Annotated in this window: 49 protein-coding genes (2 of these 49 cut by a window edge); 19 read left to right on the top strand and 30 right to left on the bottom strand. The window is 65.8% G+C overall.

The window, feature by feature from the left end:
• From ACVINW_RS25265 to ACVINW_RS25255, 3 genes are all read right to left on the bottom strand, one after another.
• A protein-coding gene (locus ACVINW_RS25265) for a flagellar hook-basal body complex protein (protein ID WP_456753812.1) crosses the window boundary here: on the bottom strand, positions 1 to 1,713 show its 5' portion. 120 nt of this gene lie to the left of the window's left edge; the window shows 1,713 of its 1,833 coding nt (coding positions 1–1,713); the start codon lies at positions 1,711 to 1,713; its stop codon lies off the left edge, out of view.
• Between the two features lie 223 nt (positions 1,714 to 1,936).
• A complete protein-coding gene (msrB, locus tag ACVINW_RS25260) occupies positions 1,937 to 2,452 on the bottom strand; it encodes a peptide-methionine (R)-S-oxide reductase MsrB (RefSeq protein ID WP_456753811.1) in 516 nt (171 codons plus the stop codon).
• Between the two features lie 74 nt (positions 2,453 to 2,526).
• A complete protein-coding gene (locus tag ACVINW_RS25255) occupies positions 2,527 to 4,023 on the bottom strand; it encodes an NAD(P)/FAD-dependent oxidoreductase (protein WP_456753810.1) in 1,497 nt (498 codons plus the stop codon).
• Between the two features lie 95 nt (positions 4,024 to 4,118).
• On the opposite strand from ACVINW_RS25255, the gene ACVINW_RS25250 reads away from it, so the two are divergent.
• Together ACVINW_RS25250 and ACVINW_RS25245 are read left to right on the top strand one after the other, a co-directional pair.
• Positions 4,119 to 4,661 (top strand): SixA phosphatase family protein, encoded by a 543-nt coding sequence (locus ACVINW_RS25250; protein WP_456753809.1) that lies wholly within the window; start codon positions 4,119 to 4,121, stop codon positions 4,659 to 4,661.
• A 145-nt stretch (positions 4,662 to 4,806) separates the two neighbouring features.
• Positions 4,807 to 5,232, top strand: coding sequence for a universal stress protein (locus ACVINW_RS25245; protein ID WP_163159795.1), 426 nt, complete (start codon positions 4,807 to 4,809; stop codon positions 5,230 to 5,232).
• A 101-nt stretch (positions 5,233 to 5,333) separates the two neighbouring features.
• Here the strand turns inward: ACVINW_RS25245 and ACVINW_RS25240 are convergent, their stop codons facing one another.
• The 8 genes from ACVINW_RS25240 to ACVINW_RS25205 form a co-directional block, all read right to left on the bottom strand.
• Positions 5,334 to 5,843 (bottom strand): hypothetical protein, encoded by a 510-nt coding sequence (locus tag ACVINW_RS25240; protein ID WP_456753808.1) that lies wholly within the window; start codon positions 5,841 to 5,843, stop codon positions 5,334 to 5,336.
• 17 nt (positions 5,844 to 5,860) lie between these two features.
• On the bottom strand, positions 5,861 to 6,181 hold the full coding sequence (locus tag ACVINW_RS25235; protein ID WP_456753807.1) for a hypothetical protein: 321 nt from the start codon (positions 6,179 to 6,181) through the stop codon (positions 5,861 to 5,863).
• 85 nt (positions 6,182 to 6,266) lie between these two features.
• Positions 6,267 to 6,722: a small heat shock protein HspD gene (gene hspD / locus ACVINW_RS25230; RefSeq protein WP_456753806.1), complete on the bottom strand. Its 456-nt coding sequence runs from the start codon at positions 6,720 to 6,722 to the stop codon at positions 6,267 to 6,269.
• Positions 6,723 to 7,188: 466 nt separating this feature from the next.
• A complete protein-coding gene (locus tag ACVINW_RS25225) occupies positions 7,189 to 7,674 on the bottom strand; it encodes an Hsp20/alpha crystallin family protein (RefSeq protein ID WP_456756493.1) in 486 nt (161 codons plus the stop codon).
• A 213-nt stretch (positions 7,675 to 7,887) separates the two neighbouring features.
• Positions 7,888 to 8,211 carry a hypothetical protein gene (locus ACVINW_RS25220; protein WP_456753805.1) on the bottom strand — a complete coding sequence of 108 codons (324 nt, stop codon included), beginning with the start codon at positions 8,209 to 8,211 and terminating at the stop codon, positions 7,888 to 7,890.
• A 445-nt stretch (positions 8,212 to 8,656) separates the two neighbouring features.
• Positions 8,657 to 10,048, bottom strand: a complete 1,392-nt coding sequence (locus ACVINW_RS25215) for a serine hydrolase domain-containing protein (RefSeq protein WP_456753804.1) — start codon at positions 10,046 to 10,048, stop codon at positions 8,657 to 8,659.
• Between the two features lie 21 nt (positions 10,049 to 10,069).
• Positions 10,070 to 12,613 (bottom strand): EAL domain-containing protein, encoded by a 2,544-nt coding sequence (locus ACVINW_RS25210; protein WP_456753803.1) that lies wholly within the window; start codon positions 12,611 to 12,613, stop codon positions 10,070 to 10,072.
• Positions 12,614 to 12,821: 208 nt separating this feature from the next.
• Positions 12,822 to 12,992 carry a DUF1127 domain-containing protein gene (locus ACVINW_RS25205; RefSeq protein ID WP_456753802.1) on the bottom strand — a complete coding sequence of 57 codons (171 nt, stop codon included), beginning with the start codon at positions 12,990 to 12,992 and terminating at the stop codon, positions 12,822 to 12,824.
• Positions 12,993 to 13,239: 247 nt separating this feature from the next.
• Here ACVINW_RS25205 and ACVINW_RS25200 point away from each other — a divergent pair, with 247 nt between their 5' ends.
• Together ACVINW_RS25200 and ACVINW_RS25195 are read left to right on the top strand one after the other, a co-directional pair.
• Positions 13,240 to 14,583, top strand: coding sequence for an aminotransferase-like domain-containing protein (locus tag ACVINW_RS25200; protein ID WP_456753801.1), 1,344 nt, complete (start codon positions 13,240 to 13,242; stop codon positions 14,581 to 14,583).
• 88 nt (positions 14,584 to 14,671) lie between these two features.
• Entirely contained in the window at positions 14,672 to 14,959 is a 288-nt protein-coding gene (locus ACVINW_RS25195; RefSeq protein ID WP_456753800.1) for a hypothetical protein, read from the top strand.
• A gap of 115 nt (positions 14,960 to 15,074) precedes the next feature.
• On the opposite strand, the gene ACVINW_RS25190 is transcribed toward ACVINW_RS25195, so the two are convergent.
• A complete protein-coding gene (locus ACVINW_RS25190; RefSeq protein ID WP_456756492.1) occupies positions 15,075 to 15,689 on the bottom strand; it encodes a hypothetical protein in 615 nt (204 codons plus the stop codon).
• A gap of 83 nt (positions 15,690 to 15,772) precedes the next feature.
• Between ACVINW_RS25190 and ACVINW_RS25185 the strand changes: the two genes are divergently transcribed.
• Positions 15,773 to 16,207, top strand: coding sequence for a hypothetical protein (locus ACVINW_RS25185; RefSeq protein WP_456753799.1), 435 nt, complete (start codon positions 15,773 to 15,775; stop codon positions 16,205 to 16,207).
• A 26-nt stretch (positions 16,208 to 16,233) separates the two neighbouring features.
• Here ACVINW_RS25185 and ACVINW_RS25180 read toward each other — a convergent pair whose 3' ends face one another.
• On the bottom strand, positions 16,234 to 18,240 hold the full coding sequence (locus ACVINW_RS25180) for a S9 family peptidase (RefSeq protein WP_456753798.1): 2,007 nt from the start codon (positions 18,238 to 18,240) through the stop codon (positions 16,234 to 16,236).
• A 78-nt stretch (positions 18,241 to 18,318) separates the two neighbouring features.
• Positions 18,319 to 19,737, bottom strand: coding sequence for an MFS transporter (locus ACVINW_RS25175; RefSeq protein ID WP_456753797.1), 1,419 nt, complete (start codon positions 19,735 to 19,737; stop codon positions 18,319 to 18,321).
• Positions 19,738 to 20,329: 592 nt separating this feature from the next.
• Here ACVINW_RS25175 and ACVINW_RS25170 point away from each other — a divergent pair.
• The 7 genes from ACVINW_RS25170 (at position 20,330) to ACVINW_RS25140 (ending at position 29,188) form a co-directional block, all read left to right on the top strand.
• The gene (locus tag ACVINW_RS25170; RefSeq protein ID WP_456753796.1) at positions 20,330 to 21,406 is read left to right on the top strand and encodes a lysylphosphatidylglycerol synthase transmembrane domain-containing protein; all 1,077 of its coding nucleotides are present in this window, start codon (positions 20,330 to 20,332) and stop codon (positions 21,404 to 21,406) included.
• A 105-nt stretch (positions 21,407 to 21,511) separates the two neighbouring features.
• Positions 21,512 to 23,473, top strand: a complete 1,962-nt coding sequence (locus ACVINW_RS25165) for a hypothetical protein (protein ID WP_456753795.1) — start codon at positions 21,512 to 21,514, stop codon at positions 23,471 to 23,473.
• A gap of 299 nt (positions 23,474 to 23,772) precedes the next feature.
• On the top strand, positions 23,773 to 25,362 hold the full coding sequence (locus ACVINW_RS25160; protein WP_456753794.1) for an ABC transporter substrate-binding protein: 1,590 nt from the start codon (positions 23,773 to 23,775) through the stop codon (positions 25,360 to 25,362).
• 59 nt (positions 25,363 to 25,421) lie between these two features.
• Positions 25,422 to 26,357 carry an ABC transporter permease gene (locus ACVINW_RS25155; RefSeq protein ID WP_456753793.1) on the top strand — a complete coding sequence of 312 codons (936 nt, stop codon included), beginning with the start codon at positions 25,422 to 25,424 and terminating at the stop codon, positions 26,355 to 26,357.
• Complete coding sequence (locus ACVINW_RS25150; protein ID WP_456753792.1) at positions 26,354 to 27,175, top strand: ABC transporter permease; 822 nt, start codon at positions 26,354 to 26,356, stop codon at positions 27,173 to 27,175. The genes ACVINW_RS25155 and ACVINW_RS25150 overlap by 4 nt, the downstream gene beginning before the upstream one ends.
• Positions 27,172 to 28,152 (top strand): ABC transporter ATP-binding protein, encoded by a 981-nt coding sequence (locus tag ACVINW_RS25145; protein WP_456753791.1) that lies wholly within the window; start codon positions 27,172 to 27,174, stop codon positions 28,150 to 28,152. Before ACVINW_RS25150 ends, ACVINW_RS25145 begins: the two co-directional genes overlap by 4 nt.
• Positions 28,145 to 29,188: an ABC transporter ATP-binding protein gene (locus tag ACVINW_RS25140; RefSeq protein WP_456753790.1), complete on the top strand. Its 1,044-nt coding sequence runs from the start codon at positions 28,145 to 28,147 to the stop codon at positions 29,186 to 29,188. The genes ACVINW_RS25145 and ACVINW_RS25140 overlap by 8 nt, the downstream gene beginning before the upstream one ends.
• A gap of 59 nt (positions 29,189 to 29,247) precedes the next feature.
• Here the strand turns inward: ACVINW_RS25140 and ACVINW_RS25135 are convergent, their stop codons facing one another.
• Together ACVINW_RS25135 and ACVINW_RS25130 are read right to left on the bottom strand one after the other, a co-directional pair.
• Entirely contained in the window at positions 29,248 to 29,811 is a 564-nt protein-coding gene (locus ACVINW_RS25135; protein WP_456753789.1) for a DUF2147 domain-containing protein, read from the bottom strand.
• A gap of 127 nt (positions 29,812 to 29,938) precedes the next feature.
• Complete coding sequence (locus tag ACVINW_RS25130) at positions 29,939 to 30,967, bottom strand: NAD(P)/FAD-dependent oxidoreductase (protein WP_456753788.1); 1,029 nt, start codon at positions 30,965 to 30,967, stop codon at positions 29,939 to 29,941.
• 164 nt (positions 30,968 to 31,131) lie between these two features.
• On the opposite strand from ACVINW_RS25130, the gene ACVINW_RS25125 reads away from it, so the two are divergent.
• Positions 31,132 to 31,593 (top strand): acyl-CoA thioesterase, encoded by a 462-nt coding sequence (locus ACVINW_RS25125; protein WP_456753787.1) that lies wholly within the window; start codon positions 31,132 to 31,134, stop codon positions 31,591 to 31,593.
• Positions 31,594 to 31,691: 98 nt separating this feature from the next.
• Here ACVINW_RS25125 and ACVINW_RS25120 read toward each other — a convergent pair whose 3' ends face one another.
• Together ACVINW_RS25120 and ACVINW_RS25115 are read right to left on the bottom strand one after the other, a co-directional pair.
• Positions 31,692 to 32,012, bottom strand: a complete 321-nt coding sequence (locus tag ACVINW_RS25120; protein WP_021078007.1) for a 2Fe-2S iron-sulfur cluster-binding protein — start codon at positions 32,010 to 32,012, stop codon at positions 31,692 to 31,694.
• Positions 32,013 to 32,164: 152 nt separating this feature from the next.
• The gene (locus ACVINW_RS25115) at positions 32,165 to 32,542 is read right to left on the bottom strand and encodes an Hpt domain-containing protein (protein WP_456756491.1); all 378 of its coding nucleotides are present in this window, start codon (positions 32,540 to 32,542) and stop codon (positions 32,165 to 32,167) included.
• Positions 32,543 to 32,921: 379 nt separating this feature from the next.
• On the opposite strand from ACVINW_RS25115, the gene ACVINW_RS25110 reads away from it, so the two are divergent.
• A complete protein-coding gene (locus ACVINW_RS25110; RefSeq protein WP_456753786.1) occupies positions 32,922 to 38,867 on the top strand; it encodes an apolipoprotein A-IV repeat region-like domain-containing protein in 5,946 nt (1,981 codons plus the stop codon).
• Positions 38,868 to 39,074: 207 nt separating this feature from the next.
• On the opposite strand, the gene ACVINW_RS25105 is transcribed toward ACVINW_RS25110, so the two are convergent.
• The 3 genes from ACVINW_RS25105 to ACVINW_RS25095 form a co-directional block, all read right to left on the bottom strand.
• Positions 39,075 to 39,941: an MlaD family protein gene (locus ACVINW_RS25105; RefSeq protein WP_456753785.1), complete on the bottom strand. Its 867-nt coding sequence runs from the start codon at positions 39,939 to 39,941 to the stop codon at positions 39,075 to 39,077.
• A gap of 119 nt (positions 39,942 to 40,060) precedes the next feature.
• Positions 40,061 to 40,831 carry an ABC transporter ATP-binding protein gene (locus tag ACVINW_RS25100; protein WP_456753784.1) on the bottom strand — a complete coding sequence of 257 codons (771 nt, stop codon included), beginning with the start codon at positions 40,829 to 40,831 and terminating at the stop codon, positions 40,061 to 40,063.
• Between the two features lie 2 nt (positions 40,832 to 40,833).
• The gene (locus tag ACVINW_RS25095; RefSeq protein WP_456753783.1) at positions 40,834 to 41,967 is read right to left on the bottom strand and encodes an MlaE family ABC transporter permease; all 1,134 of its coding nucleotides are present in this window, start codon (positions 41,965 to 41,967) and stop codon (positions 40,834 to 40,836) included.
• 143 nt (positions 41,968 to 42,110) lie between these two features.
• Here ACVINW_RS25095 and dgcA point away from each other — a divergent pair, with 143 nt between their 5' ends.
• The gene (gene dgcA, locus ACVINW_RS25090) at positions 42,111 to 43,112 is read left to right on the top strand and encodes an N-acetyl-D-Glu racemase DgcA (protein WP_456753782.1); all 1,002 of its coding nucleotides are present in this window, start codon (positions 42,111 to 42,113) and stop codon (positions 43,110 to 43,112) included.
• Here the strand turns inward: dgcA and ACVINW_RS25085 are convergent.
• Complete coding sequence (locus ACVINW_RS25085) at positions 43,082 to 44,281, bottom strand: MFS transporter (RefSeq protein WP_456753781.1); 1,200 nt, start codon at positions 44,279 to 44,281, stop codon at positions 43,082 to 43,084. The genes dgcA and ACVINW_RS25085 overlap by 31 nt on opposite strands.
• 75 nt (positions 44,282 to 44,356) lie before the next feature.
• On the opposite strand from ACVINW_RS25085, the gene ACVINW_RS25080 reads away from it, so the two are divergent.
• A complete protein-coding gene (locus ACVINW_RS25080) occupies positions 44,357 to 45,643 on the top strand; it encodes a hypothetical protein (RefSeq protein WP_456753780.1) in 1,287 nt (428 codons plus the stop codon).
• A gap of 119 nt (positions 45,644 to 45,762) precedes the next feature.
• Positions 45,763 to 47,325 (top strand): caspase family protein, encoded by a 1,563-nt coding sequence (locus ACVINW_RS25075; RefSeq protein ID WP_456753779.1) that lies wholly within the window; start codon positions 45,763 to 45,765, stop codon positions 47,323 to 47,325.
• Between the two features lie 67 nt (positions 47,326 to 47,392).
• Here ACVINW_RS25075 and ACVINW_RS25070 read toward each other — a convergent pair whose 3' ends face one another.
• The 4 genes from ACVINW_RS25070 to thiD all read right to left on the bottom strand — a co-directional run bounded on the left by ACVINW_RS25070 (position 47,393) and on the right by thiD (position 51,494).
• The gene (locus ACVINW_RS25070; RefSeq protein WP_456753778.1) at positions 47,393 to 48,382 is read right to left on the bottom strand and encodes a threonine/serine dehydratase; all 990 of its coding nucleotides are present in this window, start codon (positions 48,380 to 48,382) and stop codon (positions 47,393 to 47,395) included.
• A 42-nt stretch (positions 48,383 to 48,424) separates the two neighbouring features.
• Positions 48,425 to 49,516 (bottom strand): glycosyltransferase family 4 protein, encoded by a 1,092-nt coding sequence (locus ACVINW_RS25065; protein ID WP_456753777.1) that lies wholly within the window; start codon positions 49,514 to 49,516, stop codon positions 48,425 to 48,427.
• Positions 49,513 to 50,325: a UDP-2,3-diacylglucosamine diphosphatase gene (locus ACVINW_RS25060; RefSeq protein ID WP_050403538.1), complete on the bottom strand. Its 813-nt coding sequence runs from the start codon at positions 50,323 to 50,325 to the stop codon at positions 49,513 to 49,515. The genes ACVINW_RS25065 and ACVINW_RS25060 overlap by 4 nt, the downstream gene beginning before the upstream one ends.
• A 371-nt stretch (positions 50,326 to 50,696) precedes the next feature.
• Entirely contained in the window at positions 50,697 to 51,494 is a 798-nt protein-coding gene (gene thiD, locus ACVINW_RS25055) for a bifunctional hydroxymethylpyrimidine kinase/phosphomethylpyrimidine kinase (RefSeq protein ID WP_456753776.1), read from the bottom strand.
• Positions 51,495 to 51,697: 203 nt separating this feature from the next.
• On the opposite strand from thiD, the gene ACVINW_RS25050 reads away from it, so the two are divergent.
• Positions 51,698 to 51,943: an Lrp/AsnC ligand binding domain-containing protein gene (locus ACVINW_RS25050; protein ID WP_016845986.1), complete on the top strand. Its 246-nt coding sequence runs from the start codon at positions 51,698 to 51,700 to the stop codon at positions 51,941 to 51,943.
• A 64-nt stretch (positions 51,944 to 52,007) separates the two neighbouring features.
• Here the strand turns inward: ACVINW_RS25050 and ACVINW_RS25045 are convergent, their stop codons facing one another.
• Positions 52,008 to 52,937: a c-type cytochrome gene (locus ACVINW_RS25045; RefSeq protein ID WP_456753775.1), complete on the bottom strand. Its 930-nt coding sequence runs from the start codon at positions 52,935 to 52,937 to the stop codon at positions 52,008 to 52,010.
• A gap of 167 nt (positions 52,938 to 53,104) precedes the next feature.
• Between ACVINW_RS25045 and ACVINW_RS25040 the strand changes: the two genes are divergently transcribed.
• Positions 53,105 to 53,527, top strand: a complete 423-nt coding sequence (locus ACVINW_RS25040; protein WP_212015693.1) for a CHRD domain-containing protein — start codon at positions 53,105 to 53,107, stop codon at positions 53,525 to 53,527.
• A 90-nt stretch (positions 53,528 to 53,617) separates the two neighbouring features.
• Here ACVINW_RS25040 and ACVINW_RS25035 read toward each other — a convergent pair whose 3' ends face one another.
• The 3 genes from ACVINW_RS25035 to murJ all read right to left on the bottom strand — a co-directional run.
• Positions 53,618 to 54,064, bottom strand: coding sequence for a c-type cytochrome (locus ACVINW_RS25035; RefSeq protein WP_057016701.1), 447 nt, complete (start codon positions 54,062 to 54,064; stop codon positions 53,618 to 53,620).
• 102 nt (positions 54,065 to 54,166) lie between these two features.
• A complete protein-coding gene (locus ACVINW_RS25030) occupies positions 54,167 to 56,476 on the bottom strand; it encodes a xanthine dehydrogenase family protein molybdopterin-binding subunit (RefSeq protein ID WP_456753774.1) in 2,310 nt (769 codons plus the stop codon).
• 128 nt (positions 56,477 to 56,604) lie between these two features.
• Positions 56,605 to 57,010, bottom strand: the final stretch of a protein-coding gene (murJ, locus tag ACVINW_RS25025; RefSeq protein WP_456753773.1) for a murein biosynthesis integral membrane protein MurJ. 1,124 nt of this gene lie beyond the right edge of the window; only the last 406 of its 1,530 coding nucleotides appear in the window; the start codon falls outside the window, past its right edge — the gene reads right to left on this strand; the stop codon is at positions 56,605 to 56,607.

Genomic DNA, 57,010 nt, shown 5'->3' with positions numbered 1-57,010 from the left:
GTTCGAGCTCTCGAGCGACGAACCGACGATGGTGCCGGCCTTGCCGAACAACGCCGCGCCGGATTCGTCGGTCGCCTCGAACGCGCCGCCGTCGATGCGCTTGAGGAAGTTGGTGCCGTTGAAGGTCGCGACCGAAATTTCCGCGAGGTCGATGTTGCGGCCGTTGGTGTAGTTGCCGACGATGCGGCCGTTGGTCGAGACGCTGACCGATTGCAGCTGGCCGGCCGGAAAGCCGTCCTGCTGGATCTGGTTGACCTGGACGTTGCCATTGGCATCCGCGAACTGGGTCACGCCGCCGGAGCCGAAATTGATCACGGGGTTGCCGAGCGAGACGCCGTTGACGACGGCATTGTTGAGGGTGACCGACGAGATCGCCGGCGACATCTGACCGTTCGAGGCGAAGGTGAAGTTGACGTTGGCGTTCTGCCAGGAGACCTGCGTGCCGGTGGCGTTGGGGTCGACCTGATAGAACAGGTTCCAGGTATCGGTATGTCCGGCGCCCAGCGAGGAGCTGTCGGTCTTGGCCCAGCGGAATTGCAGGTTCACCGGTGCGCCCGAGACGTCGTAGGCGGTGACGGCGCCGCCCGAGACGGATTCGTTCAGGAAGGTCGAGTTGTCGTTGCCGACCACCTGGCCGGTGCCGACGGTGCCGCCGCCGCCGCGGGTCGCGACCGCCGAGCCGGTGAAGCCGAGCGCCGCGAGCGCCGTCGAGTTCGAGCTCGTCACGTTGAGGTCCGACGACGTGCCGGAATGCAGGGTGATCTTGCCGCCGCTGATGGTCGATGGCGTCGCGGTGCCGGTGATCGCGTCGATCTTGGCGAGCAGCGTTCCGATGCTGTCGGTGACGTTGAGCTGGTTGCCGGTCGCGCCCGAAGCCACGAAGGTGATGACGGTGCCGTTGACCGTGATGGTATCGGCCGGCACCACGGGCGGACCGGCGGAGCCGGCGCTGAAATTGGTATTGATCGAGTCGGTGCCCGCAGCGCCCGACAGCAGGGTCGCGGCGGTGTTGGCGACCGACGGCGTCGCCTTGTTGTTCTGCGCGGTGCCGGTGACGGAGGAATCGGTATAGGGCGCGGCCGGCGTGCCCAGCACCAGCGGGTTATGTCCGCTGCTGAACGCGCCCGGCCGGATCAGCTCGGAGCCGGGCACCGAGGTATCGTGCGAGGTGGTCAGCGGATAGGATGCGAGGTTGGCGCGATAGTCGATCTTGGTGGTCTGCTGCGCCGGCAGGAAGTCGTTCTTGAACCGCAGCACCTGCGGCGAGGAGCCCGAGGGGTTGCCGGTGGTCGGGTCGATCGGCACGCCCTCGAGATAGTAGCCGGCGCCGTTGACCAGATAGCCGTCCTTGTTGAGCTGGAAATCGCCGCGGCGGGTGTAGCGGTCGACGCCGTCGAACACCGGCGAACCGTCGGTGAAGCTGCCGGGCTTCTGCACTGCGAAGAAGCCGTTGCCGTTGATCGCCATGAAGGTCGCGACCGAGGCCGACTGCACGTCGCCCTGCACCGAGTTGGTCGAGCGCGACTGCGCGGTGACGCCGCCGGCGAGCTGCGCGGTCAACGCGGTCTGCGGGACGAGATCGAGAAAGGAGGTATCGATGCGCTTGAAGGCCGTGGTCTGCGAGTTGGCGATGTTGCCGGAGATGTTCTCGAGCGCGTACGACCCTGCGCGCAAGCCACCGACCGCGGTCGTAAGTGCGCCGAAGATACCCATGACATGTTCTCCAATTCTAATCCCGGCGGCTGGCAATCAGCAGGTGGCCGCATCGGCGGAGCACGTCGCAAGGGTCGTGCCAGGAAACGAACCGTAACAAAATCATGCGCTTGAAAAAAAAGCCCCGGCCGTTTAACCGGGGCACAATTGCCGGGCAGGCAACAATTGCCGGGACGGAGCGCTGTCGTGACCCGCGCTCCCTGGCTGAAGATGGCGGTACTCGTCAGGTCGCCGAGGGCGCGGCCGGGTGAAACACCAGCGCAAAGCCGTCCATGCAGTAGCGCAGTCCGGTCGGCTTCGGGCCGTCGTCGAACACGTGGCCGAGATGGCCACCGCAACGGCGGCAGTGCACCTCGGTGCGCACCATGCCGAAGGTGCGGTCCGACGTGGTGCCGACCGCATTCTCCAGCGGCTTCCAGAAGCTCGGCCAGCCGGTGCCGCTCTCATACTTGGTCTCGGACGAGAACAACGGCAGGTCGCAGCCGGCGCAGGCGAAGGTGCCCTTGCGGTGCTCCTTGAGCAGCGGACTCGATCCCGGCCGCTCGGTACCCTGGTTGCGCAGGATCTCGTATTGCTGCGGCGTCAGCTGCGCCTTCCACTCGGCGTCGGTCTTCTCGATCTCGAATTTCTCGGCGGCCTTGTTATCAGAGGCCTCGGCCGGCGAGGCGCGCAGCCAGCGGAAGGCGGCGAAGCTCAGCAGGCTGGCGACGGAAGCAAGCAGGATACGGCGATCGATCATCAATCATCTCCGATGCGGGCGGCCAAGTCGGGCCGAACGGGCTCGTCAACAAATACGAACCCCGTCGCTGGACGTTACATCCGCCCGTCGGTGATCCGCTCACTTTCTTGCGAGGCGCGAGGATACCGCGGCTCATCGTCCTCGACCGGCCGGGGCGCAGGCGGGGCCGCCGGCCGCATCGCGGCCCCCGGCGGGCGACGGGGCGCCGGTCCCCGGGTTCCCGCCTTGAGATTGGCCTCGGCGAGCCGCGCCTCACGGGCCTCCTCCCTGGCGCGCGCCCCCTCGCGGTAGCGCGCCAGGACGCCCGCCACGGAGGAAGCGCCCCTCGTCCACAGGCTGACGAAATGCCCGGCAACGCGGCCGGTGGTGCCGCCGGCCCAGACCAGTTCGAACGGCGAGAACAACCGCCAGCGGTCGTCGCCCCACAGGATACTGCGTGCGATCAACTGGCCCGCGAGCGCCGAGGTGCTGAGCCCCTGCCGGCCGAAGCCGCTCGCCACCCACAGGCCTCGGCGCAATTGTCCGATCTGCGGCATGCCGTGCACGGTGACGCCGACCGCGCCGCCGAACACATCGGCGACCGGAACCTTGCCGAGCTGCGGAAACACCGTGGCGATGCGGCGCTGCACCGCCGCGCTGAGCCGCTTCGGCCGCGCATTCCAGGTGGTTTCCGGACTGGCCCACAACAGGCGATCGCCGTCGACGACGCGGAAATGGTCGATGCCGTCGCTGTCGACGACCGAGCCGGGAAAGGCGATGGTCTCCGCCAGCCGTTCACCGAGCGGCTCGGTCAATGCCGCGTAGCGCCACACCGGCAGCAGCGTATCGGACAAGCGCTTCAGCGGCGAACCGAGATGGACATTGCCGGCGAGGACAATGTGGTTGGCGCGCAGCCGCGCCGTCGGCGTCACGATGCGTTTGCGGATGCCCGAGAAATCGATGCTGACGACCGGCGTCTCCTCGAAGATCCGCACGCCTGTCCGCACGGCTAGCGCGGCGAGCCCGTGGACATATTTGCGGCCGTCGATCTGCAACGCCCTGGGGTAATAGATGCCGTGGAAGTAGCGGCCGGTCCTGAGCACGCTGCGCACGCGATCGACCTGCCAGCCTTCGACCTCGGTGGCAAAATCCTCGCCCAGCGTCTGCAACCGGCTGATCAGCGCCTCGCCGATATCGACGTTGGAGACTTCCAGCGCGCCGTCGCTCGCCTTGATGCCGGGGATCAGATCCTCGGTGGCGGTGGCGCGGACATAGTCGGCGCCTTCTTTGGACAGCGCCCACAATTCGCGGGCATTGTCGAGGCCGACGCGCTCGATCACATCCGATATCGGCAGGCCATAGCCCGGCATCACAGTTCCGAGATGATGGCCGGAGGCGTTCCAGCCGACCTGGCGGGCCTCGAGCACGGCGACGCTGGCGCCAAGCCGCGCCGCCTCGCGCGCCACGGTCAGGCCGGCCAACCCCGCCCCGACCACGCAAATGTCGACGTCGAGGTCGAACGCCAGGCGGTCGCGGAACGCCGAGGCCGCCTCGTCGGGGCCGTCCGCCGCACTTGTGGAAGTCTCGCTCATGGCGTTTCTTACGAACCGCTGCGGCGCTTGTCACCTTGTCCAGGGCATGAGCCTGTAGAATTAATTCGACCAGACCGAATCGAGAATGGAAGTTCATGCGCCGTTTGCTGCTGCTGCGTCACGCCAAGACCGAAACCGACGCGCCGTCAGGGCAGGACCAGGACCGTCGCCTCGACGAGCGCGGCCACCGCGATGCGGCGGAGATCGGCGGCTGGATCGCCCGCCATCCGCCTCTGCCCAACCTGGCACTGGTATCGCCGGCGGTCCGCACCACGCAGACCTGGGAGATCGTGCGCGACGCACTGAAGGGTGCGGGACCTGCGCCGAAAGTCGAATTCGTGCCGGACCTCTACGGCGCCGATCCGGCGCAACTGCTGACCGCGATCCGGATGGCGTCCGTCACCGATCCGAAGCGGCTGCTGCTGATCGGCCACAACCCCGGCATGCACGAGCTCGCCTTGACGCTGACCGGCAGCGGCGAGGAGGCCGCCAAGCGCGCGCTCGCCGACAACCTGCCCACCTCGGGGCTTGCCGTGTTCGACTTCGCGACCGACGACTGGAATGAGGTCTCGTTCCGGCGCGGCAAGCTCGTGCTGTTCGTCAGTCCGAAACTGTTGAAGCTGGCCTCGCGCAACTGACGCGAGCGGACAGCGCGGTTCCGTCATGCTATATTGAATTCCGCGCGACAGGGGGACCGGTTCGCGTCGATGCAACGAAGAAGAAGGCGCGCGTCCCGGCACAGGGACTAAACGGCTCCAGACCAATCGCGGACAGGAGGCGCAGATGTACAAGTCCATTCTCGTGCCGATCGACCTCGCCGATACCGATCTGGCGAAGCCGGCGATCGCAACCGCTGCAACGTTGTCGCAAACCTGGAACGGCGCGGTGCGCCTGCTCAACGTGCTGCCGATGACACCGGTGATGCTCGCCGAATACGTCCCGGCGGATTTCGACAGCCAGCAGCGTGAAACGTCGGAAGAAGCGCTTGCCATCGTCGCGCGCGAATCCGGCATCGCGCCCGGGCGCATCTCCGGCGTGGTCCGCCAGGGCGGCATCTATCACGAGATCCTCGAAGAGGCCGCAAACATGAAGGCCGATTTGATCGTGATGACCTCGCACCGGCCGGCGATGCGCACCTACTTCCTCGGCTCGAATGCCGGGCACGTGGTGCGCTATGCCAAATGCTCGGTGCTGGTGGTGCGGCACTAATGGGGTGGGCCATGGAGCCGCCGCTGGCGGCTCTGCCCAAATATCGAGGAACAACCCCATGCAAAGGAGCCGGCGGCTCACATTCTGCCCCTCGGAGCTTCTTAGGCGTCCATGGAAAGACCGTCCGGACCATCGCGCCCCTTGTGACGGCCAGATCCCTTGCCGTGATCGGCGGCCGGCTCGGGTTCCGGCTCCACACGGTGCAAGGCGTCAAGGATATCGTCGAAGCTGACGGAATTATCCTGAACGGACTGGCTTGGTCCCGGAATCGCGCAAGCGTTTGCCGCCCAGGAGGACAGGATTGCCCGCTTCTCGTACCGTGTCAGATCGCAGTCGTCGACGACGTCCATGGGATGAGCGAACGCGCCGGCCGGGTTCAGCAGCGCGGCCATTTCAAGCGTTGTCGTTCGTCCCTCGATCCTCGGCAGCAGCGCGGAGAGGCGCTCGGGGAACGTCTCTCGCAGAAGTTCCGCCGCGGAAGCCTGCTCTTCGCTCAATCGGCGCTCGACATAGGAGCGCTCAAGATCCGAGAGACGCGTTGCCAGCAGCCTGCGATAGCGGTCGATATTCCTTTGATGCGCGCGCAGCCGTTGCAGGTTCGCTTCGAGCATGGTCCGACCTCCCCGCCTCAGGCAGCGATGGCACGTTCGGTAGAGCGCAATCGGCAGGGCTTGCCTCCGGGAGAATTCCGGGGACCGCCATCGAGCTCGCACAGCGCTTCGAGGATCTCGTCGATCGAAACCGGCTTCTTCAGTCCGGCAGGCGAGCGCATCGAGGGGCAAGATGCGATTGCGGAGGCATCCGACGCCCAGGACGCCAGAATTGCCCTCTTCTCGCCGGTTGTCAGGACGGGGTGATTCACCACGTCCTTCGGGTGCTCGAAGACCGTGCCGGGATGAAGCAGCGCGTTGAAGTCGAAAACATTGTCGTCGGCGGTCGTCGGCCGCATGGTATCCTCCTTTTCATTGACGACGAGCGGCAGCCGCGCGGCGCGTCGCGCGGCCGCCAATCTGAGCCCTGACTAGGCTGCCTTGCTAGGCTGCCTTGGCTTCCAGCTTCTGGACGTTGTCGGCCGGCACGCCGTTGATCGCGATCCGGCGCGGCTTCATGGCTTCCGGGATCTCCCGGACCAGCTCGATCTTGAGCAGGCCGTTGTCGAACGCGGCGCTCTTGACCTGAACATAGTCCGCCAGATTGAACTGGCGCCTGAAGTTGCGGGTCGAGATGCCGCGATACAGGAAGTCCCGCTCGGCCTTGTCGGACTTGCTGCCTTCGATCGTGACCACGTTCTGCTCGGCCGTGATCGTGATATCGCTTGGCGCAAACCCGGCAACCGCCAGCGAAATCTGATAGCGGTCCTCCGCCAGCCGTTCGATATTGTAGGGGGGATAATTGTCCTCGCCGGCCCGTTGGGCCATTTCCGCGAGGTCAAACAGGCGGTCGAAGCCGACGGTCGAGCGCCACAAGGGAGAGAAGTCGTAAGTGCGCATAGCCAAATCCTCCTAAGAGCAAGATGGATACGAGCGGCACCGGACACGACCGGTGCCCGTCTCACTGCCCGGGCCCATGCGGCGCCCGGACGCCACCATTCGGTGGCGACTAAAAAATTAGCAAAGTCGCTTTTGGTTTCAAGAGGGACGCAGAAAATTTTCTGAAGACCGTTGGCGCTGGCCCGGCGCCTCCGGCTTTCGTTAACAAACGCCGAAAAACTTTCCGCTGGGCTCGGTTGCACCGGTGAGGATTGCGGCACGTGCACCGCGCATGGCGATGCCCCTCACCATGAACGCAAGCAGCAATGCGGGCGGCGTCTTCGGCGCCGCCCGCGTTGATTTGGCTTGGAGCACGATCCGGAAAAGTGTCGAACGGTTCTCCCTTGCGACAAACGCGGAACGCGTTTGCGCGAAGATCAGCTCGAGGCAAAAGCGCGAAGACGATTCAACGCAATCTCGTCGCGCTTTAATGGGCGTTGACTGCGACGCGCTTGACGCCTTCTCGCGGCTTGTCGGATTTCGGCAAGGAGATCGTCAGGACGCCGTTCTTGAACGACGCCTCCGCCTTGTCCTCGTGCACGCCCTCAAGCGGGATCTGGCGCTCGAAAGAGCCATAATAGCGCTCGGTGAAGTACTTCCCCTCGCCGTTGCGTTCGGCCTTCTTCTCACCGCGGATGGTCAGGACGCCATTGGCAATTTCGACCTGGACGTCCTTCTCGGTCATGCCGGGCAGCTCCGCCGAGATGGTCAGGTTCTTGTCGCCATCGTTCAGCTCGAGCCTTGGCCAGCCGAAGCGGCCCTCCATGAGCGGGCTGGTGCCGCCGAAGCCGCGAAACACATCGTCAAACAGACGATTCATCTCCCGATGCAACGTCATGAACGGATCGTAGGTATCGCGCACGGGCGCAAGCTCCTGGTTCTTTGTCCAGGGAATGAGATCACGAATAGCCATGTTTCTTCTCCTGTCGGTACGGGTTTGTTCTCCTGTTGATACGGGGCGGTGCGGGCGCCCTGCGCCCACACCCGACGTCCCGATGCTGTGACTGCGGTCAAGATCTGCGGTTCTTTCAAGGGCCTCCTTTGATTTTTTTAAGCTGGAAGCGGCCGCCCGCCCTGCGATGCGGGCGGCCACGATGCAGGCTGGGACATTCCGGCCTCGTCGACTTCAGCTGACGCGGGGCGGGTCCCGCTCGTCATCCCAGGGAAGGCGGAACATGCCGGGGTGGCTGCTGTCCGGCAGCAGCAGGGTGTCGACCTTGAGCAGCGGTGCGTCCGGCTTCCAATCCATCCAGCGCATCGAATCGAGATAGCGGACGGGTGGGAGCGGCAGTGCATGGCCGGCTCGATCGGACGTCACTTTGGGCGTGCTGTCCATGGCGATGGCGCCGGTCGGCGACAACATCGCCAATGCGAAGGCGCCGGCAATAAATCTCCGGCTACGGCTGAAGGTCTCCCGGGCAGCGGAGACGGGTTTTCGATTCCTGGTCATCTCATCCTCCTGTCGGTACGAAGCTGATCCATCCGATCGTCAGAAAGCTGAGGACGAACATGAGCCAATGCAGTACAGCCGTCCCGCTTTTGCGCGATCGAGTTTGCATGCGTCTGCTCATCTTGGGTCTCCTGGTGTGTCTCTCCTTTCTCCTTCAAACGTGAGCCGGCCATCGTTGCGGATGGCCTGATCAGCAGTGCCTCGCCGGCGCCGCTGTCGCGGGCTTCGACTTCCTCGGCCTCGGCGACCAGCGTCCAGAACCGGCTCGGCGGCAACCGACTTGGGAATCGAAAAAATGCCCTTCAAGGGCCTGCCCAAATTTTTTTTGCGACTGACAGCGCCGGAACCTAATCTCGGCGGTCAGGCTCGATGAAATGCTGACCGAAGGCGCGATGGTCGCTATGCGCCGAAAAGCGGACACAGCGAGCCGACTGTTGCATGCAGATCACTGAGGCAGCACCACCCCGGCGATTTGCATAACGCCAAGCTGGTCGAACAACTCGATCTGTTCACCGTTCAGCACTGGAATGTAGCAGCGACGTCTGGCACCCGGGTTGAGGATACAGAGCTTGTCCTCCGCGACCGTCCATGTCCCGGCCGCAGGTTCAAGGGCCTCGTCCCGGTGCGTATAGGTCATCCGGCCGTCGGGATCGAATCGCATTGTGCGCGGACCATCCCTGAGCTTGGGACCGAAGCTGATCGTCCTGCCCCGGAGTTTTGCGGCCAAGGTCTCCCCTGTCGGTCGTTCGCCGGTCGCTGCGGTGAGCGAGGCATCGGGCCCGGGATCATAACCCTCGGCCTTCAGGATCAGCCAGAAGAGCCTGGCAAAACTACGCATGGAAGGTTCGGTGTAGGGCGTGTCGCGGTCGACACGATGCACCACGACGAGATCGAGCGCGGGCACGACCAAGGCGTATTGGCCACCTTGACCTTCGGCCCAAAAGCTGCCCTCGGGCAAAGTCACCGTAGGCGCAACGGCACCGCCCAGAAAGCCGGTCCACCAGAGATAGCCATAGCCCGGCCCGAACGCCGCTCTCGAATAGCCACGCGTGCTCTCTTCCACCCACTCCCGCGGCACGATCTGGTGTCCGGCCCAATTGCCGTTGTGCAGATAGAGAAGTGCGAAACGCGCCAAGTCCCGTGCGCTCATGCGGATCTCATAGGCGGGGTGGATAGACGCTTCGCCGCGGACGTAGCTGCCATCCTGTTGCCGGTAGTCCTGCATGCCGATTGGCTTTGCTATCTTTTGGTCGAGCGCCTCGAAGATGCCGCTTCCGGTTGCGTGTTCGTAGATCGTGCCGAGCGCGTTGAAGTCCCAATTGTTGTAGTACCAGAAGGTGCCGGGCGGGTGGCTGCCGCGCGGCGGTCGCATCTTGGCCATGTCCGGCGTCTCGTAGAGCGCTGCGTGGTAGACCCCGGAACGCGCTTCGACGAGTTCGCGCACCGTCGCGCCCTTCTCGCTCCCGCTCAGGCCGGGCGGATTATCGTCGATGCCGAGTTCGCCAAGCGTGCTGTCGAGATTGATCAGGTGATCCGACACAGCGATGCCGATCAGGGCGCTGAGCAGGCTCTTGCGGACTGAAGCGACTTCCATCGGCTTCGTCGTATTGCCCCACTCCGCCACCACCTTTCCGTGCTGAACGATCACAACCGCGCTCGAGCGAAGTTGATCTGAAAAGGATCGCGCCTGGGCCAATACGGTCTCCGACCAGCCCAACTCTGCAGGGGTGACATGCTCCCACTCCGCGGCTGGGAAGCCGTCTTCAGCTGTGGCAGGCCCGAACCGAACCAAACCGCCGAGCAGCACGACGGCGAAAACAATCTGGCGAATATACATTGGATCCCACCCGTTGTTCGCCTAGCCGCGATTCTGTTTCGGCTCGGTCCGGCGCGCCTCGCGCTCGATCGAGGCGGCGACCAGCGGCGCCTGGTCGGCTGCGATCGGCGGCGAGAACACGAAGCCCTGCACCAGGTCGCAATTGAGGGTGCCGAGCACATCCACTTCGGCCGGCAATTCGGCGCCCTCCGCCACCACGGTCATGCCGAGCCCGTGCGACAGCGCGATGATGCCGCCGAGCAGCTTGCGCTTCTCCGGCGCGCTGGAAATGCCGTCCACGAAGGCGCGGTCGACCTTCAGGCAGTCGAACGGCAGCCGTGTCAGATAGCCGAGCGAGGAATAGCCCGAGCCGAAATCGTCCAGCGCCAGCCGGGCGCCGAGGTCGGAGAGCGCCGTCAGCGTGCGGCTGATCCGCTGCTCGGTGTGATCGACGAACAGGCTTTCGGTCAGCTCCAGGCAGAGCAGCTTCGCCGGAAAGCCGGTCTCTGCCAGCACGGCCGCGACCGCCGCCTCGAAATCCACGTTCCAGATCTGCGCCGGCGAGACGTTGACCGAGACGGAGCGTGGCGGCAGCCCGGCATCGAGCCAGGCGCGGCCCTGCCGGCAGGCCTCGCGCAGCACCCACAGGCCGAGATCGACGATCAGCCCGGAGCTTTCGGCGATCGGGATGAACTCCGCCGGCGAGATCGGGCCGCGCTCGGGATGGCTCCAGCGCAGCAGCGCCTCGAAGCCGGTGACGCGGCCGGTCTTCAGGTCCAGCTGCGGCTGGTAATGCGCCTCGAGCGCGCCGGCCTCGACGGCGTGGCGCAGATGCCGGCCGAGATCGAGCCGCTCATCGACCGCCTGGGCGTAGACCGGCTCGAACAATTGCGCCCGGCCGCGCCCGGCCTCCTTGGCCATGTAGAGCGCGAGATCCGCATTGCGCATGGCGGTTTCCGCCGTCGTGCCATGCTCCGGCAAGCGGGCGATGCCGATAGTGGCGCCGACAAAGGCCTCGCCCTCGATGAGTTCGACCGGGGCGGAGAGCTTGCCGATGAGCCGATCGGCAAGCCCGGTCAGCGCGGTGTCGGACGCGCCGTATCCGTCGGCCAGCACGGCGAATTCGTCGCCGCCGAGCCGGGCGATGAAGGCGCGCGGCCCCAATTCCTGCCGCAACGCGGCCGCCACCCGGATCAGCAATTCGTCGCCGGCGGCATGGCCGAGGGAATCATTGACCTCCTTGAAGCGATCGAGGTCGATCAGCAGCAGCGCGCCGCCGCGGCTGCCCGGCGCGCAGCCCTCGATCAGGCTGGCGAGCTGGCGCTTGAACAGCGCGCGATTGGCAAGACCGGTCAGGGGATCGCTGTAGGCGAGCTGCTCGAGCTGGCGCTCGGCCTCCTTGCGCTCGGTGACGTCCTGCACGGTGCCGATGATGCCGATCACCTTGTCGTGGGCGACCTCCGCCTTGCAGATCACGGCCAGATCGCGCGCCGTGCCGTCTGCGTGCAGCACACGCAGGTCGGTGGCCTCGGTCCTGCGGCTGCGCAGCACCCGCTTCTGCACCTCGCGGAAGCGCTCGGCGTCGCCGTCCAGGAAATAGGGCTTCATGCTCGCATCGGTCGGCTCGAACGTGCCGGGCGCAAAGCCGAGCAGCTGGTAGAGCTCGGGCGCCCAGACCGTGCGGCCGGTGTCCAGCCGGTAGCTCCAGGTGCCGATCTTGCCGAGGCGGTGGGCTTCCTCCAGCGCCCGCGTGCGCTGGTCGAGCAGCGCCTTGGCCGCGCGGAGCTGGGTGATGTCGCTCGACGTGCCGCGATAACCGCGGAAGCTGCCATCATCGGCGTAGATCGGCTTGCCGCTGGTGCAGATGCTGACGCGCGAGCCGTCCTGGCCGATCAGCGTATAGGTGAAGTCGCGAAAAGGGCGACGGGCCTCCATGTCGGCGCGGTGCTGCGCCATGGCCTCCGCGTCCTCCGGCGCATAGGCCAGTTCCCAGCGCGCCTTGCGGCCGGCGGCCACCGTCTGGAAGGCGGCATTGCCGGCGAGCGATTTGGGATAAGGCAGCAGGCGATGCTCGGCATCGCTTTCCCAGCACCAATCCGAGGCGGTCGAGACAAAATCGGCCAGCCGCTGCTCGCTCTCCGCCAGGCGCCGCAGCGCGGAGGTCTCCTCGGTGACGTCGCGAACAATGCCGGACACGCGCCGGACCTGACCACGCGCGTCGAAGTCCGGCTCGCCATGCACCACGCAGTCGAGCAGGCTGCCGTCGGAGCCGCGCAGCCGCGTCTGCACGGCATAGGGCCGCCCCTCCGCCCAGCAGGCCGCGTAATGCGACTCCAGAACCTTGCGGCTTTCAGGCAGATAGCGCTCGCGCACCTCAGCGATGGAGACGAAGCCGTCGACCGTCTCGAATTGGTAGAAGGCAGCTAGCTCCGGCGATATCCAGAATTCGGTCGCGGTGGCGCTCTGCGATTCCCAGTAGCCCATGCGGGCGAGCCTGATCGCACAGCGCAGCGACCGCTCCTCGTGCCAGCGGCGACGCGCTTCCCGGGTCGGGGCCTGCCCTTGCGACAATTTGCGAGCGGCCATCGGTCCCCAACTACCACGCTAGCGTACGCGGCGAATACGCTAGCATAGCGCGTCACAACCTTGCAGCGACGCAGATCACAAACCGGGGCTCTTCCGCTTCTTTGGTGTAGTTTCGGTGAATGCTGCAAACCGGCGCCGAGCTCGTTGTTTGAGCACGAAAAACCGCTGCGTCGTTTTCCGGATCACGCGCCAGCGCAGCAGCAGCAGCCTAACGCACCCGCACCAGTTCCAGATCGAGATCGCCGGTGACGGCGGTCTCGATCTGACAGCGCGAGATTCCGATGTCGCGCAGCGTCCGGTCGTCGAGCTGGCGCAGCGTCTTGATCGCCTCGCGGCGCATCCAATGGCCCGCCAGCGCATCGCCCGTCAGTCGGAGCAATCGGAGCAATCCGCCGCGCATGCTGGACCGCGCGGGCGTAGGGGCGGTTGAGGTTACCGTCGTCATCGTCTATCTCCTTCTATGCCCAGACGGCAAAGCTGTGCCGTTGACGCAAATGCCATTTCGCAGCCGCGCCGTCATCACCTCGGGTTGCTTTCGCGCTCCTCGGTACAATCATGGGCTTGTTTCCCCTTAAATGATCCGGTACATTGCTCGGAGCAAGCGAAACATTGTTCTCGGTGCAATAATGTCCCGGTTCGAATATCTGAAGCTGGCGGATGCGGTGGCCGCCGAGATCGCCAGCGGCGCGCTAAAGGCCGGCGACCGCCTGCCGCCGCAGCGTCATTTCGCCTATGACCGCAACATCGCGGTCTCGACCGCGAGCCGGGTCTACACCGAGCTGTTGCGGCGCGGGCTGGTGGTCGGCGAGGTCGGCCGCGGCACCTTCGTGTCCGGTGAAGCGCGCCGCGGCAATGTGGCCCCGCCCGAGCCGCGCGGCGCCCGCATCGACCTCGAATTCAACTATCCCCTGCTGCCGCACCAGGCGACGATGATCGCCAAGAGCCTGGAAGGGCTCGAGCGGCCCGAGGTGCTCGAAGGCGCGCTGCGGCCGGCCACCAGTTTCGGCACCCGGGCGGCGCGGACGATCTCCGCCGAATTCCTCGCACGCAAGAGCTGGTCGCCGAATCCGGATCAGATCGTGTTCACCGCCAATGGCCGGCAATGCATCGCCGCCGCGCTCGCCGCTGTTGTGCCATCAGGCGGACGCTGCGGCGTCGAGGCGCTGACCTATCCCTTCGTGAAGGGCATCGCCGCGCGGCTCGGTGTCTCGCTGGTGCCGCTTGCGATGGACGAGCACGGCGTCCGCCCGGACGCGGTGCAGAAGGCGCATCGCGAGGCGCATCTGTCCGCGATCTATGTCCAGCCCACGATCCAGAACCCGCTCAGCATCACGATGCCGGCCGAGCGTCGCGCCGAGCTGTTGCGCGTGGTGGAGAAGCTCGGCCTCGTCATCATCGAGGATGGCGTCTACGGCTTCCTCGATGACGAGGTGCCGCTGGCGTCGCTGGCGCCGGACAGCTGCATCGTGCTCGACAGCCTGTCGAAGAAGGTCGCGCCGGGCCTCGCGCTCGGCTTCATCGTCTCGCCGCCGCGGCTGCGCGAGAGCGTCATGGCCGCGGTGCGCTCGGGCGGCTGGACCGCGTCGGGCTACGCCTTCGCGGCGGGGCAGCGGCTGATGGCCGACGGCACCGCCGCCGAATTGTCACGGCTGAAGCGGATCGACGCCGGCCGCCGCCAGCAGATCGCGGCGAAGCATCTGGCCGATTTCGAGATCCAGACCAACCCGAAATCCTATCACCTCTGGCTGACCTTGCCGCCGCACTGGCGCTCGCAGACCCTGGTCGCGGCGGCAGCGCGCCGCGACATCGCGCTGACGCCGTCGACCACCTTCGCCGCCACGCCGGGCCATGCGCCCAATGCGGTGCGGCTCGCGCTTGCCGCGCCGCCGATGGAGCAGCTCGATCTCGGCCTGCGCACGCTTGCCGGCATGCTGAGCGCGACCGAAGAGGATTTCGATTCGACGGAGTGACATCGCATCTGCACTCCGAGTTGGCCTTCGGAACGCAGCACCAACATCAATAACCGCAGGCGGCGTACGTCTTTCGAGCGAGACGAAAATGCGTGCCCTCGGCAACGAAGTCGACATCGAGGCACTGGTCGCCTCTGCGATACTCTCCGATCACGCCGCACTGCAGATATTCGAGGTTGATCCGCCAGCGCTTCTCCTGCGGCGAGTAGGTCGCGAAGTCGTGCTGCGCGACAGGCGCCCCCTTGCAAATCCCGGCAACGTATTGCCGCACATCGACGGGCAGATTGTCGATGTGATGGTGATCAAGCGGATCATGCTTGTTGCCCACGCTGCCCTTGGAGAGAGCCGGATGCATGCTCAAGAGGATGAGGCATAGAGCCAGAATGGGGGTCCGGATTGTCATCTGACACTCCAGCTGAAAGCAAATCAGGCGCTAATATTACAGCGTGTTGCTTACAGCCCGCTTACAGTCGGTCGCGCGAAGCGCTGCTTCATTGCGCTTGATTGCGGGTGACCTTCGGCAGCAGCGCATCGGGCAACCGATCGAAACTGTAGCGCCGCGGATGGTTGCGGGTGACGAAGCCGCCGACCTGCCAGGTGAACAGCGCGGCAAAGCCGACCAGGAACAGCGCACCCATCCAGTTCGCGGTCCATAGCGCCATCAGCAGCAAGCCGAGCATTGCCACCGCAAGGCAGGCCAGCAGCGCCAGCGCGGCGGTGTATGTCTTCGGCCCGAGCCCTCCGACCAGCCGGGCCGTGCTGCCGGCCGCCTGCATCCTACGATGCAGCGCGACGATGAAGTCGCGATAGAGATGGCCCTGCGGCGCCACCAGCGTCGCGGTCTGCCAGGTGGTCGAGAGAATCGCGATTCGACCGCCTTTGGCGTTGTCGATGTCGGCGCGAAACCGTTGCTGCTGCATCGAGACCGGGCGATAGGACAGCTTCACGGCGGAGATGTCGGCGTAGTCCCAGACGCCGGACCGGCCGGCGATCCGCCACGCCAGCCCGTCCTCGGTCAGTTCGAACTGGTGCGCCGAGCCGATCAACGAGGCCTTGTACGCATAGCGCACCGCTGTGCCCTCGCCTGCCTCCGACCGGTCCTGCAACGTTGTTGGCAATCCGCCGTTCCACCTGATCGAGCGTATCCGCGCGCTTGCGCGGAAGGTCGGGCTTATCCTACAAGCGGGCCATGCCCGAGACGACCTATTTTCCACGCTACCTCATCCTCGGCGGCGCTATGATATCCGGCGTGCTGCTGGCGCTTGCCGTGCATATGCTCGGCGCGCGCTACGGGCTCGATCTCGGCGGCCTGTGGCGCTCCGATACCCGCGAATTCATGCCGGCCGGCGCGGCGATCGCCTGGTGGCTGATCGCATCCGTCGGGTTTTCCGGCGGCTACTTCACCGCCAATCTGATGCACAGCGCGGTCGCCGGCCAGATCCCGCAGCGGATGCGACAGTTCCTGATCGTCGTCGGCGTGCTGATGCTGGCGGGCGCCGGCCAGGCCGCCTCGGCGCCGAGCACGGTCTCGACCATTTCCGCCGTGGTCGCCGGCCTCGCCGCGCTGTGCCTCGGCGCCGTGATGGCGTTCTGCGGCGCCTATTTCGCCCTGCGCAAGGACTAGGACGCTTTCGAGCGGCGCGATCCGTCTCAGCCGCGCAGCCCGGGCACCAGTTCGGCTCCGGTCTCGACCTTGAGCGACGAACCCGCGAAGTCATTGCCAATCGGCTGGCAACGACCGCCAAGGTGCTTGGCGAGGAATGCTTCGGTGACACCATAAAAGGCGAGCCGATTTTCCGGCCGCACGAAGCCGTGCCCCTCGTCGGCGAATGTGACGTAGGTCACCGGCACGCCACGCTGCTTGAGCGCATTGACCATCTGCTCGGACTCGGCAGCCACGACCCTCACGTCGCGCATGCCCTGGGCGATCAGGATCGGCTTGGTGGCGCGATCGATGTGGGTCAGCGGCGAACGTTCGACCAGGAACGCGCGGCCGGCCTCGGTGTCGGGATCGCCGAGCCGGTTTTTCCAGACGCTGATCCACGGGCCCCAGTAGGGCGGGATCGTCGCCATGAATGTGACCAGATTGGAGATGCCGAACAGATCCACGATGCAGGCGAAGACGTCGGGCGTCTTGGTCGCGGCCACCAGCGCCGAATAGCCGCCATAGCTGCCGCCGAAGAAGCCGACGCGCTTCGGATCGGCGATGCCTTGCGCGATCGCCCAATCGACCGCGTCGATCAAATCGTCATGCATCTTGCCGCCCCATTCGTGGTCGGCCGCGGTGACGAAGGCTTTGCCGAAGCCGGTCGAACCGCGATAGTTGACGGCAAGCACCGCATAGCCGCGGCTGGCGAGCCATTGATGGACCGGGCTGAAGCCCCAGCTGTCGCGGTAGTAAGGACCGCCATGGATCACCAGCACCAGCGGCACGCGGCCGGCTTCGGCCTCGACCGGCCGGGTCAGGTAGCAGTTGAGGCGCAGGCCATCGCGCGCGGGGATCACCACCGGTTCCAGCTTGCGTAACGCCAGGCCGTCGAGTGCGCGGCGCTGGGTGAACAGCTTGTGCACCTCGCGCGTCTTGCGGTCGAGCAGCGCGTATTCGCCGCTCTCGGTATCGCGCTCGTAGTAGATGCTGCCGAGCCGCAGATCGTCGCTGTTGCTGACGAAGCTGATGTCGCCGGCGCCGTGCCGAGTCAGATCGGCGAGATTCTGGCTGACGCCCGGATCGATGGCGTGCCAGCGGACCCGGTCGGTGACCGCCAATGCCGCGATCGGCCGGCGGTGCTCGTCGAAGATCGCGCGCACGATGTCGGCGTCTTCGTCGGCGGCGAGCAGCGTGGTCTGGCGCGTCGCCATGTCGAGCGCGAAGAACGCCGCCTTGTCGCGGCCCCGCGAGTCGATCAGGTACATCGTGTTGCCGTCCTCGCTGAAATCGAGGATGTGCGTCGTGTCGGTATCGGCAATCGGCACCGTCGCGAACGGCGCCCAGCTGCCGTCCGGACGACGCTCGAACACTTCGGCAGAGCCATCGGCGGCCAGCCGCGTGGCGATGCGCAACTGGAATGCGCTGTCGGTAACCAGGCCGGCATAGTCCGGATTCTCGTAAACGAGCACGCTTGCGCCGGTCACGATGTTGACGCGGTACAGATCGAAATATCGCTTGTCGCGCTGGTTGTGCTGCAGCAGCATCTCGTCGGGAAACTTGCGATCGGATTCCTGCACGAACGACTTGACGCCGGCCTCCGGCGTCAGCGGCACGATCTTGCCGTCCGTGACGTCGACGCTGGCGGCGCGCCAGTTCTCGTCACCGTCGCGCTCGCGAAAGAACACCAGATGGCGGTTGGTATGGGCCCAGCGATACACGTTCGAGATGTTGCGGTCGGTGACGCGGGTGACCGGCCGCGCCGCCTTGAGGTCGGACAGCGGCGCGATCCAGAGATTGTTCACGCCGTCGAGCGGCGCAACCCAGGCGAGCTGCGTCCCGTCGGGGCTAAGGCGGACGTTGATGTAATCGGGATTGTCGAAGAATACCCGGCGCGCGATCAGACCGGGTGCTCCTGCGCGCGCCGAACCGGTCAGGTTGGCAAATGGCAGCGAGGCGCCGAGCATGGCGGCGCGGCGCAGCAACAGACGACGGTCGATTGGCGCAGACATCTGATCGGCCCCCTCGGCGACAGCCCTCGACGGTGCAAGGTTAAATGCCGCGCCGCGACCGCGCAACGACGGCCTGGCTCATTGCCGCGCTTGTGATGATGCGCCGATCCAGATCAGCGCGGCGGCGGCAAGCAACACGCCGGTGGAGATCACGAGTGCCACATGCAGGCCGGCGATGAAGGCCGCGGACCGGCCGACCAGGGAGCCGAACAACGCGACGCCGAGCACGCTGCCGGTCTGCCGGGTCGCATTCAGCACCCCGGCCGCGATGCCGGCGTGCCGCGGCTCAGCACTGCCGAGCAATGTCGATGTCAGGGGCGGCACCAGCAGGCCGAGGCCGCCGCTGATCGCGACGAGTTGCAGACAGATCGCGGGATAGCTCGTGCCGGGGCTGATGAACAGCAGTGCCAGACAACCGGCGGCGGAGACCGCGGCGCCAAGCGCGATCGCCGCCGGCGCGCCGATCCGCTCCGCGAGATGCGGCGCGATCAGGTTGGCGGGCAGCACCGCGCCGAGCATCGGCACGAACGCCAGACCGGTCGCAAACGCCGACAGCCCGTTGATCTGCTGGAAGTAGAGGCTGAGCACGAAGATCAGTCCGTAGAACGCCACATTCACCAGAAGACCGACCAGCGAGGTCAGCGCGAACATCCGACGGCTGAACAGCGAGAGCGGCAGCATCGGCTGCGGCGCGCGCGCCTCTTGCCAGATGAACAGCACGGAGAAGATCGCGGCGAGAACGAAGCCTGCGACCACGAACGGGCTGTCCCAGCCGAGCGCGCCGCCTTCGATGAGCGCGCCGGCCAAAGTGCCGAGCGCGGCAATCGCGGCGAGCTGCCCCGGCAGATCGAGCCGGTGCTGCTGATGGCGGGTGGTTTCGTCGGCAAAACGCCAGGCGAGCCAGAGGCCGGCCAAGCCGATCGGCAGATTGACCAGGAAGATCGCACGCCAACCGACCAGCGTAATCAGTCCGCCGCCGACAAACGGGCCCGCGGTCAGCGCAAGGCTCGCGCCGGCAGCCCAGACGCCGACCGCGCGTCCGCGCGCCTTGTCGTCCGCATAGGCGTGGCGCAGCAGCGCCAGCGAGTTCGGCACCAGGATGGCCGCGGCCAGCCCCTGCACGCAGCGCGCGGCAATCAGTGTCACCGCATCTGGCGCGACCGCGCACGCAACCGATGCCGCGGTGAAGATCGCAAAGCCCGCCATGAAGACGCGCTTGGCGCCGATCCGGTCACCGAGCGCACCCGCGGTCAGGATGAAGGCGGCAAAGGCGATTGTGTAGGCGCTGACCACCCATTGCAGTTCGGCAACCCCGCCGCCGAGCGAGGCGCCGATGGCATTGAGCGCAGTGTTGACGATGGTGACGTCAAGCTGCACGACGCCGTAACCGAGGCTCATCGCGGCGAGCGTCAATGTCGCCGCAAGCCCGGTCCTTTGTGGATCGGACGCCGCGCGCTCGTCCGGCGTGCGCCGGAGGTTCAGGAATGTCTGTTGCATGCTCTTGTCCTCGCTCTGGGCGACCAATGCGAGAGATAGACCTTCGTTTCTATGAAACACTTCGCCAATGATCGAAGTGTGTCATGGTCGACGCTGGCTGGGCCGTCGCCACCTTGCGCGGCGTTTTGCCTCAATAGACCTACGGACCGGCTCCGGCGCGCCGCGTCCCGGCCCGCACTCCACAGCCGGATCATGCGTGGACGCGGATCGACTTCACACTTTGGTAAACGCCAGCGCGGGCGCTGACGTCCCATGCCGATGCATATCGTCCATTCGCTGTGCGCCAGCTGCCCGCGACAGTGCCGAGACGACCACAAAATCGGCAAAAATACCGATGAAATCGCTGGGAACGATGGAACATGCAGTCGTTCCGTCATAGCGGACCCCACGTCTGCGACTCACATTCCGCAGAGCGAGAACATATGTAGCCAGTATGACAATGGCGCTGGACGAGGGTCGAAGCTTGGCTTGTCAAGGGCTGCACAACGCATCGGTTTTGCCTTATGGGTCATCGCGTACGGTGCGTTTGCCCGTCACCCGTCGCCGTCCGTGACCGGGTCCCACTGAAATTGCCGCCCCGCCGGGAGGATGAATGCTTCGGCTGCTGACCACGCTTGGGCGTGGTTTCAAGGAAAAGATCGGCTGGAAACGGCTCGGGATCGCCGCGAGTGTATTGATCATCGCGCTGGCGATCATGTCGCTCGTCCACACCCTGAAAGGCGTCGACACCGGTGTCATCCTCACCGCGCTGACCGACATCGCGCCGCACCGGATCGCGCTGGCGGCGCTCTGCGTGGTCGGAGCGTTCTGCACGCTGACCTTCTATGACTTCTTCGCGTTGCGCACGATCGGCAAGACCCACGTCCCCTACCGCATCGCAGCGCTGTCGAGCTTCACCAGCTACACGATCGGTCACAATATCGGCGCCACCGTCTTTACCGGCGGCGCGATCCGCTTCCGGATCTATTCCGATTACGGCCTCTCCGCGATCGACGTCGCCAAGATCTGCTTTCTGTCCGGCCTGACCTTCTGGCTCGGCAATCTGTTCGTGCTCGGCTTCGGCATGGCCTGGCACCCCGCGGCGGCATCGGCGATGGACCTGCTGCCGCCGGCGATGAACCGGCTGATCGCGCTCGGCTGCCTTGCCGGCATCGGCGCCTATTTCGTCTGGCTCTTGACCGGCGAGAAGCGCCGCGAGCTCGGCCAGAACGGCTGGAAGGTGGTGCTGCCGTCAGCCAAGCTGACGCTGCTGCAGATCATGATCGGCGTGGTCGATCTCGGCTTCTGTGCGCTTGCGATGTACCTGTTGATGCCGACCGAGCCGCATATCGACTTCGTCTCGCTGGCGGTCGTGTTCATCCTGGCGACGCTGCTCGGCTTCGCCAGTCACGCCCCCGGCTCGATCGGCGTGTTCGATGCGGCGATGCTGGTGGCGCTGCCGGAGTTCAGCAAGGAACAATTGCTGGCGACGCTGGTCGTGTTCCGCATCCTCTATTTCCTGATCCCGTTCGGGATCTCGATCTCGATCATGGGCATGCGCGAGCTCTGGCTCAACGTGGTGCAGCCCTGGCAGGAACGAAAGCGATTAAGCCAGGCCTGCACGGCCTCGGCGACCGTGCGGCAACCGATCGAAAGCCGGCAGCAGCGGATCAGGCAGCTGAAACGGTAACAGGCAACGTCGTCGGCCCGCATCCCGCTCACTCGATCCCGGATTTTCGATCCCCCCGCAGCCGCTTCTCTTATTTTCGCCGTACCGCTCGCGTCAAACCGCGCCATGATTGGCTTTTTGGTTCGATTTTCGTTTCGTGTGACGGTCTGCAGCGTGCTGCTCGGCAGCGCGCTGGCGGGGATACTCGCCTCGGCCGCCGAGGCGCAGGACGACAGCCAGCTGCAGATCTCCTGGGAGGTCCGCAACCGCTTCCGCCTGTTCCGCGAGGAACGCGACTTCCGCCTGCATGTCGAAAGCGGGCTCGGCCGCAGCGTGCTGGCCTCGGAACAGGCGCTGGAACTGCAGAGCGACGGCCGCGGCTGGGCGCGCAACACGGTCAACCGGCTCTGCATCGACCTGCAGGGCCGCGTCAACGAGCCCTGCACCCGCGACAACGTCAAGGAAAGCTATCTGACGCCGATCGATCACCCGATCACCGTGCGGCTCACCGGCCCGGTTCCGGTCGGCGCCACCTGCGCCTGGTCGTTCGACGACGGCGACGGACCGCAATCCCAGACCTTCGACTGCGCCGAGCCGGTCAATCTGCGGGTCCGCTACGGCCGCACCACGGTCGCGACCGTCGACGTCGCGAGCGGCGCCGAAGCCAACCAGCGCGTCACGACCCAGATCGCGGTGCGTGACTTGCTGATCGCCGGCCTTGGCGACAGCATCGCATCCGGCGAAGGCAATCCCGACCGCGCCATTGCGCTCTCCGACGAAGGGTTCTGCTTCCGCTCCTATCTCGGCGGCGCGCAATATTACCGGCCGAGCCGCGCCGGCTACAAAGGCGGCCGTGCCTGCGAGGCGCCGGATACCCTGACCAACTGGCAGCGCCAGAGCGCGCTGTGGCTCAACTCGGCCTGCCACCGCTCGCTCTACAGCTATCAGACCCGCACCGCGCTTGCGCTCGCCGTGCAATATCCGCACATCGCGGTGACCTATCTGCCGCTGGCCTGCACCGGCGCCAGCATCGCCGACGGCCTGCTCGGCTCGCAGCAGGCGCGCGAATGCCTCCCGACCAAGACCGCCAACACCTGCTCGGGCACCGTCAACGGCCAGATCGCCGAGCTGCGCACCGCGCTCGCCGCCGCCAAGCGCCGCCAGCCGGACCGCACGCTCGACCTCGTGCTGCTGTCGATCGGCGCCAACGACATCTACTTCTCCGGCCTCGTCGCCAACGTGATCGTCGACACCCCGACCGAACGCACGCTGTTCAGCCAGGGCGGGTCGCTCGCCAGCGTCGATGATGCCCGCTCGGCACTGGCGCGCGACCTGCCGGCCGGCTTTGCCAAGCTGCGCGAGGCGCTGAAGCCGCTGGTCGGCGGCGACCTCTCGCACGTGATCTATACCGCCTATGCCAACCCGGCGCTGGCCAATGGCGGCACGCCGTGCCCTGGCGGCCGCGCCGGCTTCGAGATTCATCCCGCCTTCAACGCCGACCCGCGGCGGCTCGCCGAGGTCTCGGGCTTCGTGCAGAACGAGTTCCTGCCGCAGATCAAGGCGCTCGCGCAGTGCCAGTCCGGCATCATCTGCCGCAATCCGCGCGCCGACCGCATGACCTTCGTCGATGCGCATCAGGATGCATTCGCAAGCCACGGCTTCTGCGCGCGCGCCTCGAGCGATCCGGAGTTCGACCGCGACTGCTTCGCCGCCAATGGCGACAGCTTCGAATCCGATATCGTCGCCGCCGCCAACCAGCCGCTGAAATGCGGCCGCAGCGCCGGCGAATACCGCGCCTATCTGCCGCGTGCGCGCTGGATCCGCGACGCCAATGACAGCTACTTCGCCGCGATGACCTACCCGCAGGGCCTGCCGTCCTCGATGCAGCCAACCGACATCCACGATGCGACATGGGGCATCCTGTCGGCGGTGTATGGTGGCGCGGTGCACCCGACTGCCGAAGGCCATGCGGCGATGGCCGATGCCGCGGTGCCGGCCGCCGCCAACGTTCTGCAGTTGAACACCGCGGTGCCAGAGGTGATTTCCGAGCCGGTCGCCCCGCTGCCGACTCCGCCGCAGCAGCGCTGAAGCGGTGATCCGCCGGCCAAATTTCATTCAATCGCAATTACTTAATTACCGTCCATTTGCAGACCAAAGAGGTGAGCGCGGCTGATTCAACTGCAGCGTGCGTTCTGCCGTTGCAACTCTGGATACGCACGGTCCCCCACCCCATGCTTTTCATTCGCCGGGCTCCCGATGGTCGTCCGGCGCTGGCGTTGAGCGTTCCACACCTATTGGAGCCGATCGCCATCACCACCGAACGTGTGCCTTGCGCTTGACGTGCTGCGAGTGGTCAACTCGCTGATCGATATTCCAGTTGGGGAAGCATGATGTTCAGGCGGATTGCGATCGTGGCCGGATTGGCACTGGCCCTATCGGGCGCGGCGGAGGCCCAGACTCCGCGCAAGGGCGGCACCATCAGGATGACGGCGCCCTACGGCTCAAGCTTCACCAGCATGGACATCCACACCACACCGCGCGCCCAGGACGAGATCTACGCCAAGGCCCTGCACCGCTCGCTCTACATCTGGGACTCAGCCGAAGGCAAACCGGTTCTGGAACTCGCCAAGGAGGTCACCGTCTCGGGCGGAGGTCTCATCCATACCTTCAAGCTGCGCGACGACGCCTATTTCCACAACGGCCGCAAGATGACGGCCGACGACATCATCTGGTCCTACAACCGCATCATGGACGGCACCAAGGCCTATCCCGGCGCACGCTTTGTCCGCGTGATCGAGGGCGCCGCCGAGGTCGAGAAGGGCCAGGCCAAGGAAATCTCCGGCCTGAAGAAGATCGACGACTTCACCCTCGAAATGAAGCTGACCGAGAAGGTCGATCCCGCCTTCTATTTCTTCACCGCGCTGACCTCGATCTATCCCGCTGATGAGGCGGCGAAAGAGAGCTTCATCCAGAAGCCGATCGGTCTTGGTCCGTTCAAATTCGTCGAGCACGTGCCGGGATCGCGCATCGTGCTGGACCGATGGGACCGGTTCTACAAGCCCGGCAAGCCCTATGCCGACAGGATCGTGATCTCGCTGATGGGTGAAGCCGCGGCGCGCGATGTCGCCTTCCGCAACAAGGAGATCGATACCTCGGTGCTCGGGCCCGCGCAATATGTCGCCTATCAGGCCGACCCCGACCTCAAGGGCACCATCGTCGAGGTCGCCGAGGTGTTCACGCGCTATATGGGGATGAATCCGATGTTCAAGCCGTTCTCCGACAAGCGGGTCCGGCAGGCCATCAACTACGCGATCGATGCCGATCTGATCATCAGCAAGCTGGTCAAGGGCAAGGCCTATCGCGCCACCAGCTGGCTGCCTTTGACCTCGCCCGCCTACGACAAGGCGATGAAGCCCTACCCCTACGATCCCGCGAAGGCCAAGCAATTGCTTGCAGACGCGGGCTATCCCAACGGCTTCGAGTTCGAATGGACCACCAGCCAGAATGAAAGCTGGGGCCTGCCGATCGTCGAAGCCGCCATCCCGATGCTGGACAAGGTCGGCATCAAGGTGAAGGTCAAGCAGGTCGAGACCGCGGTGCTGGCCGAAGTCATTCGCAAGGGCGACTTCCAGGCCTTCATCTATTCCCAGGCGACCGGCCCGGATCCGCAGGCCGCGCTGAAATGCTTTCACTCGGCGACGCCGCAATCGGCCTGCAACTACACGACCTTCAAGAACGCCGACTTCGACAAGCTGATCGATGCGGCCGGGCAGACCGACGACGCCGCAAAGCGCACCCAGCTGCTGCAAAAGGCCAACGCGCTGCTCCAGGAGGAAGCGCCGATCTGGTTCTTCAACTACAACAAGGCCGTCATGGCGGTGCAGCCCTGGCTCAAGGGCATTCAGCTGGACGCGACGGAACTGACCCATCAGAACGTCGAAGACCTCTGGGTCGACGACACCTCGCCGGCGAAGTGACAGTGCCATTGCGCTCCCTCCATCGCGAGCAACGACGGAGGGAGTGAGGAAAACGTCCAATGCTGTCCTTCGCGATCCGCCGAGTGCTGCAGACCATTCCGACCGTGCTGGCCGTCGTGCTGCTGATCTTCGTGCTGTTCAGCATCGTGCCGGGCAGCATCGCGTCGAGCATGGGCGACGACGGCCGCGGTCCGACTGACCCGCAGGTCGTGGAACGCATGAAGAAGCAGCTCGGCCTCGACGATCCCGTCTACGTCCGTTTCGGCTCCTATATCGGTCGGCTCACGACGGGTGATTTCGGGACCTCGTTCCGGACCCGTGAGCCGGTCACAACCATGATCGCGAAACGGATGTGGCCGACGCTGCAATTGATCTTCGCGGCGCTGGCATTTGCGATCGCGGTCGGCGTCCCGCTCGGCTTCGTCGCCGCGCTGCGGCCGGGCAGCATCGTCGACACGGTTTCGATGGTGCTGGCGGTGTCCGGCCTTTCGATGGCCAAGTTCTGGCTCGGGCTGCTGCTGATGTATCTGTTTGCATTGAAGCTCGGCTGGCTGCCGAGTTTCGGCTATGGCGACGGCGGGCTGAAATACCTGTTGCTGCCCGCCGTGACCCTCGGCGTCTCGCCGATGGCGCTGCTGGCGCGGACGACGCGGGCCGCGGTGCTCGAGATCATGACCGCGGATTTCGTCCGGACCGCGCGCTCAAAGGGCATGAGCGAAACCCGGGTCGTGACCTGGCACGTGATGCGCAATGCGCTCGTCATCATCCTCACGGTGATCGGCCTGCAATTCGGCGTCGTGATGGGCCAAGCGGTGGTGGTCGAGAAACTGTTCTCTTGGCCCGGCATCGGCTCGCTGCTGGTCGACAGCGTCCTGCAGCGCGACATCCCGGCCGTGCAAGGCACCATTCTCGTCGTGGTGCTGTTCTTTCTCGCGGTCAATACGTTGATCGACCTGCTCTACGGCGTGATCGATCCCAGGATCAGATACGCATGAAGCTTGGCACCAGCACGATCATCGGCGGGGTGCTGTTCGCGCTTGCGATCTTCGTCGGCCTGTTCGCGCCCTGGCTGGCGCACACCGATCCAGTCATGGGTGCCAATTTGATGAATGCGGAAGAGCCGCCGAACTGGATCTGGTGGTTCGGCACCGATGCGCAGGGGCGCGATATCTATTCCCGCGTCGTGCACGGCGCACGCATCTCGCTGACGGTCGGCATCGTCTCGCAGCTCGTCAACAGCGTGATCGGCGTGACGTTGGGTCTGACCGCCGGCTATTGGGGCAGCTGGTGGGACGATGTCGTCAACGCCCTGACCAATCTGATGCTCGCGATCCCCTCGCTGATCTTCGCGCTCGCCATCATGGCGGTGCTTGGACCCGGCCTGACCAGCCTCCTGATCGCGCTCGGGCTGACCAACTGGTCGTTCTCGTGCCGGATCGCACGGGCGTCGGCCTTGTCGCTCAAGAGCCAGGGCTATGTGCAGGCGGCAAAGGTGCTGGGCTACGGCGATCTGCGCATCATGATCACGCAGCTGCTGCCCAACATGCTCGGCCCCATCATCGTCATCAGCACGCTGGGCATGGGCGGCGCGATATTGGCGGAAGCCGCGCTTTCGTTTCTCGGCCTCGGCATCCGCCCACCCTATCCGAGCTGGGGCAGCATGCTGTCGGAGGCCCGCGACCAGATCACCACGGCACCGTGGCTCTCGGTTTTCCCGGGCCTCGCCATCTTCCTGACGGTGCTCGGCCTCAACCTGCTCGGCGACGGCCTGCGCGATATCCTCGATCCACAATCGCGGAGCCGGCGCACATGACGGCCCCTCCCTTGATCGAAGTCGAGAACCTGCGCATCGACCTCGACGACGGGGCGCGCCGGATTGCGGCGGTCGAGGGGGTTTCATTCCGCATCGATCGCGGCGAGACGTTCGGCCTCGTCGGCGAATCCGGCTGCGGCAAGAGCATAACGGCGCTCGCGTTGATCGGGCTGTTGCGCCGGCCGCTTTCGCTCGGTGCCGGCGCGATCCGCTTCGACGGCCGCGAGATCCAGGACCTTCCGGCGGCCGAGCAACGCACGCTGCGCGGCAACCGCATCGCCATGATCTTCCAGGAGCCGATGACGGCGCTCAATCCGGTCTCGCCGATCGGCCGGCAGATCGCGGAAATGTTCGTGCTGCATCAGGGCAAGAGCTGGCGTGACGCCGACCGGCTCGCCGTCGAGGCACTGGCGAGCGTCCGCGTCCCGGCGCCCGAGCGCAGGGTGAGGGATTACCCGCACCAGCTTTCGGGCGGCATGCGTCAGCGCGTGATGATCGCCATCGCGCTCGCATGCGGGCCCGATCTCCTGATCGCCGACGAGCCGACGACCGCGCTTGACGTGACCGTGCAGGCGGAGATCATCGAGTTGATGCGGAATTTATGTGCCGAGCGCGGCACCGCGATCCTGATGATCAGCCACGATCTCGGCCTGGTCGCCAATGTCTGCCGCCGCGTCGCGGTGATGTATGCCGGCCGCATTGTCGAGGAGCGCGGCTCGGACGCGCTGTTCCGCGCATCCGCGCATCCCTACACCAAAGGCCTGGTCGACTCGCTGCCGCGGCTCGGCACGCGTGCAGCACTCGGCCGGAGCAAGCTCAAGGAGATCGCGGGCGTCGTGCCGGCGATCGCGGATTTCCCGGCCGGCTGCCGGTTCAATCCGCGTTGCACGCAGGCGACCGAGATCTGCCGGACCACCGCGCCGGAGACGACACAGCTCGGCGACGGCGGGCTCGTCAGGTGCCATCACCATGCATGACGCAGCGCACGGCTCCAGCGACGATGTCATCCTCCGCGTCGAGGATCTCGCGGTCCATTATCCGATCGGGGGCGGCTTGCGAGGCGGCGGGCGGCGACTGTTGCGTGCGGTCGACGGCGTCGATCTCGAGCTGAAGCGCGGCGAATGCCTCGGTCTGGTCGGCGAATCCGGCTGCGGCAAGTCGACGGTCGCGCTGTCGATCCTTGGCCTGCAGACGCCGACGCGCGGCCGGATCGTGCTCGACGGCCAGGTCGTCACCGGCGGTCAATCGCTCGATCGCATGGCATTGGCCCGCATCGTCCAGATCGTGTTTCAGGATCCCTACGCCTCGCTCAATCCGCGCCAGAGCGTTCGTCGCACGCTCGAGGCGCCGCTGCGGCTGCACGGCGTGACGGCCAAAAGCGAGATCGACGGACGCATCGAGGCGATGCTGAGGCAGGTCGGCCTGCGGCCCGAGCAAGCCGGCCGCTACCCGCATGAATTCTCCGGCGGCCAGCGCCAGCGCATCGGCATCGCCCGCGCACTGATCCTCAATCCCAGGATCGTCATCTGCGACGAGCCGGTATCGGCGCTCGACGTCTCGATCCGGGCCCAGATCATCAATCTGCTGCTGGAGTTGAAGGAAACGCTCGGCCTCTCCTACATCATGATCAGCCATGACCTCGGCGTCGTCGAGCACATGAGCGACCGGGTCGCGGTCATGTATCTCGGCCGCATCGTGGAGAGCGGCGACTGGCGCGAAATCTTCGAACGGCCGGCGCACCCCTATACGCAAACCCTGATCTCGGCGATTCCCGATCCGCTGCGCCGCGCACCGCTTGCGACCACGAGGGGCGAGCCGCCCAGTCCGCTGAATCCGCCGGACGGCTGCGCGTTCAATCCGCGCTGTCGTCATGCCGAGGCGGTCTGCCGTCGCGCGCCCGCGCCATCGCTTGAAACGCGTCCCGACGGACACGCGGTCCGCTGCTGGCGGGCCGACGAGATCGCCGGCCAGATTGTTGCGGATTCCGCCGCAGCCTTCAATCGCGCGACCTGAAGTCGTTCGTGGGTGCAGGCCGCGTGCCGGAGTACGGCGAACAAGATCGAGAGCGAACCTTACCGCTTCTTCAGCGGCTGTGGCGGCGGCTGTTTCACCGCGGCGGCCTGCGCCGGCAGATACTTCGCGACGATCGCAGGATCGAGCTGCGCCATCGCGGTGTCCGGCAGCCGGGTCCAGACCTCGTCCTTGCCGAACAGCGAGATGCCGAGATAGCCGCGCATGGTCAGCGTCTGCCCATCGGCGCTCAGCGTCATCTTGGCCTTGTAGATCTTGCCATTGCGCGGATCGAGCACGTTGCCGCCCTCATAGGCGAGCCCGTTGCGCTTCATGTCGCGGATCAGGGGAATGCCGAGCCACGGCATATCCTTGCGATCGTCGGTGCATTTCGAGCAGACAGGATTGGGCGGATCGTCGGGCGATGCGAACATCTTCGCGATCATGCCCTCGTACACGCCGTTGCGCTCGACCACCAGGAACCAGCCCTCCGGCTTGCCGTCCTCGATCTTCTGCCAGAGGCCGGCTGCCGACAGCTCGGCCGCCGAGGCGGCAAGCGGAGCCGCCAGCGCAAAGGCCGTGGCGATCGCAAGGATCAGCCGAAGTCTGGACAGCGTGTTCCGCATCATCATCACCTGATCAATCGACGACCCCGAATAGCCGCAGACTACGGCCATTTCGCGGAGTGTTCCAGTACCCGCCCCGCGCAGGAACTGACCCGTGCCCCCGGCATTGGTCGCTGTCGGAGCGGAATCAGTTCACGCCAAGCTTCTTCTGCAAACTTGATGACGAGGTTGTGTACTGGAACACCAGCCGCTTGTCCGGATAGACGTAGCGATGCGCCTTCTGCGCCATCAGCGCGCCTTCGTGGAAGCCGGAGAGAATGAGCTTCAGCTTGCCCGGATAGGTGTTGATGTCGCCGATCGCGAAGATGCCTGAGACGTTGGTCTCGAACGCCGCGGTGTCGACCGGCACCAGATTGTTCTCCAGCGCGACGCCCCAGTTCGCCACCGGGCCGAGCTTCATGGTGAGCCCGAAGAACGGCAGCATCGTATCGCAGGCGATCGTCGACAGCGCATTGTCGTTGCCCTTCAGCGCGGCGCCCGAGAGCTGACCGTTGGCGCCTTCGAGCCCGGTGACCTGCCCGATCCTGAGGTCCATCTTGCCGTCGGCGACCAGCGTGCGCATCTGCTCGACGCTGTGCGGCGCCGCGCGGAAATCGTCGCGCCGGTGCAAGAGCGTGATGCGCTTGGCGATCGGATGCAGGTTGAGCGTCCAGTCGAGCGCTGAATCACCGCCGCCGACGATCAGGATGTTCTTGTCGCGGAACTGCTCCATCTTGCGCACGGCATAGAACACCGAAGTGCCTTCATAGGCCTCGATGCCGGGCACCGGCGGCCGCTTCGGCTGGAACGAGCCGCCGCCGGCCGAGATCACCACCACCTTGGCTTCGAACTCCTTGCCGGCATCGGTCTTCACGCGGAACAAGGGATCGCCGATCTTCTCGATGCTCTCCACCATCTCGTTGAGATGGAAGGTCGGGCCGAACGGCTTGATCTGCTCCAGCAGCTGGTCGGTGAGGCCCTGGCCGGTGACCAGCGGAATGCCGGGAATATCGTAGATCGGCTTCTCCGGATAAAGCTCGGCGCACTGCCCGCCGATCTTGTCGAGGATGTCGACCAGATGCACCTTCATGTCGAGCAGGCCCAGTTCAAACACGGCGAACAACCCGCAGGGGCCCGCGCCAATAATCAGCACATCGGTCTTGATCGCTTCGCTCATGTCCGCTTCTTTTCAGTTGAGATCGACTGCACGGTTCTCGCCTGTCCAGCCAAGCATGGGCCGGATCGGGACATGCATAATAGGGACAGCGGCTGGCGCGGCAACCCCTTGCCGAGCCTGCGCAACTCGGCTGTATGGACGGCAAACCGACGGAGATCCCCCTCGTGAATGCCCCTGTCCGTGCTGACGATGCGCCGCGCCTGGAAGACTTCCCCTATCGGCTGTCCGACAATGTGCGCTTTGCCGATCTCGACCCCAACGGGCACGTCAACAATGCGGTGTATGCGAGCTATTTCGAAACCGGCCGCGTCACGCTGGTGAAGGATCGGACCATGGGGCTGATGCCGGCAGGGCTTGGCTGGATCATGGTGCGCCTCGACATCCATTTCCGCGCCGAGTTGCACTGGCCGGGCCGGATCGAGCTCGGGCTCGGCCTCGTCAAGTTCGGACGGACATCGACCACCTTCGATCAGGTGGTGTTCTCGGAAGGACGCTGCGTGGCGTCGGCAAAGGCGATCACCGTGATGATCGATGAGGCCACGCGCAGGCCGACACCGCTGCCGGCGGAGGTCAAGGAGAACTTCCGCCGCTGGGTCCGTCGCGGTGTGAATCCGGACGGCGAATAGAAGCGTTTTCGAGCGAAGTGGACGCCGGTTCGCGTGAAGCAAACGCGTCAAAGCAAAAAGCGAGAGCTCGGTTCTGATTCGATCAGAACCGAAAAACTCTAGGCCTGCCGCTCGGGCGTCGACACGACCAGTCCGTCGAGCTCGTCGGTGACCTTGATCTGGCAGGACAGCCGCGAATTCGGACGCACGTCGAAGCCGAAATCCAGCATGTCCTCTTCCATCGGAGACGGCGCGCCGACCTTCTCGCGCCAGGCTTCATCGACATAGACATGGCAGGTCGCACAGGCGCAGGCGCCGCCGCATTCGGCTTCAATGCCGGGAATGGCGTTGCGGATCGCGCCTTCCATCACCGTCGCGCCGTTCTCGATATCAATGGAGCGTTTCTCGCCGGAATGGTCGATAAAGTGGATTTTGGCCATGATTGCTCGTGCTGCCGGAATGCGCCGGACGATGGATGGAAAGGTCCCGGCAGTCGTATAACGGGTCGGTCCGCGCAGCGCTAGCGCGGAGACCGAAAAGCTGTCAGCCCGGCCGGCAAGTCTCCTGGCCGGCCTGTGGAGATGGCTGGAGCCTAGGATCGGCCCAGAATCAGCTCGATCGCGGTCCGCGCCTCGGCGATCGCGGTCCCGAGCGCGGCCAGCGGCTGGGCCGGATCGGAACCGGCCGTCAGCGCGGTTTCCAGCCGGGCGGCGGCCTCGGCGACGCCAAAGGCGCCGATCGCCCGCGCCGATCCCTTCAGGGTGTGGGCGTGGGTCGCAGCCTCCGCCGGCAGTGCGGCCAGCTCCCCGAGAATCCGGGCCGACTGGGTCGAGAACATCGCCAGCACCTCCCGTTCGAGCTCCGGGTCGCCCAAGGTCATGCGCTGGAGGTGCTCGACGTCGATCGGGCCGTCGCCGGGGGCGAGCGGCGGCGATTGTGTCCATTCAACCCGTTCGAGATGAAGCGGCATGGCCTGTCCCTGTCGTCTCCGCCCGGCCCTGGCCGGCGGATCGTTGGCCCAGCCAATCACGAAACTGGTTAACGGATTGTTGTCGGGATGATCGGCAAAACCGCCTGATTCTGGACAATTTCCGGACACAATCGGCGTGCTGCGGCGGGAATTTCGAGTACCCATAAGGCCTTATGGCGCAAAGCTGTTAACGATGATTAAGAAAGTATTAATCGCAAGCATTTCATTCGCATCACTCTCCCCATAGGATGTTTGCGGATGTAGCGGACAAGCCGCCGAGGGGGCGCTTGCGCTCCGCTTGTGGGCACCGGCTTCGAGCATGCGTGGGGACGATCGCAGGCTCGCCGACGCGTAAATAGTGAGAGGGCTCAGACTGAACATGGCGAACACTCCCAAGAAGGTCAAAGATCCCACCGAAGTCGCGCTTTCTGCCATCCAGGAAGCCCTCAACATCAGCGAACAGGGCGCGGAGAACCGCAGCCCCCACAATGAAGGCGCCACGCCGCCCAGCCTGCCGTCGTCAGCTCCGGATTTTTCAGCGACATCGTTCGATCAGCGTCCGACTCCCGAACGTTCGGCGTTCGAGCCGATCGAGGAACCGCGCGCGCCGCGCCGCGCCGCCAATGACGACCGCGAGAGCATCGGCCAGATGCTGCAAACGTTGCAGGGAGGCCGCGCCCGCAACGCCTTCACGCTGTTCTTCGTCTGCTCCGGCGCCTGGCTGCTCGGCGGCGTCATCCTCACCATCGCGTTCTGGCCGGCGCTGCAGGCCTCGATGGCCCAGGGCACCGGCGTGCTGGTGCTCGCCGGCCTCGCTGCGCTGTTCGCCGTTCCGATCCTGCTGTTCTACTATCTCGCCAGCCTCGCCTCGCACGGCCAGCGCATGCAGATGATCGCGCAATCGATGGCGCAGGTCGCGATGCGCTTCTCCGAGCCGGAGAACGCCGCCGCCGATTCCATGGTGACGGTCGGCCAGGCGATCCGCCGCGAGGTCGCGGCGATGGGCGACGGCGTCGAGCGCGCGATCGCGCGCGCCGGCGAACTCGAGACCTTGGTTGCCAACGAGGTCGCTGCGCTGGAACGCGCCTATTCCGACAATGAGGTGCGCATCCGCGCGCTGCTGCAGGACATCGCCCATCAGCGCGACAATCTGGTCGGCCAGGCCGAGCAGGTGCGCAGCGCGATCTCCGGCGTGCAGATCGACCTGCGCCACGACATCGCGCTGATCTCGGACGCAATCGCCTCGCGCGTCGACGAGGTCGCCAAGAGCATCACCGGCGCGCTGGAAGAGCGCGGCCAGCACATCACGACTGCGCTGAGCCATGCCGGCGACAACATGATCCTCGCGCTCGGCGAGCGCGGCGGCGACCTGCTCGACCGCCTCGAGGAAGCCAGCGCCGAGACCACGCGCGCGGTGCTCGATGCATCGGAACGGCTCACCACCAGCCTCAACTTCAAGACCGGCCACGTCCATGACGAATTCGTCGACCTGGCCGATCGCGTCCACGAGATGCTGAACGAGCGCATCGACCGCATCACCGGCGAGTTCGAGCAGCGCTCGTCTGCGATTGTCGATGGCATCTCCGACCGCACCGAAGAGGTGCACGACTCCCTGAAGAACTCGGCAGACTCGCTGCTGCTCGAGCTCGAGCTGCGCAGCAACGACCTCGTCAGCAAGATCGACGACGCCGGCAACCGCCTCGCCGGCCAGATCATGACATCGGGCGACAAGGCGAGCGAGGCGCTCGACGTCACCGTCAATTCGCTGGTCGCCAAGGTGGTGGGCCAGACCGAGACCGCGCATGACTCGCTGTCGCTGCAGATGAGCGCGTTCGACGACCTGGTGAAGAACCACGGCAGCGAGCTCGCCGAGAAATTCGCCCGCGACTCCGGCACGCTCGGCGCGCTGATCACCCGCCATATCTCCGAATTCGACCGCACGGTGAAGACCTTCGGCGGCGATATCGTCGAGCGCATGGGCCAGCGCACCCAGGACATCGCCGACAGCTTGAAGACCTATGTCGACACCTTCGACCATCGCGTCACCAGCAATAGCGGCGAGATCACCGCCTCGCTCGACCAGCGCCTGCTGCAGTTCGAGACCACGCTCGGCAGCCGCGTCAGCAATCTCGACGCCTCGCTGACCGACAAGCTGTCGTCGTTCGACAGTTCGCTCGCCAGCAGGATCGGCTCGTTCGACGGCCGCCTGCAGTCGCTGGATGAGGCGATCGACGGCCGCATGAAGACGCTCGAAGTCACCTTCGAGAGCCGCGCCAAGTCGGTCACCGACACCATCGATGGCCATCTCGGCACGCTCGCGACCCAGCTGACCGAAGGCGCCACCCAGGCGATCCATTCGATCGACTCGCGCCTCGGCCTGCTCACCACGACCCTGACCGAAGGCACCGCGCAGGCGATCGCCGCGGTCGACCACCGTATCAACGGCGTCACCGAGACCATCGACGGCCACAGCATCCGCCTGGTCGACACCATCAACGGCCACAGCACCCGCCTCGCCGACACCATCAACGGTCACAACACCCGCCTGGTCGAGACCATCAGTGGCCATAGCTCGAACCTGACCGACACCATCTCGGCGCGCTTCGCCGACATCCAGCAGGGCATCGAGAGCCGCGTCGGCGTCATCGCGAGCGACATCGACACCCGCGTCGCGCAGTTCGAGGACCTCCTGGGCTCGCGCGTCGAGGCCGTCGCCGGCCGCATCGAGAGCAGCGGCCGCCAGGCCAGCGAGGACCTGATGTCCCGCGCCGAGCTGTTGTCGTCGAGCATCAAGTCCCATGTCGAGGACGCCGAGCGTTCGCTGACCAATCTCGTGGTCAACACCAGCGAAACCATCCAGACCGGCGCGCGCACCGCGCAGCAGGCGCTGCTCACCGTGTCCGCCGACGTCGGCAACCAGCTCAAGCTGAGCTCGGCCGAGGTCGAGGGCGTGCTGACCGCCGTCGGCACCTCCGCGGCCAACTCGATCCTCACCAGCGCCCGCGACGCCCAGGTGTCGCTGGTCTCCGCCTCCGGAGACGTCGCTTCGCAGATCAAGGCGCTGTCGGAGGATGTCGAGCGCACGCTGCAGGCCGCCGGCAGTGCCACCGCAGCCTCCGTGCTGTCCGGCGCCCGCGACGCGCAGACCACGCTGGTCTCCGCCTCGGTCGAAGCCGCAAGCCAGGTCAAGTCGCTCGCGGCCGACGTCGAGCAGTCGCTGTCGATGTCCGGCTCCGCCGCGGCCGAAGCGATCATGACCGGTGCCCGCGAGGCCCAGACCACGCTGATCGCGACGTCGACCGACGTCACGGGTCAGGTCAAGTCGCTCGCCAGCGACGTCGAGCGCTCGCTGTCGATGGCCGGCACCGCGACCGCGGAAGCCGTCGTCGCCTCCGCCCGCGAGGCCCAGAGCACGCTGGCCGGCGCATCCACCGAAGCCGCCAACCTGGTCCGCACGCTCGCGGCCGACATGCAGCACTCGCTCTCGACCGCCGGCACCGCGACCGCGGAAGCCGTCGTCGCCTCCGCTCGCGAGGCCCAGAGCACGCTGGCCGGCGCGTCGACCGACGCCACCAATCTGGTCCGCACGCTGTCGGCCGACATCGAACGCTCGCTGTCGATGGCCGGCTCCGCAACCGCCGAAGCCATCGTCGCCGCGGCCCGCGAGGCCCAGAGCACGCTGGCAGGCGCATCCACCGAAGCCACCGATCTGGTCCGGACACTGGCCGCCGACATGGAACGCTCGCTGTCGATGGCCGGCTCCGCCACCGCGGAATCGATCACCGCCGGCGCGCGTGAAGCCCAGAGCACACTGGTCAATGCCTCGACCGACGTTGCAAGCAAGGTGTCGGCGCTCGCCTCCGACATCCAGCGTGCGCTGTCGATGGCAGGCTCGGGCACCGTCGAGGTGCTGACCGCCGGCGCCCGCGAGGCGCAGAACACCCTGGTCACCGCCTCCACGGAAGCTGCCAACCACGTCAAGTCGCTGGCAGCCGATGTCGAGCGTACCCTGACGTCGGTCGGCACCAACACCGCCCAGTCGATCCTCGGCAGCGCCCGCGATGCCCAGACCTCGTTCGTGGCAACCTCCACCGAAGCGGCAGCCCAGATGCGCGCGATCTCCGTCGAGATCGAGCGCTCGCTGACCACGACCAGCGCGGAGACCGCGCAGACCATCCTGGGCAGCGCCCGCGAGGCCCAGAGCTCGTTTGCGGCGACCTCGGCTGATGCCGCCGCCCAGATCCGCACGCTCTCGACCGATATCGAGCGCGCGCTGGGCTCGGTCACGGCCAAGACCACCGACAACATCCAGACCTCGGCGCAGAACGCCCAGGCCGCATTGATCACGATGTCCAACGAGGTCTCGACCAAGGTCAAGACGACTTCCGCCGACATCGAGCGTTCGGTGCTGTCCGCGACCAGCGCATTCGGCTCGGCGATGACCGGCAAGACCGACGAGATCGTCACCTATGTGCAGCAGCAGACCGAGCGCCTGTCGCAGATGGTCGACGGCCGCCGCGGCTCGCTGGTCGAGGCGCTGACCGCCAAGACCACGCAGCTGTCGGCCGACATGGATCGCGCCACGGCAGACGCGTTGAAGGCGATCGAAACCCGCGGCCTCGCCTTCTCGCAGTCGATGGCGGCGCATGGCGGCGATGTCGCCCGCAACATCACCTCGGCCGGGGATCAGGCGACCGGCGCCGTGGCCAAGTCGCTCAAGGAGCTCGAGCAGGCCTCGCGCGCCGCAATCGACCAGTCGCGCCAGGTCTCGATCTCGGCCGTCACCGAGATGCAGGAGACCAGCAAGATCCTGCGCACCGACACGGTCGCGCTGTTCGAGCGGCTGCGCGAGGGCAACATCCTGCTGCAGGAAGTGTTGACCGGCGCCCACGACAACCTCAACTCGCTGGAGCGCGCGCTGGTGACCCGGGTGGCCGACTTCGTGTCCGCCATGAACGACGTCACCTCGCGCAACGGCGTGGCGACCCAGACGCTGGAAGACCAGCTGACGGTGTTCAACAGCAAGACCGGCAAGGCGCTGGAGGATCTCGGCGCACTGTCGAGCCAGTTCGAGACCCATGGCAAGGCGCTGATCGAGGCGGCTGCCGTGGTCGAACAGGCCAACCGCTCGACGACGGCTTCCGTCAGCGAACGCAAGGAGGCGCTGGAAGCGCTGGTCACCACCATCGACCTGCGCACCACCGATCTCGACCAGCGGCTGTCGCGCTTCACCGGGCTGCTCGATGAATCGCTCGGCGCGGCCGAGGAGCGCGCCCGCGATATCGCGCGCGTGGTGGCGGAGACCGCCGGCGCCGGCTCGGCTGCGATCAGCCGGCAGTTCGAGGCGGTGCGCCAGGCGGCCGAGAACGAGCGTCAGCAGACCGTCGACGCGATGAACGAGCTCTACCAGCAGAGCAACGCCGAGACCGATGCGATGTTCAAGGAATCGACGGAGAAGTTCTCCGCGATGGTCACGGCGATGAAGCAGATGGCGAGCGAGATGCACAGCGAGCTCGAGGCCACCCGCAACGAGCTGCGCCGCGGCGTGCTCGAGATGCCGCAGGAAGCCGCCGAGAACACCGCGCAGATGCGCAAGGTGATCGTCGACCAGATCGAGGCGCTCGCCGAGCTGAACCGCATCGTCGCCCATCACGGCCGCGGCCTCGACGTGGTCTCGACCAACCGCGCCAGCGTCCGCCACGAGGAGCCGGTGATGGCTGCCGCCGCTGGCGGCCGCGCCGACCTGCGGATGCGGGACGACGCACGGATGCGGGACAATGGCAACAGCGCTTCGACGCTGCCGCCGCCCGACCTCGGCATGGCGAGCTCGCGCCGCACCGAGGCCCCGTCGGTCAGCCCGGCGGGCCCCAACAACGGCGACGGCTGGCTGTCCGACCTGCTCAACCGCAGCGATGCGCCGCCGCCTGCCCCGCAGGGCCGCGACGCGCAGCAGCGCCCGCGTCAGCAGCAGCCGCAGCAGCCGGCCGCCAATCCGCTGGAGTCGCTGTCGCTCGACATCGGCCGGCTGATGGACCGCACGCTGGCCGCCGAGATGTGGGACCGCTACCAGCGCGGCGAGAACAAGGCGTTCAGCAAGCGCCTGTACACGCCGGCCGGCCAGAAGGCCTTCGACGAGGTGGCCCGCAAGTATCGCGCCGACCGCGGCTTCAAGCAGACGGTCGACCGCTACATCGCGGAGTTCGAGCGTCTGCTCGATGAAGTCGCCCGCGACGGCCGCGGCCAGCAGGAGCTGGCCGGTCACCTGACCTCGGAGACCGGGCTGGTCTACACCCTGCTCGCGCACGCCGCGGGACGGCTGGGGTAGAACTCACGAGTTGCGAATAGCGAACGAAAAACGGAGACCGAGAGGTCTCCGTTTTTGTTTGGGCTAACCGATCCGCAGACTGCGCATCTGCGATACCGCGCTGGCGCCAACTATCGTCATTGCGAGCGAAGCGAAGCAATCCATTTCGCCGCTTGCGGAGCAATGGATTGCTTCGTCGCTAGCGCTCCTCGCAATGACGATGCTACGTCACTGCCGCCGGCGCGGCCCGGGCGCCGCCGGGGCCGGTGCGGGCTCGGGGGCGGCGTTGTTGCTGCCGCCGAAGATCACCCGGCTCGGATTACGGTCGAAATTGTTCACGGCGCGGCTGATGTCGGCCAGCGTGCGGCGGCCGTCGTTGATCAGGAGATTGGAGCGCTTGTCGATGTTGTCGGCGAGCTCGCGGATCGACTTCACCATCAGGTTCAGCTCGCTGCCATTGTTGCCGCCGGCGATCGCGTTGAGGCCCAGCATCAGATTGTCGGCCTTGCCCATCACGCCGTCGACCTTGAGCATGACGTTGTCGATCTTCTCCGAGTTGCGCGCCAAGGCCTCGGTGAAGACCTCGAGATTCTTCAGCGAGTTCTTCACCGACTGCTGATTGTCGGCGACGATGCGGTTGACGTTCTGCAGGGTGGCGCGGATCGCCTCGGTGACGTCCTGCAGCGCATTGGGGTCGGCGGTCAGGACCGGGATGCCGTCCTCGTCCAGCGGCACCGGCGGGGCGGCCTCCTCGCCGCCCTTCAGCGAGATCGCGGCGACACCGGTGAGGCCCTGGAATTCGAGACCGACCAGGGTGTCCTTGCGCAGCGGTGCGGTGTTCTCGATCATCGCCAGCGCGATCACGCGGCGCGGATTGTCGAGCTTCACCGAGACGACTTCCCCTATTCGAATACCGTTAAAATTGACATTGCCGCCATTGCGCAGGCCCGACGCCGGCCCCTCGAAGATCACCCGCAGCGGACTGCGCTGCTTGGTGGTGTGCAGGCTCTGGAACCACAGCACGAAGCCGAACGCCGCGGCGATCACCGCCAGCGTGAAAGCACCGATCAAGACGTAGTTCGCCCGCGTTTCCATCAATTGCTCGCGTTAATCACTGTTGGGCTCTCGCGCAGCCGGCCTGCGCTCGAGCCCGTCGAATTGCTGTTGGCGCATGATCTCGTCGGACAACCGGTCTCCAGTTTCGGGATCATGGGCTAGGCCACAACGGCACGGGCGCGCTTGCCGTTGAAATATTGCTGCAGCCAGGGATGCTGCGATGCCTTCATGTCGGCGATCGATCCTGCAGCAATGATCTTACCGTTTCCTAAAACGGCGATACGGTCGCACGCGGTGTAAAGACTGTCGAGATCGTGGGTTACCATGAAAACGGTCAGCCCCAAAGTGCGCTGCAGGGTGCGCACCAGCTCGTCGAAATCGCCGGCGCCGATCGGATCGAGGCCCGATGTCGGCTCGTCGAGAAACACCAGCTCCGGATCGAGCGCGAGCGCGCGCGCCAGCGCGACGCGCTTGATCATGCCGCCGGACAGTTCGGACGGATAGCGATCGGCGACTTCGGGCTTCAAGCCGACCATCACGAGCTTCGCCACCATGATCTCGTCGAGCAGCCGCTGCGAGACGCGCAGATATTCGCGCGCCGGAAACTGGATGTTCTGGCGGACCGTGAGCGAGGAGAACAGCGCGCCCTGCTGGAACAGGATGCCCCAGCGCCGCTCCACGGCGCGGCGCTGCGACGAGCTCGCGGCATCGAGATCGACGCCGAACACCTCGATGCGGCCGGAGACTTTCGGCACCAGGCCGATGATGGTGCGCGTCAGCACCGATTTGCCGGCGCCCGAGGGGCCGACGAAGCCGAGGATCTCGCCGCGCTTGACGTCGAGGTTGAGGCCGTCGAGCACGCGCGTCTTGCCGAATTGCACGGTGATGTCGCGGACCCGAATGATGGCGTCGATGTCCTCTTCCGCCATGGTCACATCCCGATCGAGGCGAAGAAGATCGCGAACACGCCGTCCATCACGATCACGAAGAAGATCCCTTTCACCACCGATGCGGTGGTGTGCTGTCCGAGCGATTCCGCCGAACCCTGTACCGCCAGCCCTTCGACGCAGGCGACGATGCCGATCACCGCCGCCATGACAGGCGCCTTGACCATGCCGACGATGAAATGGTCGATCGATATGGCATCACGAAGGCGGAGCAGGAAGGCCTCCGGATCGACGCCGCCATAGAGCCAGGCGACGAGACCGCCGCCATAGAGCGCCGCCATCGCGCCGAGGAAGGCCAGGATCGGCAGCGCCAGGACCAGCGCCAGCATGCGCGGCAGGATCAGCACCTCGATCGGATCGAAGCCCATGGTGCGCAGCGCGTCGATCTCCTCGCGCATCTTCATCGAGCCGAGCTCGGCGGTATAGGCCGAGCCGGAGCGGCCCGCGACCATGATCGCGACCAGGAGCACGCCGATCTCACGCAGCACCAGCACGCCCAGCATGTCGACCACGAAGATGTCGGCGCCGAACCTGCGGAAGTGGAAGATGCCCTGCTGCGAGATGATGCAGCCGATCAGGAAGGTGATCAGCACCACGATCGGCACCGCGCGCCAGCACACCTGCTCGAGGTGATGCACCGTCGAGGTCAGGCGGAAGCTGCGCGGATGGATCAGCACGTGGCCCGCCGCGGCGATCACCGCGCCGAGCATGTCGACCAGGCCGATGATGGTGCCGCCGATGCCGGCCACGGTGCGCCCGATCTGCTCGAGCATGCCCGTGATCGACAGCGGATCGCTGACGACCCTGGGCGCCGGGCCGACGCGCCGGACCTCGTCGACCAGGCTGGAATAATTCGCCGACAGGCCCGCGATCTCGGCTTCCGCGCTGGGATCGCTGAGGCTGCGGCGCAGCCGCTCGATCAGCCAGGCGCCGAAGGTGTCGAGGCTCGCGACCTGCGACACGTCGATGAAGATGTGGGGACGGCTGCCGCGCAGCTTCTCGGCGTCGGACACGATCCGCTCGAGCGCGGGAGCAAAGCGGGCGGTCCAGTTGCCCGCCGCGCACAGCGCCAGTCCTTCGCCTTGGGCTATCCGCTCCAGTGTCGGGTCGCCGCTCACCTTTTGCCTACCCCTCAAGCCGGTTGGCCGCCGCTCACGCAGATCTCCGGCGGCTTGCCGGATCGGCTTGTCGAATCTGCCACTAACCAGCCATAGTTGGTTGCAGCTCGCAAGCTACGGTTCAGGAAATAGTAGACTTTAAAATGACTTCCACCCCACAAGGAGCGATTTCCCTGAACGCGCGGATCGAGCGCTGGCCGATCGCGGGGACGTTCACGATCAGCCGAGGCGCCAAGACCGAGGCGGTGGTTGTGGTGGCCGAGGTGAGCCAGGGCGGCTTCATCGGCCGCGGCGAATGCGTGCCCTACCCGCGCTACGGCGAAACGCCCGAGGCGACGTTGGAGGCGATCCAGGCCATGCAGGGGCTGCTCGCCAACGGCATGGGCCGGATCGCCCTGCAGGCTCGCATGCCCGCCGGCGCCGCCCGCAACGCGCTGGACTGCGCGCTGGCGGACCTCCAGGCCAAACGCGCCGGCCAGCGAATCTGGAACCTGCTCGGCCGGCCGGCGCCGGAACCGCGTACCACCGCCTATACGATCTCGCTCGGAACGCCCGAGGCGATGGCGGAAGCCACCGCCAAGGCCGCGCATCGCGCGCTGCTCAAGATCAAGCTTGGCGGCGATGGCGACGGCGCGCGGATCGCTGCCGTGCGCAAGGCCGCGCCGGCCTCCGAATTGATCGTCGACGCCAATGAAGCCTGGACGGACGACAACCTCGCCGCCAATCTCGCAGCCTGCGCCGATGCCGGCGTCACGCTGATCGAGCAGCCGCTGCCGGCGGGCAAGGACGAGGCACTGGCGCGGATCAAGCGCCCGGTTGCGGTGTGCGCCGACGAGAGCGTGCATGACCGCAACTCGCTGCAAGGCCTGCGCGGCCGCTATGATGCGGTCAACATCAAGCTCGACAAGACCGGCGGACTGACCGAGGCGCTGGCGATGGCGGATGTCGCCCGTGCACTCGGCTTCGAGATCATGATCGGCTGCATGGTCGCGACCTCGCTCGCGATGGCACCGGCGATGCTGATCGCGCAAGCCGCACGCTTCGTCGATCTCGACGGCCCGCTGCTGCTGGCCAGCGACCGCGACAACGGCCTGCGCTACGAGGGCAGCCTGGTCTATCCGCCCGACGCCGCACTCTGGGGCTGATGGGATAGGCGTCGACGCGCCAGCCACATCACCAGCCCGCCGATCGCCGCCATCACGGCCATCATGTCGTAGACACCGAGGCCGAAGCGCGCATAGACCATGCCGCTGACGATCGCCGTGGTGCTCGCGACGATGCCGCCGCAGGCGGTGAGATAGCCTTGCGCGCGCGCCATCACGTGCCCCGGCACATGCTGCACCATCAGGCCCATGACGCCGACCTGCGTCAGGCCGAAACTCAACCCGTGTCCGAGCTGGACTACGGCAAGCACTGCAAGCGGCGGCTCCTGCGCGGTGATCGCCCAGCGCGCCACGGCGCTGGCGGCCGCGATCATCACCAGCACCGCCGACGGCAGCGTGAAGCGCGGCGAGGCCGCAAACAGCACGATCTCGGCGAGGACGCCGAGCACCCAGAGAACCGCAATGGTCAGCCCGCTCAGCCCGGCCTGCTGCCAGGCGATCGATGCGAAGATGTAATAGGCGCCATGGCTGCCCTGGATCAGCGCTGAGGACACGATGATCGCGAGGAAGGTCGGATTGCGCAGCAACTTCGGCGCGCCGATCGCATGCGCGACTGAGGTCACTGGACGACCGAGCGGCCGCAAGGTCAGCCCGACCAGCGCGCCAAGCAGGGTCATGGCCGTGATGATCCAGATCAGATCGACCTCGGCGACATAGCGCAGCAGGAACCCGCTGATCAGCGCGCAGACCGCGAAGGCCGCCGAGCCCCACAGCCGCAACGGTCCGTAATTGAGGCCGAACTGCCTGACGCCGCGCAGCGCATAGGCGTCGGTCAACGGCACCATCGGCGTCCAGACGCAGCAGGTCAGCGCATAGACCGCGAGCAGCACGAATGGGTGGTGCTGGGTGCCGATCACCGCAAAGCCGAACGCGGTGGCGAATCCCGTGGCAATGATCGCGCCGCGCAGCATCTGGCGCCGCTCCGCCGTGGCGGTGACCAGCGGCAGCACGGTGAAGCGCGTCACCGGCGGCACCGCGGTGATGATGCCGATCCAGGTGGCATCGATGCCGATCGCCTTCAGCCACACCGTGAAAAACGGCAAGTGAACCCCGGTCATCCCGAACAGCGTGGCATAGAATGCCGCGAGGCTGCGCGCGAATCGCCGCGATGCAACCTTTGCTGCAATGGGGATTTGTGATTCGGAAGACATCAATTCAATTGCGATTCGCGCGATATCGTGATGATCGTTAACCCAACGCGCAGTGATTTGCGCGGAGAGATTGTGATGGCCGAAGAAGCATTCGCCCTGTCGCCGATATCCGCCCGCGCGGCCCTGCCGAGCGAGGAGGATTATGCTGCGATCAGCGCGGCCTTCATGGAGACGTCGCGGGGCCGCTGGTTCCTCGGCGAATACGCCAAGCGCAACCGCAATGCCGACACGCGCATGGTGCTCGATGCGGTGGCGCGGATCGAGGAAAGCCTCAGCGCGCAGCGGCAGGCCGCCGCCGCGGCGATCAGGGACGAGCAGCTGGCCCAGACGCTGGCCGCCCTGCGCGGCGCGATCGAGGCTGCCCAGGCCTCCGCCATCTCAGCGCTTGACGGCATCAGCTTCGAACAGAACCTCGCGCCGGTGCGCAAGGGCGTGCGCGTGATTCGCGAAATCTCCTGGCGGCTGCGCGAGATCGGCAATGACGGCCGGATCTGCGACATCATCGATTCGCAGGCCAGCGCGATCGAGGCCGGCGCCGCCGAGGTGTCGATTGATGACGCCAAGGCCGTGCTGGAGACCGCCTTCGCGGCGCTGGCCCGCCGGCTCGGCGAGTTCGATCCGGACAAGGCGACGCCCGCGGCCGAACCTGTTGTGGCCGAGGCACCGGTCGCGGAGCCGCCCGCAGCTGCTCCCTCGCCGCCACCGGTGGCCGAAAGCGCCGCCGCCGATAGTGCGCCCCCGGAAGCCACGATGGCCGCCACGCCGCCAGCGCCGGCTCAGGAGCCTGCTACAATACCCCCCGCTGAGCCGGCCCCAGCCGCTGCGCCGCAGCCGAGCGAAGCCTGGATCAAGGCTGAAGCCGCACTGGCCGAAGCCGAAGCCGCAGAGCTTGCCCGCGTCACCGACGAGGCCGCCGCCGACGCCCAGGACGAAGCGGTGCTCGACCTGATCGCGATGGAGATGGGCGCGCCCGATCCGATCGACGAAGAGGCGATCGCAGAGGAGATGCGCGCAGCCGAGGAGATGCGCGTCGCGGAGGCGATGGCGGCCGAGCCCGAAATGATGGCACCCGCCATTCAGCCCGAGCCTGCACCGGCGCCCGAGCCCAAGGTTGAGATCAAGGCCGAGATCAAGGTCGAGCCCGCACCGGTCGCGGTCGCAGCCGTTGCCGAAGCGCCGGCTCCCGTGCCGCCGCCTCTCCCGCCCGCCGTCGAGGCTGCCGCCGCGCCCGCAGCGGAAGTCTCGCTCGGCTCGACCATCATCGCGAGCGGCCTGTTGAAGAAGCCGAATGTCGCAGCCAACGACCCGCTCGCGCCGATCCGCCGCATGAGCCAGGCCGAGAAGATCGCGTTCTTTTCGTAAGCGCGGACGATCTCCAACCGCGCACCTCCGTTGCGTGACCCAGCTCACGTACCGCGGCCGCATCTACGCCTAGCCTCCCACGACCGGGTCCCGCACCGGGATCAGCCTAGGAGTGCGCCATGGTCCGCCTGACATCGATGATGATATCGGCCGCATTGCTCGGCCTGTTCAGCCTTGCTGCGCCCCGCGCAGGAATTGCCGAGAGCGGCAACATCACCGTCGGCAATGCTGCGCAGGCGCCGGCGCAATCCGTCGATCAAGCCGCGTCACCGGCGATGCCGGCTGGCACGACGCCCGCTGCGTTGCGCGGAGCCGAGCAGCGCGTCGCACTGGTGATCGGCAATGCCAACTATCAGAACGCACCGAAGCTCGCCAATCCCGGCAACGACGCGCAGTCGATGGCCGAGCTGTTGAACGCGGCCGGCTTCGAGGTGATCGCCGCGACCGACCTCAGGCAGGGCGACATGGTGAAGGTGTTGCGGGACTTTTCCGACAAGGTCGCCGCGCGCGGCCCCAACACGGTCGCGATGATCTATTACGCCGGCCACGGCGTGCAGCTCGCCGGCGAGAACTATCTGATTCCGGTCGACGCCAGGATCGCGACGCCGTCCGATCTCGACGGCAATTCGGTGCGCCTCGTCGACGTGATGGGCACGCTCGAGAACATCCCGAGCCGGATGCGCATCGTGGTGCTCGATGCCTGCCGCAACAACCCGTTCCCTGACGTCAACGATGCCGGCCGCGGCCTTGCCGTCGTTGACGCGCCGAGCGGCTCGATCGTCGGCTATTCGACCGCGCCCGGCATGGAAGCGCAGGACGGCAGCAACGACGGCCACAGCCCTTACACCAACGCCTTCCTGCGCCTGGCGCGCCAGCCCAATCTGCCGATCGAGCAGCTGTTCAAGCGCGTTCGCCTCGAGGTCAACTCGGCAACCGACGGCCGGCAGACGCCGTGGGAAAGCTCGTCGCTGACCTCCGATTTCACTTTCTTCGGCGACACCGCGATGGCGGCGGCGCGCGCGCCGGCGAATGGCCCGGTGGTGCAGATGGCGTCGAACCTGCCGAACCGCTCGGTGCGCCAGGCCTATGACTTCGTGCTGTCGGAGGGCCGGCCGGACTATTATGAGGAATTCATCCGGCTCTATCCGCGCGATCCGCTGTGTGACCGCATCCGCTTCCTGCTGACCAACTGGATGCAGGTCGCGGCCTGGCACAAGGCGGTGCTCGCCAACACGCCGTTCGCCTACAAGACCTTCCATGACAACTTTAGCAACAGCCCCTACGCGCAACAGGCCCTGAAGCTGCAAGCGCAGCCGAAAGCAATCCCGCTGATGCAGTTCACGCGGCTTTCGAGTCGTCAGGCCTTCCGGCCGATCAATACTGGCGCGCAAGGCGCGACCGGAAAGATCGCGACCATGCCCGCGCCCGGCGCGAAGCCGGTCGGCATGCCGGGCTCGATCGGCAAGAGCAAAGTCGCAAACCTTCCTGCGACGAATGCCGGCAGCAACACGTCGAACCCCGTCATGAAAGGCAACGGCAGGCAGCATGTCCGCACCGAGCGGCAGAGCATGCCAGTCAACCGGATGAGATCAGGCGGCAGCCATACGGCCTTCCATTCGGGTTCATCAGGCTCGCACGTCGGCGGAATCGGCGGCGGCCACGGTGGCGGGTTCAGGCACTGATCCGCAGCACAACGAAACGGAGGCAGTGCGACCACCGCCCTGCCCCCTTCTTTTCAAACTGCTGATCTCAGGCGACGAGCTTCGCGAACAGGTCGGCATCGACATTGCCGCCGGAGAGCACGATGACGACGTTCTTGCCTTTGGCGTCGATCCGGCCCGCCAGCAGCGCGGCGAGACCGATTGCGCCACCCGGCTCGACCACGAGCTTCAGCTCGCGATAGGCAAACGCGACGGCGGCACCGACCTCGTCGTCGGAGGCGCTGACGCCGTTTGCCAGCAGCTTGCTGTTGATGGCGAAGGTCAGCTCGCCCGGCATCATCGCCATCAGCGCGTCGCAGATGGTGCGCGGCGCAACCGCATGCGCTTCGCGATGGCCGACCTTGAGCGACAAGGCATGATCGTCGTAGCCCGCGGGCTCGGCGACGATCACCTGGGCCTGCGGATACTTGACCTTCACCGCGGTGGCGACACCGGCGATCAGGCCGCCGCCGGAAGCCGGCGCCACGACGATGTCGGGCACAAGCCCGAGCGCGGCCATGTCCTCGGCGATCTCGCGGCCGGCGGTGCCCTGGCCCGCGATCACCAAGGGATCGTCATAGGGAGGCACGAGCGTCGCGCCACGCTTGCTGGCGATGCCGCTGGCGATCGCCGCACGGTCGTCGCGATCGCGATCGTACAGCACGACCTCTGCGCCGTAGGACTTGGTCCGCTCGCGCTTGGTGAGCGGCGAGTCCGCAGGCATCACGATGGTCGCCTGCATGTTGAGGATCTTCGCCGCCGCGGCCACGCCCTGGGCATGGTTGCCCGAGGAGAACGCCACGACGCCGCTGCTCCGCTTGTCCTGTGGGATCGAGGCGAGCTTGTTGAAGGCGCCGCGGAACTTGAACGATCCGGTCCGCTGCAACATCTCGGGCTTGAGGAAGACCCGGCTCCCGACGCGTTCGTTGAGAACGGGAAAGGTCAGCAGCGGCGTGCGCACCGCGAACGGCGCGACCACCCTTGCGGCGGCATCAATGTCCGCGGCAGCGACGGGTGGATTTAGAACGGTGTCCGTCATCCGCAATTTGTATCGCGCCGGCAGGCAGCCCGGCAAGACGCTTTAGCGTGAGGTTTGGTGGCTCGCCGGCAATGCCGCAAAATGATGCTCTCCGGCACCGAATTCCAATGCCTCCCCCTCACCGTCCGGCGGCGCGGGGCGGACATTCATGCAGCGATCGATGAACACCCGGGCCGACGCCTGCCAGGTGTGGAGCGCGGCAAAATCGACGCAGGCCTGGCGCGGAATGCTGAGTGCCTCGAGGCAGGCGTGGTGCAGATCGTCGTCGAGCACGCCGACCGGCGCCGCGCCGATCACGTCGCGAGGACCGGTGACCGGAAAAGCGGCAACCGGCAGGCCGCTCGCCAACGCCTCGAGCAGCACCAAACCGAACGCATCGGTGCGGCTCGGGAAAACGAACACATCGGCCGCGGCGTAGATCTCAGCCAATTCTTCCCCATGGCGGGCGCCGAGGAAAACGGCGTCCGGATATTTCCGCTCCAGCGCCGCCCGCGCCGGGCCGTCGCCGACCACGACCTTGGTGCCGGGCAGGTCGAGATCGAGGAATGCCTCGAGGTTCTTCTCCACCGCCACCCGGCCGACGCTGAGATAGACCGGCTGCGGCAGGCAGAGATCGACGTCGCGCGGATGGAACAGAGCGGTGTCGACGCCACGCGACCACAGCACCACGTTGCGGAAGCCGCGCTGGCGCAGCTCGGCCGCCAGGGCCGGGGTCGCGGCCATCACTGCCCGGCTTGGCCGGTGGAACCAGCGCAGCGCGCGCCACACCCAGGCCTCCGGGACCGGCGTGCGTGCTGACACGTATTCCGGAAAGCGGGTATGGAAGCTAGTCGTGAACGGCAGGCCGTGCTTGCGGCAATAGCGGCGCACCGAGAGCCCGATCGGGCCCTCGGTCGCGATATGGATGCTGTCGGGCTTGGCCGCCTCGATCAGGCTCGCGACCTTGGCCTGGTAGGGCAGCGCCAGCCGCAGATCGCGGTAGCTCGGCATCGCGAAGGTGCGGAACTCGTCCGGCGTCAGGAAGCTCACCTCGACGCCGAGCGATTTCGCCGCCTGCGCCATCATGGTCAGCGTGCGGACAACCCCGTTGACCTGGGGATGCCACGCATCGGTCGCGACCAGGATATGCGTCATGCAGCGCGTGCCGTCACTCGCGGAACGGGCGCGATCCGGCGCACCGGATCGGTCCAGGTGATGATCTCGAAATGGCCGTCCTCATGCTCGGCGAGCGCGGTGCAGCTCTCCACCCAGTCGCCGCAATTCATGTAGCGGATGCCGTGCTCGTCATGAATCGTCGCGTAGTGGATGTGTCCGCAGATCACGCCGTCGCAGCCGTGACGCCGCGCCTCTCCCGCCAATGTCGCCTCGAACGCGCCGATATAGTTCACCGCCTTCTTGACCTTCAGCTTGGCCCATTGCGATAGCGACCAATAGGGCACGCCGAACATCTTGCGGAAGAAGTTGACGAAGCGGTTCATCTGGATCGCGAAGTCGTAGGCCTTGTCGCCGAGATGGGCGAGCCAGCGCGCGTTCTGCACCACGAGATCGAAGATGTCGCCGTGGATCACGAGGTAGCGCTTGCCGTCGGCGCCGGTGTGAACGGTGTTCTCCACCACATCGATGCCGCCGAAATGCGTGCCGTAATATTTGCGCAGGAACTCGTCGTGGTTGCCCGGGACGTAGATCACCTTGGCGCCCTTGCGCGCCTTGCGCAGCATCTTCTGCACGAAATCGTTGTGGGTCTGTGGCCAGTACCAGTTCGACTTCAGCGCCCAGCCGTCCACGATATCACCAACCAGGTAGATCGTGTCGGCATCGTGAGAGCGGAGGAAGTCCAGCAGACGGTCGGCTTGCGAACCGCGGGCTCCGAGATGGACATCGGAGATAAACAAAGTGCGAAAGCGCCGCTCGGGGCTTTCTTCACTCAAGGAGTCACTTCCCATGCCTGTGCACCTAACAGATTCCTGTGACAAGGCGATGACGATCCCCGCGACCCAAGGCCCCACAAACAGTTAACGAGAATCAGCAGTACGCCCCTCCAATGCGGATAACAGCGGCGTGCGACAATCTGGCGACACGGGCGGTCGCCGCTGTGTGGAACGGGCATTACGGAAATGCACGGGAGCTCTCGTCCACCGTCATTGCGAGCGAAGCGAAGCAATCCATCGCCTCGCAAGCGGGGATATGGATTGCTTCGTCGCTGACGCTCCTCGCAATGACGGGCTTCACCGTTGCAAACGAGCGTAATCCGGGGCCTTCGCGCGCGGAGGGTTCATTCCCGGATTGCGCTGCGCTTCATCCGGGCTACAGGCAATCAGTAGTAATTGTGAAAATGATGCACCGGCCCATGGCCGTGGCCGACGGCAAAACGATCGGCGGCGGCGATCGCGTCCGTGATCCAGGCCTTGGCATGACGCACGGCAGTCTCCATCGTCTCACCCTTCGCGAGTCCTGCCGCGATCGCCGACGACAGCGAGCAACCGGTGCCATGCGTGTTTGCCGTCGCGACGCGCGGCGCCGACAGCGCGATGCTGCGCTCGGCGTCGATCAGATAGTCGATGCTGTCAGCACCATGTCTGTGGCCACCCTTGACCAGCACCGCGCGACATCCCATCGCCAGCAATCGCTTGCCCTGCCGCTCGACATCGGCTTCGGTCGAGGCGACCGGCTCGTTCAAAAGCGCCGCCGCTTCCGGCAGGTTCGGCGTGATCAGCGAGGCCAGTGGAAACAGCATGGACTTCAGCGCATCGACCGCCTCGGCGGCCAGCAGCCGATCGCCTGAGGTTGCGACCATCACCGGATCGAGCACGACGTGGCGCGGCGCCCAGCGCGTCAGCCCTTCGGCGATCGCAGCGATGGTCTCAGTTTGCGCCACCATGCCGATCTTGACCGCACCGACATCGAGGTCGGAGAACACCGCATCAAGCTGGGCGGTGACGAATGCCGCCGGCACCGGATGGATGCCGCTGACCCCGGTGGTGTTCTGCGCGGTCAGCGCCGTGATCGCGGAGGCGCCATAGACCCCGAGCGCCGCGAAGCTCTTGAGGTCGGCCTGGATACCCGCCCCGCCGGAGGAATCCGAGCCCGCAATGGTGAGCGCGATCGGCGTCATCGTGCGACACCGGCGGTCGAGACGAATAAGATCGTGACAATTGGGACCATGGCCTGTCCTAGCCCGGCCGCGCACCGGCAGCAAGTTCGCCTGACTTTGCCGCGCGTTGGCCTTGAGTTGCCGTTGCCTTGCCCCTTCCTGTCCCCTTGCCTTGGCCGCCGGTTTTTGGCCTATAGTCGGCCAAAACCCCGGAGACGACTTTGATGGTTCCTTTCTTCGTCCAGATCAAATGCAAGCTCGGCCAGTCCTACACCGTCGCCAACGCGCTGGCGGAAGCCGAGATTGCGTCCGAGATCTATTCCACCGCGGGCAATTACGACCTCCTGGTCAAGTTCTATGTCGACCACGACACCGACATCGGCCATTTCATCAACGAGAAGGTTCAGGTGATCCCGGGCATCCAGGACACCCTCACCATCATAACCTTCAAGGCGTTCGGCGCGAAGTAGAGCATGATCCGGTAAAGTGCGAAGCGGCTTTCCGAGCGGATCATGCTCAAACAGGAACCCGCTGCTAGGGCTTCTTCTCGGGCTTCGTCGGCTTCGGCGGCCCCTCGACCGGCGGCAGCGACTTGATGTAGTCGGCGATCGCGTCGCGATCACTTGATGAGAGCTGCGAGGTGTTGCGGATCACGCGCACCATCGATCCGCCGGCGCTGTCGCCGTCCGGCGTCTGCCCGCTCTCGAGGAAATAGGCGACATCCTTTGCGCTCCAGTCCGCGATACCCCTCGGCGTGATGTTGGGCACCCAGCCTTCGCCTTCCGGATTCGGGCCGCCGGCGAAGCGCTGCGCGGTGATGATGCCGCCGAGAAAATTCCGCGGGCTATGACATTCGGCGCAATGGCCGAAGCTGTTGACCAGATAGGCCCCACGATACCACTGCGCCGAGCGGCTTGCGTCCGCGATGAACGGCTTGTCGTCCATGAACAGGAATTTCCAGACCCCGACATTCCGCCTGATGTTGAAGGGGAACGGCAAATCATGGTCGCGCACCTTGCCGGCAACCGGCGGCAGGGTCTTCAGATAGGCGAACAGGTCGCGCACGTCATTGACCCTGGCGTGCTGATACGACGTGTAAGGAAACGCAGGGAAATAGTGCGTACCTGACGGCGAGGTCCCCTTCATGACCGCGGTGACGAAATCGGCCTCGCTCCAGCGGCCGATGCCGTCGTTCGGATCCGGCGAGATGTTCGGCGCGTAGAAGGTGCCGAACGGCGACGGGATCGCGAGCCCGCCGCCCAATCTGGTGCGGTCGTCCTGCTTCGGCACGGCGTGGCAGGAGGAACATCCTCCCGCGTTGAACGTTGTGAGGCCGTTGGCCAGGTTGGGCTGGTAGGCGGGCAGCGCGCTCGCAGCAACGGTCGCGGGGATGGTCAGCCACCAGTACACACTGAGGCCGATGATGCTGGCGAGGCCGGCAAGGAGAAGAATTCGTCGCAACATTCACCGATCCGTCATTGGTCGCGTCAGCATATCAACCACTATGATGACAACCCGTCGTACAAGCTCTCATCAAATTTGCCGCAGCTCACGATCATTTTGGGAATAATTCGGCAAACCCGCTGTTGAAGAAACTGCAACCGTCCTGTGACGTCAAAGGGGAGAGAACCATGCCAAACAAGACCTTGCTTGCCACGCTGACACTCGGTGCTGCCGTCGCCCTCGCCGGTCCGGCCTTCGCCGAGAAGCTGCACGCCAAACTGGACGGCAAGTCCGAAGTGCCTGCCAACACCAGCGCCGGCACCGGCACTGCCGATATCGACTACGACGCGGCCAGCAAGAAACTCAGCTGGAAACTGACCTATTCCGGCCTGTCAGGCCCGGCCACGGCGGCGCATTTCCACGGTCCCGCCGAGGCCGGCAAGAATTCCGGTGTCGCGGTCGCGATCCCGAACGCGACGTCGAGCCCGGTCGAAGGCAGCGCCACGCTGACCGATGCGCAGGCCGCCGATCTGCTCGCCGGCAAGTACTATGTCAACGTCCACACCGCGGCCAACCCTGGCGGCGAGATCCGCGGCCAGGTGACGAAGTAATCGTTCGCGACGCAACGCCAACAGAAACGGCCGACACAAAAAAGGGTGGACGCCCTAAAGCGTCCGCCCTTTTCGTTGATGGAATGGCGATCAGCCCTTCTTGACGCGATAGGTCTCGTGGCAGCCGCCGCACTGCTTGCCGATCACGCCCAGCTCGGCCTTCAGTGTATCGACGTCCTTGATCTTGCCCTTGGCATCGGTGACGACCTTCGCGAAGCTCGCGGACTGCTGCGCGAAGCCCGCCTTGTCTTCCCAGATTTTCGGCGAAGGGGCGTAATCGCCTTCCAGCTTGACGCCTTTCATGCTCTCGGGGAACAGCGTCGGAAGCTGCTTGGCGGTATCCTCGAACTGGGCCAGCGCGGCATTGACGGTCGCCTGGTCGTAGGGCTTTTCGCCCTTGATGATCGCCGACAGCGCACCCGCATTCTTGCCATTGTCCTTCATCATGGCCTGGGTCTTCTTGACTTGATCCTGCTGTGCAACGACTGCACCGGCACCGAACGCCAGCATCGCGACAACGACGACAATCCGCTTCATCGGCAAAACCCCTCAATTCCGCTGTCCCGGTCCGCAGGTACGCGGCCGGCCTGGTTTGCAAAACACCGCAGGCGGAATCTTCATTCCGCCTGCGACAATTTATCAGAGATTATGGCGGCGCTGCGCCTCGCGAATCGCGATCCAGACCCGTTCCGGCGTGGCCGGCATGTCGATGTGGTCGATGCCGTATTCACGATGCAGGCCCTCGACGATCGCGTTGACGACCGCCGGGCACGAGCCGATCGCGCCGGCCTCGCCTGCGCCCTTCACGCCCATCGGATTGGTGGTGCAGGGCACGTTGTGGGTCTCGAACACGAAGGACGGCCCGTCGGAAGCGCGCGGCATCGCATAGTCCATGAAGGTGCCGGTGACGAGCTGGCCGTCGGTCGGGCTGTACACCGCCTGCTCCATCAGCGCCTGCCCGATGCCCTGCATCGCGCCGCCATGGACCTGGCCCGCGAGCATCAGCGGATTGAGCGTGACGCCGAAATCGTCAACGATGACGTAGCTGACGATCTTGATGATGCCGATGGCGGGATCGATCTCGACTTCGGCGAGATGCGTGCCGTTCGGATAGGTGCCGTCGGCGCTGGCAAACGTCGCGCTTGCATTCATCTTCGACGTATCGCCACCGGGACGCTTGGCGAGATCGGCGAAGCTGACCGAGCGGTCGGTGCCGGCGATGCGGATGCGGCCGTCGGCGATTTCAAGATCGCCGGTGCCGGCTTCCAGCGCCTGCGCCGCGAGCTCCTTCAGCTTGTTGCCGAGTTCATGCGTCGCCCGCTGAACGCTGACGCCGCCCGACGGAATCGAGGCCGAGCCGCCGGTGCCGAGCCCGGTCGCAATCTTGTCGGTGTCACCCTGCAACACATGGACGCGCTCCGGCGGCACGCCGAACTGCTCGGCGACGATCTGCGCATAGGCGGTCTGGTGGCCCTGCCCGCTCGACTGCGTGCCGATCAGGACCGAGATGTCGCCATTGGGATCGAGCGCCACATTGGCGGTTTCCTCGCCCATCGTGCCGCAGACCTCGACATAGCTCGCCATGCCGATGCCGCGCACCAAGCCATCCTTCTTGGCCGCCTTGGCGCGCTTGGAAAACTCCTTCCAGTTGGCGATCTCCATGGCGCGCTTCATATGCGCGACGAAGTCACCGGAGTCGTAGACCTTGCCGGTCGCGGTCGTGTAGGGCAGCGACTTCGGCGGGATGAAGTTCTTGCGCCGGATCGCGTCCGGCGTCATGCCGAGTTTTCGCGCGGCCGCATCGACCAGCCGCTCGATCACATAGGCGGCTTCGGGACGGCCGGCGCCGCGATAGGCATCGACCGGCACCGTGTTGGTGAACACGGTGCGGACACGGCAGTGGAAGGCCTGAATGTCATAGAGCCCCGGCAGCATGCCGGCGCCGCCATGCGGGATGTAGGGCGCAAAGGTCGAGAGATAGGCGCCCATGTCGCCCATCAGGTCGACATCCATGCCGAGGAATTTGCCGTCCTCGGCAAGTGCCATCTTCGCGGTGGTGAGGTTGTCGCGGCCCTGCGCGTCGCCCATGAAATGGTCGGAGCGCTCGGCGGTCCATTTGACGCTCTTCTTGAGCTTGCGCGCCGCGACCGAGATCAGCGCATATTCGCGATAGGGAAACAGCTTGGTGCCGAAGCCGCCGCCGACATCCGGGCAGATCACCCGCATGTTCTCCTTCGGCATCTTCAGGATCATGTCGCAGAGGATCTCGCGCAGACGATGGCTGCCCTGGCTGCCGATCGTCAGCGTCAGATGATCCTTCTTGGCGTCGTATTCGGCGACCGCCGCGCGCGTCTCCATGAAATTGGTGATGACGCGCGGGTTGACGATCGTGATTTCGGCCACCGCATGGGCCTTGGCGAACGCGGCCTCAGCAGCGCCCTTGTCGCCGATCGAGACGTCGAACAGCACATTACCGGGCTTGTCCGGCCAGACCTGCGGCGCATCCTTCTTCACTGCATTGATCAGGCCAGCCACCGCCGGCAGCGGCGTCCACTTGACGTCGATCGCCTCGATCGCATCACGGGCATGATCGACGGTGTCGGCGACCACGAAGGCGATGGCGTCGCCGACATGGCGCACCTCATCCCTGGCGAGGATCGGATAAGGCGGCGCGATGAACGGATCGGTTTCGAGATTGAACAGGCACGGCAGCCCGCCGAGCTCGGCGACATCGGCCGCGGTCAGGATCAGCGCCACGCCGGGCATGCCGCGGGCCTTGCCGGCATCGATCGTGTAGGTCGCGTGCGCATGCGGCGAGCGCAGCACCAGCGCGTGCAGTGCGGGAGACGGTGCGAGGTCGTCGGTATAGCGGCCCTTGCCGCGAATCAGCGCGTCGTCCTCCTTGCGCCGCACACTTTGTCCGACGCCGAATTTGATGGGAGCTGCCATCGTCTCTCCAATTGGCTTGGTTGTTTGCGTGCATATTGGCGTGGTTGTCCGCGAAGCGCAAACCGCTTTCCGCCGCACGCGGCGTCATCGCACAGCCGGCTCCTATGCATTTGATTTGACAGGTAAAACTATACGCGTCGAAGGGCAAACAGCCAGCCGCGGCCGAACAGCGTGAGGATCAGGAAGCCGTAGACGAAGACGCCGACCACGATCAGCAGCAGCAGGATCATCTCGTCGCGGAAGAACCGCATCGGGGCAAACCACACATAGGCGAAATGCGAGGTCAGCCACAGCGCGAGCGCCAGCAGCACGCCGCACAGCCCGAAGGTGGCGAACGAGCGGATCAGCGTGCGATCGAGCGCGAGATAGCCACGGCGGACGGCAAACATCAGCACCAGCAAGAGATTGACCCAGGCGCCGACTGCGGTCGCGAGCGCCAGTCCGACCTGCGCCAGCGTGCCGACCAGCGCGATCTTCAGCGCGACGTTGACCGCGACGCCGGTCAGCGCCGCCTTGACGGGCGTGGCGGTATCC

The organism is Bradyrhizobium sp. USDA 4461 (assembly GCF_054055655.1).
Note: the sequence above shows the minus strand (reverse complement) of the source record. Positions and strands in the feature narration are given on the sequence as shown.

Coding starts and splice junctions, on each gene's coding strand:
- msrB (WP_456753811.1), bottom strand. CDS start 2,452: ATGATCGATCGCCGTATCCTGCTTGCTTCCGTCGCCAGCCTGCTGAGC.
- ACVINW_RS25255 (WP_456753810.1), bottom strand. CDS start 4,023: ATGAGCGAGACTTCCACAAGTGCGGCGGACGGCCCCGACGAGGCGGCC.
- ACVINW_RS25250 (WP_456753809.1), top strand. CDS start 4,119: ATGCGCCGTTTGCTGCTGCTGCGTCACGCCAAGACCGAAACCGACGCG.
- ACVINW_RS25245 (WP_163159795.1), top strand. CDS start 4,807: ATGTACAAGTCCATTCTCGTGCCGATCGACCTCGCCGATACCGATCTG.
- ACVINW_RS25240 (WP_456753808.1), bottom strand. CDS start 5,843: ATGCTCGAAGCGAACCTGCAACGGCTGCGCGCGCATCAAAGGAATATC.
- ACVINW_RS25235 (WP_456753807.1), bottom strand. CDS start 6,181: ATGCGGCCGACGACCGCCGACGACAATGTTTTCGACTTCAACGCGCTG.
- hspD (WP_456753806.1), bottom strand. CDS start 6,722: ATGCGCACTTACGACTTCTCTCCCTTGTGGCGCTCGACCGTCGGCTTC.
- ACVINW_RS25225 (WP_456756493.1), bottom strand. CDS start 7,674: ATGGCTATTCGTGATCTCATTCCCTGGACAAAGAACCAGGAGCTTGCG.
- ACVINW_RS25220 (WP_456753805.1), bottom strand. CDS start 8,211: ATGACCAGGAATCGAAAACCCGTCTCCGCTGCCCGGGAGACCTTCAGC.
- ACVINW_RS25215 (WP_456753804.1), bottom strand. CDS start 10,048: ATGTATATTCGCCAGATTGTTTTCGCCGTCGTGCTGCTCGGCGGTTTG.
- ACVINW_RS25210 (WP_456753803.1), bottom strand. CDS start 12,613: ATGGCCGCTCGCAAATTGTCGCAAGGGCAGGCCCCGACCCGGGAAGCG.
- ACVINW_RS25200 (WP_456753801.1), top strand. CDS start 13,240: ATGTCCCGGTTCGAATATCTGAAGCTGGCGGATGCGGTGGCCGCCGAG.
- ACVINW_RS25195 (WP_456753800.1), top strand. CDS start 14,672: ATGCGTGCCCTCGGCAACGAAGTCGACATCGAGGCACTGGTCGCCTCT.
- ACVINW_RS25185 (WP_456753799.1), top strand. CDS start 15,773: ATGCCCGAGACGACCTATTTTCCACGCTACCTCATCCTCGGCGGCGCT.
- ACVINW_RS25180 (WP_456753798.1), bottom strand. CDS start 18,240: ATGTCTGCGCCAATCGACCGTCGTCTGTTGCTGCGCCGCGCCGCCATG.
- ACVINW_RS25175 (WP_456753797.1), bottom strand. CDS start 19,737: ATGCAACAGACATTCCTGAACCTCCGGCGCACGCCGGACGAGCGCGCG.
- ACVINW_RS25170 (WP_456753796.1), top strand. CDS start 20,330: ATGCTTCGGCTGCTGACCACGCTTGGGCGTGGTTTCAAGGAAAAGATC.
- ACVINW_RS25165 (WP_456753795.1), top strand. CDS start 21,512: ATGATTGGCTTTTTGGTTCGATTTTCGTTTCGTGTGACGGTCTGCAGC.
- ACVINW_RS25160 (WP_456753794.1), top strand. CDS start 23,773: ATGATGTTCAGGCGGATTGCGATCGTGGCCGGATTGGCACTGGCCCTA.
- ACVINW_RS25155 (WP_456753793.1), top strand. CDS start 25,422: ATGCTGTCCTTCGCGATCCGCCGAGTGCTGCAGACCATTCCGACCGTG.
- ACVINW_RS25150 (WP_456753792.1), top strand. CDS start 26,354: ATGAAGCTTGGCACCAGCACGATCATCGGCGGGGTGCTGTTCGCGCTT.
- ACVINW_RS25145 (WP_456753791.1), top strand. CDS start 27,172: ATGACGGCCCCTCCCTTGATCGAAGTCGAGAACCTGCGCATCGACCTC.
- ACVINW_RS25140 (WP_456753790.1), top strand. CDS start 28,145: ATGCATGACGCAGCGCACGGCTCCAGCGACGATGTCATCCTCCGCGTC.
- ACVINW_RS25135 (WP_456753789.1), bottom strand. CDS start 29,811: ATGCGGAACACGCTGTCCAGACTTCGGCTGATCCTTGCGATCGCCACG.
- ACVINW_RS25130 (WP_456753788.1), bottom strand. CDS start 30,967: ATGAGCGAAGCGATCAAGACCGATGTGCTGATTATTGGCGCGGGCCCC.
- ACVINW_RS25120 (WP_021078007.1), bottom strand. CDS start 32,012: ATGGCCAAAATCCACTTTATCGACCATTCCGGCGAGAAACGCTCCATT.
- ACVINW_RS25115 (WP_456756491.1), bottom strand. CDS start 32,542: ATGCCGCTTCATCTCGAACGGGTTGAATGGACACAATCGCCGCCGCTC.
- ACVINW_RS25110 (WP_456753786.1), top strand. CDS start 32,922: ATGGCGAACACTCCCAAGAAGGTCAAAGATCCCACCGAAGTCGCGCTT.
- ACVINW_RS25105 (WP_456753785.1), bottom strand. CDS start 39,941: ATGGAAACGCGGGCGAACTACGTCTTGATCGGTGCTTTCACGCTGGCG.
- ACVINW_RS25100 (WP_456753784.1), bottom strand. CDS start 40,831: ATGGCGGAAGAGGACATCGACGCCATCATTCGGGTCCGCGACATCACC.
- dgcA (WP_456753782.1), top strand. CDS start 42,111: ATGACTTCCACCCCACAAGGAGCGATTTCCCTGAACGCGCGGATCGAG.
- ACVINW_RS25085 (WP_456753781.1), bottom strand. CDS start 44,281: ATGTCTTCCGAATCACAAATCCCCATTGCAGCAAAGGTTGCATCGCGG.
- ACVINW_RS25080 (WP_456753780.1), top strand. CDS start 44,357: ATGGCCGAAGAAGCATTCGCCCTGTCGCCGATATCCGCCCGCGCGGCC.
- ACVINW_RS25075 (WP_456753779.1), top strand. CDS start 45,763: ATGGTCCGCCTGACATCGATGATGATATCGGCCGCATTGCTCGGCCTG.
- ACVINW_RS25070 (WP_456753778.1), bottom strand. CDS start 48,382: ATGACGGACACCGTTCTAAATCCACCCGTCGCTGCCGCGGACATTGAT.
- ACVINW_RS25065 (WP_456753777.1), bottom strand. CDS start 49,516: ATGACGCATATCCTGGTCGCGACCGATGCGTGGCATCCCCAGGTCAAC.
- ACVINW_RS25060 (WP_050403538.1), bottom strand. CDS start 50,325: ATGGGAAGTGACTCCTTGAGTGAAGAAAGCCCCGAGCGGCGCTTTCGC.
- thiD (WP_456753776.1), bottom strand. CDS start 51,494: ATGACGCCGATCGCGCTCACCATTGCGGGCTCGGATTCCTCCGGCGGG.
- ACVINW_RS25050 (WP_016845986.1), top strand. CDS start 51,698: ATGGTTCCTTTCTTCGTCCAGATCAAATGCAAGCTCGGCCAGTCCTAC.
- ACVINW_RS25045 (WP_456753775.1), bottom strand. CDS start 52,937: ATGTTGCGACGAATTCTTCTCCTTGCCGGCCTCGCCAGCATCATCGGC.
- ACVINW_RS25040 (WP_212015693.1), top strand. CDS start 53,105: ATGCCAAACAAGACCTTGCTTGCCACGCTGACACTCGGTGCTGCCGTC.
- ACVINW_RS25035 (WP_057016701.1), bottom strand. CDS start 54,064: ATGAAGCGGATTGTCGTCGTTGTCGCGATGCTGGCGTTCGGTGCCGGT.
- ACVINW_RS25030 (WP_456753774.1), bottom strand. CDS start 56,476: ATGGCAGCTCCCATCAAATTCGGCGTCGGACAAAGTGTGCGGCGCAAG.